At 42.8% G+C, this 57,671-nt stretch carries 55 protein-coding genes, 3 tRNA genes and 1 pseudogene (2 of these 59 cut by a window edge); 41 read left to right on the top strand and 18 right to left on the bottom strand.

The genetic code is table 11. From position 1 onward, the window contains the following. Window positions 1–872, bottom strand: partial view of a hypothetical protein gene (locus tag EHO59_RS01495; protein WP_135584061.1) — the 5' portion only. It extends 631 nt beyond the left edge of the window; only the first 872 of its 1,503 coding nucleotides appear in the window; it begins with the start codon at window positions 870–872; its stop codon lies off the left edge, out of view. Window positions 873–1,107: 235 nt separating this feature from the next. On the opposite strand from EHO59_RS01495, the gene EHO59_RS01490 reads away from it, so the two are divergent. The 6 genes from EHO59_RS01490 to EHO59_RS01465 all read left to right on the top strand — a co-directional run bounded on the left by EHO59_RS01490 (window position 1,108) and on the right by EHO59_RS01465 (window position 9,874). Further along, entirely contained in the window at window positions 1,108–4,251 is a 3,144-nt protein-coding gene (locus EHO59_RS01490; protein ID WP_135586402.1) for a SpoIIE family protein phosphatase, read from the top strand. Window positions 4,252–4,451: 200 nt separating this feature from the next. Next, entirely contained in the window at window positions 4,452–6,512 is a 2,061-nt protein-coding gene (locus EHO59_RS01485; protein WP_135584059.1) for a sensor histidine kinase, read from the top strand. Window positions 6,513–6,515: 3 nt separating this feature from the next. After that, the gene (locus tag EHO59_RS01480) at window positions 6,516–6,959 is read left to right on the top strand and encodes a response regulator (RefSeq protein WP_135586400.1); all 444 of its coding nucleotides are present in this window, start codon (window positions 6,516–6,518) and stop codon (window positions 6,957–6,959) included. A gap of 1 nt (window position 6,960) precedes the next feature. Continuing rightward, window positions 6,961–8,094 carry a hybrid histidine kinase/response regulator LvrB gene (gene lvrB / locus EHO59_RS01475; RefSeq protein ID WP_135584057.1) on the top strand — a complete coding sequence of 378 codons (1,134 nt, stop codon included), beginning with the start codon at window positions 6,961–6,963 and terminating at the stop codon, window positions 8,092–8,094. A 65-nt stretch (window positions 8,095–8,159) separates the two neighbouring features. After that, a complete protein-coding gene (locus EHO59_RS01470; RefSeq protein ID WP_135584055.1) occupies window positions 8,160–8,510 on the top strand; it encodes a CsaA family protein in 351 nt (116 codons plus the stop codon). Window positions 8,511–8,617: 107 nt separating this feature from the next. Then, entirely contained in the window at window positions 8,618–9,874 is a 1,257-nt protein-coding gene (locus tag EHO59_RS01465; protein WP_167882048.1) for an esterase/lipase family protein, read from the top strand. A gap of 71 nt (window positions 9,875–9,945) precedes the next feature. Here EHO59_RS01465 and EHO59_RS01460 read toward each other — a convergent pair whose 3' ends face one another. Then, window positions 9,946–10,446, bottom strand: coding sequence for a DUF1801 domain-containing protein (locus EHO59_RS01460; protein ID WP_167882047.1), 501 nt, complete (start codon window positions 10,444–10,446; stop codon window positions 9,946–9,948). Between the two features lie 264 nt (window positions 10,447–10,710). Between EHO59_RS01460 and EHO59_RS01455 the strand changes: the two genes are divergently transcribed. The 12 genes from EHO59_RS01455 (at window position 10,711) to EHO59_RS01400 (ending at window position 22,104) form a co-directional block, all read left to right on the top strand. Next, window positions 10,711–11,991, top strand: coding sequence for a phosphoinositide-specific phospholipase C-related protein (locus tag EHO59_RS01455; RefSeq protein WP_210413014.1), 1,281 nt, complete (start codon window positions 10,711–10,713; stop codon window positions 11,989–11,991). Between the two features lie 295 nt (window positions 11,992–12,286). Next, window positions 12,287–12,958, top strand: coding sequence for a response regulator (locus EHO59_RS01450; protein ID WP_135584051.1), 672 nt, complete (start codon window positions 12,287–12,289; stop codon window positions 12,956–12,958). 58 nt (window positions 12,959–13,016) lie between these two features. Further along, the gene (locus EHO59_RS01445) at window positions 13,017–13,469 is read left to right on the top strand and encodes a Spy/CpxP family protein refolding chaperone (protein ID WP_167882046.1); all 453 of its coding nucleotides are present in this window, start codon (window positions 13,017–13,019) and stop codon (window positions 13,467–13,469) included. 23 nt (window positions 13,470–13,492) lie between these two features. Continuing rightward, entirely contained in the window at window positions 13,493–14,047 is a 555-nt protein-coding gene (locus EHO59_RS01440) for an RNA polymerase sigma factor (RefSeq protein ID WP_135584049.1), read from the top strand. After that, window positions 14,032–14,337, top strand: a complete 306-nt coding sequence (locus EHO59_RS01435) for a hypothetical protein (protein WP_135584047.1) — start codon at window positions 14,032–14,034, stop codon at window positions 14,335–14,337. Before EHO59_RS01440 ends, EHO59_RS01435 begins: the two co-directional genes overlap by 16 nt. A 139-nt stretch (window positions 14,338–14,476) precedes the next feature. Next, a complete protein-coding gene (locus EHO59_RS01430) occupies window positions 14,477–14,830 on the top strand; it encodes a single-stranded DNA-binding protein (protein WP_135584045.1) in 354 nt (117 codons plus the stop codon). Window positions 14,831–14,920: 90 nt separating this feature from the next. After that, complete coding sequence (locus EHO59_RS01425) at window positions 14,921–15,460, top strand: phosphoribosyl-AMP cyclohydrolase (RefSeq protein ID WP_135584043.1); 540 nt, start codon at window positions 14,921–14,923, stop codon at window positions 15,458–15,460. A gap of 25 nt (window positions 15,461–15,485) precedes the next feature. Further along, complete coding sequence (mltG, locus tag EHO59_RS01420) at window positions 15,486–16,505, top strand: endolytic transglycosylase MltG (protein WP_135584041.1); 1,020 nt, start codon at window positions 15,486–15,488, stop codon at window positions 16,503–16,505. A gap of 11 nt (window positions 16,506–16,516) precedes the next feature. After that, window positions 16,517–16,774 carry a hypothetical protein gene (locus EHO59_RS01415; protein WP_135584039.1) on the top strand — a complete coding sequence of 86 codons (258 nt, stop codon included), beginning with the start codon at window positions 16,517–16,519 and terminating at the stop codon, window positions 16,772–16,774. A gap of 133 nt (window positions 16,775–16,907) precedes the next feature. Beyond that, a complete protein-coding gene (locus tag EHO59_RS01410) occupies window positions 16,908–18,581 on the top strand; it encodes an acyl-CoA dehydrogenase family protein (RefSeq protein WP_135584037.1) in 1,674 nt (557 codons plus the stop codon). A gap of 478 nt (window positions 18,582–19,059) precedes the next feature. After that, on the top strand, window positions 19,060–21,594 hold the full coding sequence (locus EHO59_RS01405) for an Lcl domain-containing protein (RefSeq protein WP_167882045.1): 2,535 nt from the start codon (window positions 19,060–19,062) through the stop codon (window positions 21,592–21,594). A 48-nt stretch (window positions 21,595–21,642) separates the two neighbouring features. Continuing rightward, window positions 21,643–22,104, top strand: a complete 462-nt coding sequence (locus tag EHO59_RS01400; RefSeq protein ID WP_135584032.1) for an Lcl C-terminal domain-containing protein — start codon at window positions 21,643–21,645, stop codon at window positions 22,102–22,104. Window positions 22,105–22,120: 16 nt separating this feature from the next. Here EHO59_RS01400 and EHO59_RS01395 read toward each other — a convergent pair whose 3' ends face one another. Then, window positions 22,121–22,732, bottom strand: a complete 612-nt coding sequence (locus tag EHO59_RS01395; protein WP_167882044.1) for a hypothetical protein — start codon at window positions 22,730–22,732, stop codon at window positions 22,121–22,123. Between the two features lie 126 nt (window positions 22,733–22,858). After that, window positions 22,859–24,715, bottom strand: a complete 1,857-nt coding sequence (gene ilvD / locus EHO59_RS01390) for a dihydroxy-acid dehydratase (RefSeq protein WP_135584030.1) — start codon at window positions 24,713–24,715, stop codon at window positions 22,859–22,861. 184 nt (window positions 24,716–24,899) lie between these two features. On the opposite strand from ilvD, the gene eat reads away from it, so the two are divergent. The 4 genes from eat (at window position 24,900) to EHO59_RS01370 (ending at window position 28,942) form a co-directional block, all read left to right on the top strand. Further along, window positions 24,900–26,222: an ethanolamine permease gene (gene eat / locus EHO59_RS01385; RefSeq protein ID WP_135584028.1), complete on the top strand. Its 1,323-nt coding sequence runs from the start codon at window positions 24,900–24,902 to the stop codon at window positions 26,220–26,222. 124 nt (window positions 26,223–26,346) lie between these two features. Beyond that, window positions 26,347–27,741, top strand: a complete 1,395-nt coding sequence (locus tag EHO59_RS01380; RefSeq protein ID WP_135584026.1) for an ethanolamine ammonia-lyase subunit EutB — start codon at window positions 26,347–26,349, stop codon at window positions 27,739–27,741. After that, window positions 27,738–28,514, top strand: a complete 777-nt coding sequence (gene eutC, locus EHO59_RS01375) for an ethanolamine ammonia-lyase subunit EutC (protein ID WP_135584024.1) — start codon at window positions 27,738–27,740, stop codon at window positions 28,512–28,514. The genes EHO59_RS01380 and eutC overlap by 4 nt, the downstream gene beginning before the upstream one ends. 197 nt (window positions 28,515–28,711) lie before the next feature. Next, window positions 28,712–28,942 (top strand): hypothetical protein, encoded by a 231-nt coding sequence (locus EHO59_RS01370; protein ID WP_135584022.1) that lies wholly within the window; start codon window positions 28,712–28,714, stop codon window positions 28,940–28,942. A 25-nt stretch (window positions 28,943–28,967) separates the two neighbouring features. Here the strand turns inward: EHO59_RS01370 and EHO59_RS01365 are convergent, their stop codons facing one another. Continuing rightward, window positions 28,968–29,906 carry a hypothetical protein gene (locus tag EHO59_RS01365; RefSeq protein ID WP_135584020.1) on the bottom strand — a complete coding sequence of 313 codons (939 nt, stop codon included), beginning with the start codon at window positions 29,904–29,906 and terminating at the stop codon, window positions 28,968–28,970. 20 nt (window positions 29,907–29,926) lie between these two features. Then, on the bottom strand, window positions 29,927–30,430 hold the full coding sequence (locus EHO59_RS01360) for a tellurite resistance TerB family protein (protein WP_135584018.1): 504 nt from the start codon (window positions 30,428–30,430) through the stop codon (window positions 29,927–29,929). A 115-nt stretch (window positions 30,431–30,545) separates the two neighbouring features. Between EHO59_RS01360 and metG the strand changes: the two genes are divergently transcribed. From metG to EHO59_RS01340, 4 genes and pseudogenes are all read left to right on the top strand, one after another. Next, window positions 30,546–32,576 (top strand): methionine--tRNA ligase, encoded by a 2,031-nt coding sequence (metG, locus tag EHO59_RS01355; protein ID WP_135584016.1) that lies wholly within the window; start codon window positions 30,546–30,548, stop codon window positions 32,574–32,576. A gap of 50 nt (window positions 32,577–32,626) precedes the next feature. Next, window positions 32,627–35,260: a [protein-PII] uridylyltransferase family protein gene (locus EHO59_RS01350; RefSeq protein WP_135584014.1), complete on the top strand. Its 2,634-nt coding sequence runs from the start codon at window positions 32,627–32,629 to the stop codon at window positions 35,258–35,260. Between the two features lie 14 nt (window positions 35,261–35,274). After that, on the top strand, window positions 35,275–36,996 hold the full coding sequence (locus EHO59_RS01345; RefSeq protein ID WP_135584011.1) for an alpha-glucosidase: 1,722 nt from the start codon (window positions 35,275–35,277) through the stop codon (window positions 36,994–36,996). A 167-nt stretch (window positions 36,997–37,163) separates the two neighbouring features. Further along, window positions 37,164–38,484: pseudogene (locus EHO59_RS01340) on the top strand (acyl-CoA dehydrogenase family protein); the annotation flags it as partial. A 563-nt stretch (window positions 38,485–39,047) separates the two neighbouring features. Here EHO59_RS01340 and trxA read toward each other — a convergent pair. Both trxA and EHO59_RS01330 read right to left on the bottom strand, forming a co-directional pair. After that, window positions 39,048–39,365 (bottom strand): thioredoxin, encoded by a 318-nt coding sequence (gene trxA, locus EHO59_RS01335; RefSeq protein WP_135584007.1) that lies wholly within the window; start codon window positions 39,363–39,365, stop codon window positions 39,048–39,050. Window positions 39,366–39,415: 50 nt separating this feature from the next. Further along, on the bottom strand, window positions 39,416–40,327 hold the full coding sequence (locus EHO59_RS01330) for a TIGR01777 family oxidoreductase (RefSeq protein WP_135584005.1): 912 nt from the start codon (window positions 40,325–40,327) through the stop codon (window positions 39,416–39,418). A 141-nt stretch (window positions 40,328–40,468) separates the two neighbouring features. On the opposite strand from EHO59_RS01330, the gene EHO59_RS01325 reads away from it, so the two are divergent. Then, window positions 40,469–41,089: a hypothetical protein gene (locus tag EHO59_RS01325; protein ID WP_210413013.1), complete on the top strand. Its 621-nt coding sequence runs from the start codon at window positions 40,469–40,471 to the stop codon at window positions 41,087–41,089. Between the two features lie 15 nt (window positions 41,090–41,104). Here the strand turns inward: EHO59_RS01325 and EHO59_RS01320 are convergent, their stop codons facing one another. From EHO59_RS01320 to sppA, 8 genes are all read right to left on the bottom strand, one after another. Beyond that, entirely contained in the window at window positions 41,105–41,746 is a 642-nt protein-coding gene (locus tag EHO59_RS01320) for a DUF4349 domain-containing protein (protein WP_135584003.1), read from the bottom strand. A gap of 139 nt (window positions 41,747–41,885) precedes the next feature. Then, window positions 41,886–41,961: transfer RNA gene (locus tag EHO59_RS01315), tRNA-His, on the bottom strand. Between the two features lie 6 nt (window positions 41,962–41,967). Then, window positions 41,968–42,044: transfer RNA gene (locus EHO59_RS01310), tRNA-Arg, on the bottom strand. A gap of 22 nt (window positions 42,045–42,066) precedes the next feature. Next, a tRNA-Pro gene (locus EHO59_RS01305) sits at window positions 42,067–42,138 on the bottom strand. Between the two features lie 47 nt (window positions 42,139–42,185). Continuing rightward, window positions 42,186–42,890 carry a tetratricopeptide repeat protein gene (locus tag EHO59_RS01300; RefSeq protein WP_135584001.1) on the bottom strand — a complete coding sequence of 235 codons (705 nt, stop codon included), beginning with the start codon at window positions 42,888–42,890 and terminating at the stop codon, window positions 42,186–42,188. Next, on the bottom strand, window positions 42,887–43,639 hold the full coding sequence (gene surE / locus EHO59_RS01295) for a 5'/3'-nucleotidase SurE (RefSeq protein ID WP_135583999.1): 753 nt from the start codon (window positions 43,637–43,639) through the stop codon (window positions 42,887–42,889). The genes EHO59_RS01300 and surE overlap by 4 nt, the downstream gene beginning before the upstream one ends. 24 nt (window positions 43,640–43,663) lie before the next feature. After that, entirely contained in the window at window positions 43,664–44,266 is a 603-nt protein-coding gene (locus EHO59_RS01290; protein WP_135583997.1) for a hypothetical protein, read from the bottom strand. Between the two features lie 6 nt (window positions 44,267–44,272). Next, window positions 44,273–45,238 carry a signal peptide peptidase SppA gene (gene sppA, locus EHO59_RS01285; protein ID WP_135583995.1) on the bottom strand — a complete coding sequence of 322 codons (966 nt, stop codon included), beginning with the start codon at window positions 45,236–45,238 and terminating at the stop codon, window positions 44,273–44,275. 125 nt (window positions 45,239–45,363) lie between these two features. Between sppA and EHO59_RS01280 the strand changes: the two genes are divergently transcribed. The 6 genes from EHO59_RS01280 to ompL47 all read left to right on the top strand — a co-directional run bounded on the left by EHO59_RS01280 (window position 45,364) and on the right by ompL47 (window position 49,905). Then, entirely contained in the window at window positions 45,364–46,074 is a 711-nt protein-coding gene (locus EHO59_RS01280) for a hypothetical protein (RefSeq protein ID WP_135583993.1), read from the top strand. A 117-nt stretch (window positions 46,075–46,191) separates the two neighbouring features. Next, window positions 46,192–46,653, top strand: coding sequence for an SAM-dependent methyltransferase (locus EHO59_RS01275; RefSeq protein WP_135583990.1), 462 nt, complete (start codon window positions 46,192–46,194; stop codon window positions 46,651–46,653). 70 nt (window positions 46,654–46,723) lie between these two features. Further along, window positions 46,724–47,890, top strand: coding sequence for an Acg family FMN-binding oxidoreductase (locus EHO59_RS01270; protein WP_246052585.1), 1,167 nt, complete (start codon window positions 46,724–46,726; stop codon window positions 47,888–47,890). A gap of 3 nt (window positions 47,891–47,893) precedes the next feature. After that, window positions 47,894–48,244, top strand: coding sequence for a DUF488 domain-containing protein (locus tag EHO59_RS01265; protein ID WP_246052583.1), 351 nt, complete (start codon window positions 47,894–47,896; stop codon window positions 48,242–48,244). A 50-nt stretch (window positions 48,245–48,294) separates the two neighbouring features. Then, window positions 48,295–48,783 (top strand): hypothetical protein, encoded by a 489-nt coding sequence (locus EHO59_RS01260; protein ID WP_135583988.1) that lies wholly within the window; start codon window positions 48,295–48,297, stop codon window positions 48,781–48,783. 66 nt (window positions 48,784–48,849) lie between these two features. Then, the gene (ompL47, locus tag EHO59_RS01255) at window positions 48,850–49,905 is read left to right on the top strand and encodes a multi-beta-barrel domain surface protein OmpL47 (protein WP_135583986.1); all 1,056 of its coding nucleotides are present in this window, start codon (window positions 48,850–48,852) and stop codon (window positions 49,903–49,905) included. Window positions 49,906–50,047: 142 nt separating this feature from the next. Here the strand turns inward: ompL47 and EHO59_RS01250 are convergent, their stop codons facing one another. Beyond that, window positions 50,048–51,289: a hypothetical protein gene (locus EHO59_RS01250; protein WP_135583984.1), complete on the bottom strand. Its 1,242-nt coding sequence runs from the start codon at window positions 51,287–51,289 to the stop codon at window positions 50,048–50,050. Continuing rightward, window positions 51,286–52,185, bottom strand: coding sequence for a FecR family protein (locus EHO59_RS01245; protein ID WP_135583983.1), 900 nt, complete (start codon window positions 52,183–52,185; stop codon window positions 51,286–51,288). Before EHO59_RS01245 ends, EHO59_RS01250 begins: the two co-directional genes overlap by 4 nt. A 218-nt stretch (window positions 52,186–52,403) precedes the next feature. Here EHO59_RS01245 and EHO59_RS01240 point away from each other — a divergent pair, with 218 nt between their 5' ends. The 8 genes from EHO59_RS01240 to EHO59_RS01205 form a co-directional block, all read left to right on the top strand. Then, window positions 52,404–53,312 carry a hypothetical protein gene (locus EHO59_RS01240; RefSeq protein ID WP_246052581.1) on the top strand — a complete coding sequence of 303 codons (909 nt, stop codon included), beginning with the start codon at window positions 52,404–52,406 and terminating at the stop codon, window positions 53,310–53,312. Window positions 53,313–53,357: 45 nt separating this feature from the next. After that, the gene (locus EHO59_RS01235; RefSeq protein ID WP_135583981.1) at window positions 53,358–54,014 is read left to right on the top strand and encodes a DUF4253 domain-containing protein; all 657 of its coding nucleotides are present in this window, start codon (window positions 53,358–53,360) and stop codon (window positions 54,012–54,014) included. A gap of 132 nt (window positions 54,015–54,146) precedes the next feature. Further along, entirely contained in the window at window positions 54,147–54,689 is a 543-nt protein-coding gene (locus EHO59_RS01230) for an acyl-CoA thioesterase (RefSeq protein WP_135583978.1), read from the top strand. A 68-nt stretch (window positions 54,690–54,757) separates the two neighbouring features. Beyond that, window positions 54,758–55,210 carry a MarR family winged helix-turn-helix transcriptional regulator gene (locus EHO59_RS01225; protein WP_246052579.1) on the top strand — a complete coding sequence of 151 codons (453 nt, stop codon included), beginning with the start codon at window positions 54,758–54,760 and terminating at the stop codon, window positions 55,208–55,210. A gap of 11 nt (window positions 55,211–55,221) precedes the next feature. Then, on the top strand, window positions 55,222–55,608 hold the full coding sequence (locus EHO59_RS01220) for an MORN repeat-containing protein (protein ID WP_210413038.1): 387 nt from the start codon (window positions 55,222–55,224) through the stop codon (window positions 55,606–55,608). Window positions 55,609–55,621: 13 nt separating this feature from the next. Continuing rightward, complete coding sequence (locus EHO59_RS01215) at window positions 55,622–56,233, top strand: RDD family protein (protein ID WP_135583974.1); 612 nt, start codon at window positions 55,622–55,624, stop codon at window positions 56,231–56,233. Window positions 56,234–56,264: 31 nt separating this feature from the next. After that, complete coding sequence (locus EHO59_RS01210) at window positions 56,265–57,023, top strand: amidohydrolase family protein (RefSeq protein ID WP_135583972.1); 759 nt, start codon at window positions 56,265–56,267, stop codon at window positions 57,021–57,023. Between the two features lie 36 nt (window positions 57,024–57,059). Further along, on the top strand, window positions 57,060–57,671 hold the 5' portion of the coding sequence (locus tag EHO59_RS01205) for an arsenate reductase/protein-tyrosine-phosphatase family protein (RefSeq protein WP_135583970.1). 21 nt of this gene lie beyond the right edge of the window; only the first 612 of its 633 coding nucleotides appear in the window; its start codon is at window positions 57,060–57,062; the stop codon falls past the right edge of the window.

Genomic DNA, 57,671 nt, shown 5'->3' with positions numbered 1-57,671 from the left:
AAAAGAGCAGGAATTTCTTTTAGGAACGCAAAGGAAGCAGTGTAATAAGAAAGAACGTAAGATAAGGTGGGCCCAATCTTATGGAAGGTGGAATTCTTTAGAGCCAAAGTTAAAACTTTCGTAATGTTTCCGGGAGAATGAGAGAATTCTTCCAATAGAGGAGGGAGCCAGCATAAGATTGTGAATACGATGGAGCTTAAGACGATGATCAGAAATTCTCTACTCTTGTATTCCGCAAATCCATAGCTTTTATAAAAATAGAATATACTAATTGCTAATAGAGGAAATACGAATGAGATCCCTACGATTTGATTTTGCACGATCAGGTTTGCAGCAACAGTGAGCCAGAAAAAATTTCGAATCGATCCGCCCGTAAAATCGGCAAGAGCAATCAAGAATAGTAAAGTAGGAAGGATGATCACTCCTGGACCCCAGATATTAGAGAAGATCCCAGGCAGAAGTGGATTCAATCCGATCAAAAGAGAGATAAGTAGAAAAACGGAGGAACGATTGTCTTCTGTTCTACTGTATAAGATCTTAAGGCTTATGATCAGAAGAGCTAGATTATAAAGAACGATCGCAATGGAATGAGCTCCATGAGGAGACTTTACGAAGAAGAAGATCTTCTCCATCCATGAAAGATAATAAAAGACGATCGGCCCAGGATGATTTACTATGAAACGAGAATAAGCGCCTAAGGTCTCTTGGAACTCTCCCGCCTTTAGGATCTGCAATGCGTTGGCGGCATAATCTCCGATCTCTTGGTAAGGCTGAGTGAAGAATGCAGAATTAGCCGCTAAGTAACCCAGCATGGAGAAAACGGGAATAAATAGAATGGAAAGAGGTAGTTTCTTGTCTGGAAAGGCTTGCATGAATGAGGAAGAATGAAGGTCTAATATTTTCCAATAAAGATCTGCCAGTTAACTCCTTGGTCAAGTAGATTCTTCTTTAGAACACGCTTTAAGCATAGTCGGATCGTTTTTAGATGAAAATCGTAAGATTAACTCTCTTCTTACCCAAGGAACTTTTTTTGGAAATAAATTCCGCTTGCTCCAAGCCAGATATTTCCTCTATGCTTCCGAGATCGTAATTCCGGGAACGCTTGGCATGGATCCGATTTTCTTAAACTTCTACTCTTTCGGTTCGATATTGATCGCCCTGTTCTTCTCCTATATTGCCTTCTTCTTTTTAACGATCAAGGATAGAAGTAAGGCAGCCTTTCACTTGGGAGTCTGTGCTCTTACCACTGTATTTCATAATATAGGTTATACTTGGGGATTCATTTCTTTCGAAGAGAACACGATATATCACAGATTCATTACGACTACTGCACCTTTAATGAGTTTTACTCAGCTTGTAGGATTCTTTATCTATTTTCCTGAGCCTAGAAAGAAGGGAATCATTCCTGGTTTGATCTTCTATTGGCTTCTGTATGCAGGCGTGCTTTTTGTTGCGATCTTTTATGCGATAGAATGTTGGAATGCTCCGCGCTCCTTTGTTCCTGGAAGTCATTACTGGGATTACGAGGCAAATCGATTTTACGGATACTTTATATACATTATTCTATTCTACGAAGTATGTTATATGGTGATTGCGATCTGGAAAGCGATCATTGAAACCGGAAAAGAAAGACGTTCTGTAATTTATATTCTTATGAGCTACGCAGTGATTACCGTTGTTCCTGGGATCCTGAACGCACTTAGCAGGAACGGAACGGTTGCCCGAGCTACTTATCAGCAATCTTTTAACTTGGGAATGGTTACCGGTTTATTCCTGATCATGATCGTATATGTAAACGCTACGAAAGAAAGAACTACAATCTTAAGCAGGATTGTCGGAGTCTCTCTCGCAACCTTCTTCGTATGTTACCAACTCGTAGGCTATTCTATCTTAAACGGTTATGAAAATTCCTACGATGAGATGAAGAGAAGGGACAGCCAGATTTCGGTTACAGAAGGAAAAGATTTACCCGGTCTTGCGTATATAATGTCTTATGATCCCGAAGAAAATGAGTTTCATTTGACAAAAGGGAATAAGGATGCCCGCTCCAAGAAAGAGGACGAACTAGAGGTTCGTTTTTTAAGAGAGAAACTTCTTCTGAGCAATTTGGGAACTTTATCTGCGGACCAGAGGCTTAAGAGATCCGAATCCATCTTAGAAGAAAGCCCGCCCGAGTTTTCGGCGTATGCGAACGGAGTGAGGGGATTCTTAAAGAGCAAAAAGAAAGAGAGAGTAAGCGATCCAGATATGGAAGCCTACTTTAAAAATATATTCGGAAAACTGAATATAATTCGAAATAAATATTCCCGCCTCCCGAATCCTTCTAATTCGAAATCCATTCAGAGTCTATTAAGTTCGGAAGAACCAGGACTTTCTGAGACACTCTCCTTTGTTCGGGAGAAGGCTATGCAAGCGGTAGAATCCTCAAAGCCTCCAGCAGAGATTCTAAAGACGGTTCTGATTCCTCTTTCGCCGATCCATTCGCTCGGAGCTAGGATTTATCGTGGAACCAGATTGTATTCTCCCGGAGATCCCAAGCCGAAGGAATATCTCTCTTATTATTTTGTTCCGGACCCCCAAGGCAAGATTTACGAAGTAGGATTCGATTATAGGGACTATAGGCTCTTTCAGCACGAACCGTCTTTGATCCTTGTTCTTTCGATGGTTGGAACATTTATGGTGATCGTATTCGGATTTAGGTTCTTCTTCCAAAATGCGATCGTTAAGCCTATGGACGAAGTTGTAGTGGGATTGACCGAAGTGAATTCCGGAAATTTCGAATATAGATTGGTACCAAGGGTAGAAGACGAGATAGGATTTATCGCGAGATCATTCAACAAAATGGCGAGAAGCATCCAAGCGGCTCGCAAGAGATTGCAAAAATACGCAGATGAGTTGGAAGAAAAAGTAGAAGAAAGAACCAAAGAGCTTCAGGCCACTCTTGCAGAAGTCAACGAACTCAAGCAGCAGCAAGACGGAGATTATTTTCTTACTTCCCTTCTTATCAAACCTTTAGGAGCAAACAAAGCAGTCTCCGAGAATGTAAAAGTCGATTTCTTAGTAGAACAAAAGAAGAAGTTTAGCTTCCGCAGATTCAATGACGAGATCGGTGGTGATATGAATATCGCGAACCAGATCCGATTGCGAGGAAGACAGTATACTGTTTTCTTAAATGCAGATGCCATGGGAAAATCCATGCAGGGTGCAGGAGGAGCGTTGGTTCTCGGTGCTGTATGCGAATCTATTATCGCAAGAACTCGCATTGTCGAATCCATGAAAGAACAATCTCCGGAGAGATGGTTAAAGAATGCGTTCATAGAACTCCATAAGGTATTCGAAAGTTTTGAAGGCTCGATGTTAGTATCTTCTGTGATCGGACTCGTGGACGAAGAATCCGGAAGCTTATATTATATAAACGCAGAACATCCTTGGACTGCATTGTATCGAGATGGAAAAGCGAGTTTCATAGAAAACGATCTAATGTTCCGTAAACTCGGAACAACAGGTATGGAAGGAAAGATCTCTGTGAAAACATTCCAGCTGCAAACTGGGGATGTGATCATTGCAGGCTCGGACGGAAGGGACGACCTCTTACTCGGAACGGACGAGGAGGGAGGACGAATCATCAACAATGACGAGCATCTCTTCTTAAGATTGATAGAAGAAGGAAGGGCTGATCTATCTAAGATCTACGGGGCTATCAAGAGAACAGGAGCCTTGACGGACGATTTATCCTTAGTCCGAATTTCCTTCAAAGAAGAAGGAACTACGGAAAAAATCCGTGAAAAAGAAAAGATCCGCCAGTTGATGAGAAGTGCCAAAGAAAAAGCCAAGGAAAAGAATATTACGGAAGCTTTAACTCTTTTGGAGGAAGCGGATCAGCTCGACAGTCGACTTCCCGAAGTGAAGAAAGGAATATTGAAATTCCATATTCGATTGAAGAATTATCCTAAAGTAGCTCAGTACGCCGAGGAATACTTGAATATCCGACCGGTGGACAGAGAAGTTTTGTTTATAGCTTCTTACGCAGCTAGAAGAGCGAGACAGTTCCATAAGGCACAGGATTTCGGCGAAAGACTACTTTTGAGAGAGCCAACTAACGTGAGGAACTTGATCAATCTGTCATCTGTTTCTATTTCTTTGAAAAGTTTTGAAAGAGCTAAGGATTTGATCTTAGAGGCGCATCGATTGGAACCGGATAACGCTCAAGTAACAAAAATTAGAAAAATGTTAGATACTGTGGAGTTTTAAGCTCCGAAATTTCGAATATCTCTTTTTCGTTAATGAGACTTAATGCAAAAGGATTAAGTCTCATTAAACTCTTGGAAATTAATTTTGTCCAAACTGTGTAAATATCTTGCAAATCGAAGTCAAAAAAAGTAAAATGCGCGGGGCTTTTTTAGGTGGCCGTTTCATGAATTTGAAGATCGTGAGCGGACCATTTTACTTTCATGCTATCTTACAATGCAAAGTTACGAATAGGATTTATCGGAGCGGGCGTTCTCGCTTTGATCATAGGACTTTCCTCTTGGGTTAGCAGCAGAAATCTAGCCGAATCCAAGGATTGGGAATCCCATACTTTCGGAATTTTGTCCAAATTAGAGAGACTTTCCGCAGCTATTCGAGAATCTGAAATCAGTCTTCTCTCTTACTTATCCACTCGCCAAAAAATTCACGTTCAGAATTACGAAAATTCAAAGTTAGTCGCAATTGATGCTTGGAATGAGCTAAAAGAACAAACCCGCGATAATCCGGAACAGCAGCTTACCCTAGATAAAATAAACGAATCTTTTTTGAAAAGAGATCGTTTGATCCATGAGATCATGCTTCAGCAGGGTGATGTGGTGAGGATCAAAGCGTTAATCGTTCCTATCGCAGAAGATATCAAGCGACTCGCAGAAGAATTGAAGCAAAGAGAGAACGAGCTTTTAGTGGTTCGCTCTTCCGATTCGAAAGTCAAGATGTTAGTCGCAGAATGGATCTTAGCAATGTCCTTTCTGTTTAACATACTCGTTTTGATTGTACTTTATAGATTCCTAAACAATGAATATGGACTGAGGGTCAGGACTGAAAGGGATTTCTTTGAGAAAAACACTCTTTTGGGATTGATCATGGAGAATATGGCAGACGGGGTCGTTGTTTTGGACAGGTCCGGTTCCAGGATACTTTTAAACGATAAATCCGAAAGGCTCCTCGCTACTTCCGCAGATCTTTTAACACTCTTGGATAATCTAGAAGCAAAACAAGGAAAGGTAATCCTAAAAGAGGGAACTCCTGAAGAGCAGATCATACTTGCCAATGGGACCGCATTGAACGACGCAGAGGGCAAGAATCTAGGAAAAGTATTCCTTCTTTCGGACATTACATTAGAAGAACAGATCTCGAACGAGAAAGAAGCTTACATGAGAGAGATGCTCATGATCAAGACTGCTTTGGATTGCGTTTCCAGTAATATCATGATAGCTGACAACGATTTGAATGTGGTATATACGAACAAATCGGTGATCAATATGTTCCAAACCGCTAAAGAGAATATTCGCAGCGAGTATCCTAGTTTTTCTCCCGAAGCAATCCTTGGATCTTGTATAGACGGATATCATTCTCATCCGGAAAAACAGAGGGGGGTCCTCTCTACCTTCAATTCAACTTACAAGAGCTCGATCTCTATTGGAGGAAGGGAATTTAATTTAAGCGCTGACCCAGTAATCAACGAGAAGGGAGAAAGACTCGGAAGCGTAGTCGAATGGTTGGATGTAACGGAAAGAAATCGCAAAGAATCCCAAATCAATCAGCTAAACAGAGAGTTGGAAGAGAATGTTAAAAAATTAGAATATGCAAATCGCGAATTGGAAGCTTTCAGTTATTCCGTTTCTCACGACTTGCGTGCTCCTATTCGAGGAGTGGACGGATTTGCTAGGATCATGTTGGAGGATTTTTCATCTAAAATGGATCCGGAAGCAGTTCGTCTTCTTAATATAATCGCTTCTAATTCTAAATTCATGGGCCAATTGATAGATGACCTTCTCGCATTTTATCGAGTTTCTAAAGTGGAACCTAAATCGGATCGAGTCGACATGAAACACATGGTATTGGATGCGATCGAGATCATAAATCAGGAATATCAATATGAAAAAGTAAACACTCGTATCTCGGATCTACCTATCATCCGAGGAGACGGGTCGATGTTGAAACAGGTTTGGTTGAATCTTATTTCGAACGCTTTCAAATATTCTTCCAAATCTGAAAATCCGATCGTTGAGATCGGATATCTGAGCGGAGAAAGTGATAAAACTTTTTTTGTAAAAGATAATGGAGTCGGCTTCAATAATCAGTATACTCACAAGCTTTTCAAGGTTTTTCAGAGATTACATTCCAATGAAGAGTTTCATGGAACCGGAATCGGTCTTGCAATTGTTGACAGGATCGTAAAACGTCATGGAGGGGAAGTGAGGGCAGAAGGCAAGATAGGAGAAGGTGCTACCTTCTATTTTACAATACCTAATAAGGAATAGATGATGAATCAGTCGGGAAATTACGATATCCTTTATGCGGAGGACAATCCGAATGACGCGGAGCTTACGCTTCGTGGCTTTAGAAAAAATAATCTAGTGAATCAAGTTTTTCATGTAAAAGACGGAGAAGAAGCGTTAGAATTTTTATTTTCTCGAGGAAGATACAAAGATCGGGAAAATACAGGACGACCTCTTTTCGTGCTTCTTGATTTGAAAATGCCCAAAGTGGATGGCTTGGAAGTATTAAAAGAAATTAAATCACATGATCATTTGAGAACGATCCCTGTGGTTATGCTTACTTCTTCGGCCGAAGAGAAAGACATAGTGGAAAGTTATAAGTTAGGCGTGAATAGTTATATTATCAAGCCTGTGGAATTCGAAAAGCTCATCGTAACGGTATCTGAAATTGGACAATATTGGTGTATATTAAATAAATCGGTTCATTGATATGAGAGCACTTAAATTCCTTTTTTTGGAAGATTCTCCTACCGATTTGGAGTTGATCCAAAGAGAACTCAAGAAAGGAGGAGTGGAATACATTCCTCTGCACGCGCAGGACAAAGAAGAATATGTAAAAGCGATTGTCGAAGAGAAACCTGATTTTATCTTTTCGGATTTTTCTCTTCCCAATTTTGACGGGCTATCGGCTCTTTCTCTCGCTAAAGAAAAATGTCCTACGACTCCATTCATCTTCGTTTCCGGAACATACGGAGAAGATGCTGCTATCCAGACTCTAACTAGAGGCGCGACCGACTACGTCTTAAAGGATCGTCTTGTAAAACTTGTTCCCGCTCTCAAAAGAGCAATCAAGGAGATGGAGGAGCATAACGCACTCAGAAGAGCGGAAGCAGAAAAATACGAGATAGAAGAGCAACTTCGTCAAAGCCAGAAGGTCGAAGCAATGGGATTCTTAGCAGGAGCCATGGCCCACGAGATCAATAATCCTATTATGGCGATCATAGATTATGCTCAGATGATCTCTAAAGGCGATTTGGATGCTTCTAAAATCCAAAAGATCTCTTCTAAGATCAAGCAAGAAGGAGAAAGGATCTCCGAGATGGTAAAGGACCTTCTACGGTTTGCTCGTCAAGAAAAGGGAGTGTATGAGCCTGTTAGCGTTTTCAATCTGATCAAAAAGACCAGAGCGATCACGGAACAAAGATTAAAGATGAGCCTCATCCAAATGGATCTAAGTATAGATCCTGCACTTCCATTCGTTCTATGCAAAGAAGGACAGATACTGCAAGTTCTATTAAACTTAACGAATAATGCAATCGATGCGTTGAATCAACGTTATCCGGCATTCAATGAGGACAAAAGAATTTCGATCAGCGCCAAACGCGAAGAAATCGCCGGTAAGGGCTGGGTCCGTATCGCTATAGAAGATTTTGGGTCCGGAATTCCTCCTGAAGTGGGAAAATCCATCTTCAATACCTTCTTTACTACAAAGGGAGCAGAAAAGGGAACCGGACTAGGACTTTCTGTCAGTCTAGGGATAGTAAAAGAGCATGGAGGATTTCTCTCTTTTGAAAGCGCTTTAAACGAATACACAAGATTTTTCCTTGATCTACCCGCAGTCTAGAAGGCTTTTTGGAACTAACCGTGTAATTTTTTTGTCAAATGATTACCTCTTCGAAGGTTATAGATATGATGGAATCTACCGAATACAGAAACTTGGTTTCCGAAAAACCGTTTGCTGATCTCGATCTTAGGATCGGAAAAGTGGTCGGTTTTGAATTAGTCCTCGAACATGGAGAGAAGGCACACCGCCTGATCCTCGATTTCGGGGGAGCAGTGGGAGTGCGCAAATCCAGTGAGGCTCTGCCTTCTCTGGGCGAAGAGAGGGATCTGCTCTCTAAGCAGGCTCTCTGCGTATTAGATTACCCTTCTGCGAGCATCGCAAAGATGAGAGCTCAGGCGCTTTTTCTGGGCTTCATGGAAGACGAAGGCGAATTCTCTAACGAGGACGCCATCGACTTCGCACAACTCGCTAGTTAATATAAGAATTTTTGAAACTAGGCTCTGGACTGAGGGCCTAGTTTTGTTCGTCCTTTCTCTTTCCCTCTTGACCTTCTCATAAAAATCCGTATTGTTTGGCTGTTTTTATGCCTTATAAACCAACAGAACCCAGCATGAAGTTGGGAAAATTTGCAGTAAACCTCGCTAAGGATTCATCTCTCGGGATCTTGTCTGGAGTAAAATCTGCGCTCGTAGGCTCCTTTGAGTGGAGTGCAAAAAGCCTCTCTCAAATTTCGGAGACACCTCTGATAAAAGGAACCAAGTTAGAAGAGTTCCTACTCAATACTGGCAAGTCCTTGCAAGAAGCAGGGAATAAAACGGAAGAAGGTCTTTCAAAGGCATTCGAATCCACTTCGGAAGCGATGCATACTGCATTGCAGGCATTGAACGATGCAGACTCCGTAGTAAAGAAGAAGTTATTCGAGAATATATCGGTCTCTAGTATTGTAGGTGAATCCTTTGCTGGATTGGTTACCACTTCGGAGATCAAGCCTTCCTTTCGATTGGAAGGAAAAGACGTAAGAGTGCAAGAAGTCTTAGAAGATTGGAAGAAGTCCGGATCTAAGAAACCAATTCTCTGCATACCCGGATTATTCTGTGACGAGGGACTTTGGAAAACGGATTCGGAGATTTCCTTTTCCGATATCGTATTGAAAGAAGGGTATTATCCTTTTTATCTCAGATTCAATCCAGGAGCTCATATTTCCGATAATGGTTCCAGTCTTCTTGAACTCATGCGGGAGATCTTGGAAAATCCTGAAATCCAAAAGTATAAATTCGATGTATTGAGTTATAGCCAAGGAGGGCTTATCTTCCGAAGCGCATTGAATCTAGCTAAGGAACAAACATTTCCTCTTTCTTCTTATATTAAAAAAGTATTATTTATTAGTTCTCCTGACGGAGGTTCTTATATAGAAAAGGTCGGATTTTGGTTAGGCCTTGGAGCCGAATCTTTGCCGGTATTTCCGGTGCAGTTGGTTGGTTATATAGGAAACCAAAGAAGCGATGCGATGAAGGACCTTTCCCATGGTATCATCCGAGAACAGGATTGGAAGAGCGGTTCACATCTTTCTAGATATTGGAAGCCTCAGTACTTCGGAGAATTGGATGATATAGACGCCTATCAGATCTATAGCTTCGTGGCAGAAGAAGAAAATCCTTGGTCTTCTTGGATCGGTGATGGGATCGTCGAAAAGCCTAGCCTTACACTTCTTAGCGATTCCGTTTATAGAAAGAAGGAAAATCCGGACAAAAGAGTGAGGCTCTTAAAAGGACTTTCTCATTATCAGATCATGCCTTCTGCAGAATTAAGAAATTACTTCTTAGAGATTTTCGGATCTTAGAATTGGTTCTTGTAAAGGAGCCAATTCTGGGTATCTAATTGTTTAGAGCTTTATAAAGATCCTTAAGTGTCTTAGTCCACCCAATTCTTAGCCTTATACTTGTCGTAACCGATTTGAAGTGCTTCCTTTATCTGTGAATAGATCAGAGGATCGCTTTTCTTGATATGAAAACAGCTCTTTCCCTTTAAGCAACTTAAGAGTTCTTTCGGGATCTGTTTCTTCACATCCGGATCGGAATATACAGGCATAAAGTAAAAGCCAACATATCCTTTCTGAACGAGTAGAGTCGCAAAGAATACCTCCGGTTTCTTTTTTCCTTGTACAGTAATCTCTTTCTCGCTGACCAGATTGAATTGCCCGCCTGAATCTCCTCTAAGCTGTATACTTCCTTTATGGTAGGGAAGGAGAAGTTTCTTTAGCTCCGCATAAATAGGCAAAAGCTCCGGTTGTCCAGAAGACTTATCACTGTACTTGATTTCCGTTTTCTTTTTGGGAGAAGGAGCTTTCTTTAGGGAAACCTTCTTGGGAGCGGCCTTTTTGGGACGAATGGATGATTTCTTTTTTGCCGGCATACAGTGAATCGTGACTCATTTCCTTTCGAAGGCAAGTTCTTTTCTATGAATAGAATGTGTTCAAATATTATGTATTTTTAATGTATATGAAATCATGACCGAACTCTGTTTGTTTGTCTCCCTACTAATTTTGGTCTTATTTTAAATAACGAGTGTTCTCAATAAAAAATCGACTATATAAGTGCCTTATAAGAATAAGTTTGTTACAAGTTAAGGCTTAGAAATTAAGATGCATCTCAGCTAAATAAAAAAAGGTGAATGCAAATGAAGAGAAAATTAACAATACTCTCCTTCTTGTTGATTGGCTTTGCAGGAACAAATCTCTACGCGAGTAGAGGTGCAGTTACTCCAAGTCCGATCGATATCTTCGAGACGACTCCGGAAGCTAAATCTATAGCGGTGCAAAGACAAGTACAGATAGAAGCCAACTTACCGGTGCATAAGGCTCTGTTCTACGGGACTCATAACTCTTACAACAGTAAAGCGTATGCTGGTCCATTCTTCTCCTACGCTTTTCCGAATCAGATCTATTCGATCACGGATCAGTTAAGATTGGGAGCTAGATTCATTGAGCTAGATATTCATTACTACCTCAGTACGAACTTTAAATACGACTTCTTGCTTTGTCATGGACAAGCGAGTGGATTAGGTTGCAACGTTTTCGATCGTCCTGCTTCTCAAGGTCTGCAAGAGATCAGAGATTGGATTTCTGCGCCTGCAAACAGGAACGAAGTATTGGTGCTTTATTTCGAGGATTATATCGACGGAAGAGCAGATGAATTCTTGGGGATCGTAAGAGGTTATCTAGATCCTTATCTTTATAGATATTCAAGCGGATCCTGCGGAGATATTCCCAATGCAGCCAATATGCCTAAGTTAAAGGATCTGGTTTCTTCTAATCGAAGGATCTTGATGATGAGCAATGGATGTTACGACGGAGTTTGGAATCAGTATGATAAGCAGATCTTCTTTGGAAATAATACCATTCATCCACTCGATTTCAAAGGATATCCGGATTGTAACTGGTCCAGAAGCGTATACGATTCTACCATGACCAGAGTATACAACGATAGCACGAATTATTTCGGAGTATACGACGGAGCGAAAGATACCGGAGTATTCACAAACGCTAATATTGCTCAGATGCTTTCTTGCGGGATCAGCGTATTCGGTATAGATCAGTTTAGCCCGGATTTCGCAAAACAAGGACTTTGGTCTTGGGATTCTGCTGAGCCGAACAATTACAATAACAATGAGGACTGCCTCCAAGTAGTAGGAAGCGGACGCTGGAACGATAATAATTGCTCCAACGGATATCGTTATGCATGTAAGGACGGAAGCAACAATTGGGCGATCACCGATGCAAGTGGTAACTGGGCAAACGGTAAGAGCGCATGTGCTGCGAAAGGCTGGACCTTCTCCGCTCCAGTCACTCCATACGAGAACAAAAAACTCTCTGAGGCCAAAACAACCAAAGGTGTTTCGGAAGTTTGGGCAAACCTAACCGACCAGTACACCGAAGGATATTGGGAAGCAGGTAGATAATCTTTTTCCCACCAGAAGAAACTCCGGGGTAAGCCCCGGAGTTTTGTTTCATCTTTCTATAATATAACAGAATATTACTACTTACGGCTCTAATAGAGTTCGGATTCGTATGCCTTCGGGAATTTCCGGTATAATTTAGGGACATTTCCGGGCGAATTCCTCTAATAAGTTTACTCTCCATCAAAATTTTATCGTCGACGAAGTCGTACCCAGAGGGAGGATTTACGAAAGAATCAACTTATTCTGCTCGGGATTTTGACGGCAGCTAATCGGATCTAAGGGGAATTTCTGATTTATGGCACATTCTACTTTTAAAGTTTTATTCGCCGAGGACAACGAGAGTTCTGCCGAACTTCTCATTCACTTTCTAGAACGCTTTAATTTCGAAGTGGACCATGTCGTAGATGGAATGGCCGCAGAGTTGAAATTAAGAAAAGAAAGATACGATTTCATCATTCTGGATAACTTGATGCCGGTCCTTTCCGGGATCCGTTTGGCAAACAAGATCCCCGATCTGAACAAGAATACTCCTGTAGTTCTTCTTACCGCAAGTAATGAGAAAGAGGATGTAGTCAACGCAGCTCATAGCAAGCAATTGGTGGGCTATATTCTTAAGCCATTCGATCCGGACAAACTTCTTCAAAAAATAGTATCTGTGCTTAGAATTCCCGAAAGCCTGATTATAGATAAAAAGAAATTCCCCTTCTCCTTGGAGAGAACTCAAAGAGACTCCTATGGACCTGGAGTGAAACTGATAGGTTGCCCATTCCAGAAGAATGCGGAGAAGATTGCGCAAGAGATCTCATTTATCCTGAAAGAATTACCGAACCCCAGAAAATTCTTCATAGAAGTAGGAGAGGAATTCTATTATATGAAGAGATCCAACGAAATGTTGGCCTCCCTGATCACTCGTTTGGCTTCTAAATACGAAATCAAAGAAGAAGATATTTTGATCCTAAGTCCCTAATTTTTTTGGGAACCCACTTTTTAGGCCCTGGTCCCAGGTGCGTAAAGAGGAGAAACAGATGTTTCGCAAAGTTTCGAAAATCGCCGCAATCTTGTTAACGTTGGGAATGGCTACCCTTCTTACTCAAGGTTGTCATCACAAATGGATGTCCCACGAAAAAAGGGCAAATTATATCGTCAAAAAGCTTAAGTCCGAATTGGATTTAACTGACGCTCAGTCTGCGTCTTTAGAAAAGATCAAAGACGAAGTTCTCGCTAAACGCAAAGAGCTTAAGATCGGGGGACATTTTGTTCCTAAGGAATTCGTAGAAGAAATCCGAGCAGATAAATTGAACGTCGACAAATGGAACAAACTCGGAGAAGAAAAAGAGAAGAAAATGGCAGCTTTTAGAGTATTCTTCACTAAGAAAGCCACCGAATTTCACGCAATCTTAACTCCAGAACAAAGAGGCAAGCTCGCGGATCTAATCTTAAAGTTCCAAAGTAAATTCGATAAGGCTGACGAGGATTAAGTTTCTCGCTTCTCGGGGGTAAAATGGGAGAGGAAGAATTTTCCCGCTTCGTAGAAGGAACCAGGGAGATCGTCTTAGCGGCGATCTCCCGTTACTTATATGAACGCTTCGCATACGCGATCGACGACGTTGCTCAAGAGACGTATCTTCGAGCATACAAGGCTCTTCAAAAAGGTCAGTTCAGAGGAGACTCAAAACTGACCACTTGGCTTTATACGATAGCCAGGAATGAATCCATTCGAATGAATGAGAATCTGATCCGAGAAGAGACCAAGGCGGAAAAAGCTGGCAAAAGATCTAAGGAAGAAACTAGAAATTTTGCGGCTGAAAAAGAACCGGATGAGACTTTGGATCTTCCTACTTGGGAAAAAGCCAAGATATGGATCTCCAATTTACCGGATGCCTATAGAAGTGTGATCGAATATTATCTTTCCGGATATTCCGAAAAAGAGATCGCTGAGGCCTTGGGAGTTCCCGCTGGGACAGTGAAGTCCAGAGCGGCCCGAGGGAAGGAGATGCTCCGACGGATGCAAAATTCCGAAAAAAGAGAAGGAGGCGAAGTATGGGGAAAACTCTAAAAGAAAGTCTACCAATGCAAGAAGAGATCAATCAAAGAAAAGTGGACCCGAATTGGTCCAGGGAATTGGCTTCCTGCGTTATTCGCCGTTATAAAGAAGAAGAGGGAAATCGAAAAGTAGTTCGTTTTCCTGTAAGAAACGTATTGGCCGCGGCCGCCGTGCTCCTCTTGGGTGTTTCCATCGGCTGGTTCGCAGTATCCGGAGGTTCTTTGAACTCCGAAGAAGATCTGTACCATGGAGTTTCTTTGCTTCTAGACGGTGACTCTTACCTCTCAAGCTTAGAAGAATAAAGCTGCAAGGCCCTCGGTGACGGGGGCCTTTTCTTCGGAATCGGTTTTCCGCATTCCCACCTAAAATTTTACCTCAAATACCGAGCAACACTTCCTTCTTCTTACCTGACTTCTCCATATCCTTTGGAGGAAAATACCAATGAAAAATATTTCGTTAACCGTTTTGGACGGTTACCTTACCAGCGACCCGGAACTGAAGAGAACCCAATCAGGCAAGTCGGTGGCAAGCTTTACCGTGGCAGTAAACCATAACTTCAAGAAGACGGAGGGAGAAGAGCCGGAAGTCAGCTATATAGAAATAGAGAGCTGGTCTCGTACGGCCGAAAATGTGTCCGAATATTTAAAAAAGGGAAAGAAGGTCACGGTCATCGGACAACTTAAGCAGGATCGTTGGAAAAATCAGGAGGGTCAGAACCGTTCGAAGGTCAAAGTAATAGCGGACGAAGTTCGATTTGATAGCTTCGGCGATCGAAGAGAGAAAGACGCGGCTTAAACTTTTCGACGGTGGGATCTTTCGATGAGATCCGAAAGGTCCCACCTTTCTTGACGAAAAACTTCGGCTCAAAGTCTTTGTAGGAGTAGAATGATTACGGTGATATGGGCCAATGCCCAGCCTGGCAAAATTTCCAAACTGGAAAGAATGACGCAAATCTCCTGGGAACAAATGCGTAGAGAGGTTCCCGAAACCGCGCAGATCCATATAGATTGCGACGAGGACACAGTGCTGTTATTGGATTCTAGTTTTCAAGAACTGGAACTAGAGGATCTGAAAGATCAGAATCTCCAATTCACGAACGGTTTGATCCCAGTGATTACAGTCGATGCTAAAGGATTGGTACTCATGCAGGCTTTCTCCAGTCCGGAGAGTCTGGAACTGAGCCTAAAAGAATCTCTGGGTATTTATTTTAGCAGATCCAGAAATGAGATCTGGCGCAAAGGTGATACTTCCGGTCATATTCAAAAATTAAAACGGATCCGAGCCCCCAAGGACGGAAGTTTTCTTGTGTACGAAGTGGACCAAGAAGGGGCAGCCTGTCATGAAGGATATTATTCCTGCTTCTTTAGGGAGAAGGATAAGAAGGGAGAACTTCGCCTTTTGAATATTCCCTTTCTGGGAAAATGAGCCGATAGAATTAAGAGCATACGTTATGATTTTTAAGAATAAATTCGTATTCAGATCTGTTGCCTTCCTCGCAGTAATTGCTGTTCTAGGAATTCTCGCTTTCTTTGTCGTGGATGAGATGAAGGGCGGGGCAGTTGGTGCAGGCCAAGTAAAAATAGATCTTACTATAGAACCTGGAGATTCTCCCGTCAAGGTTACGGAGATTCTTTCCAAAAGTGGATTACTGAAATCTTCTACCTATTTTCTATTCTTGATCAAGGCAACCCGCTCTGCAGGAAAGTTGAAAGCTGGACTGTATGAGATCAATGACGGAATGGATGCCCGCAAGATCCTACAAGTCATCACGGAAGGAAAAGTAAAGTTGGTTACCTTTACGGTTCCGGAAGGTTATAACAACCGCCAGATCGGAGATTTATTAGTTAAGAAAAACCTAATAAAGACCAGAGCAGATTTCCTGAATGCGGCTTCGAGAACGGAACTACTTAGAGAATTTAAGATCCCCGCTACGACTGCAGAAGGGTATTTGTTCCCGGAAACGTATAGCGTGCCGGTGAATTTTCCTGCGGACAAGATCGTTCGTATGATGATCAAGAGATTCTTTTCTAGAGTGGAAAAAATTCCGAACGCGAAAGACCTCGACTCCAAAAAGCTTCATGAAATCGTAATATTGGCTTCCGTAGTCGAAAGAGAGGCCAAGAAGAACGAAGAGAGACCGTTAATGGCCGGAGTCTTCTTGAATCGAATGAAACAGGACATTCCTCTGGAATCTTGTGCTACTATTCAGTATCTTTTCGACAAGCCTCATCCACGTATTTTTGAGAAGGATCTGAAGATCGTCTCTCCTTATAATACTTATATGAACAAGGGTTATCCGCCTGGACCGATCTCCAACCCTGGACAACCTTCTATGGAGGCGGCCTTGATGCCTTCTCAAACTGAGTATCTTTTCTTCTTATTGAAGCCGGATGGGTTCCATTACTTTTCTAAATCTTTCAAGGAACATGCCGAAGCTAAGAAAAAGTACATCGATGTTCTGTACGATTAAAGAGGTTTCTTATGAGTTCTCCCGTCGATGAGATCGCTTCTGTTTCAGAGCAATTAGAACAGGTCCAAAAAGCATTGGACCTGTTTAAGGAAAAACAATCCAAGAGAGAATCTGCGAGCGAAGCTGCAATAGAATTTGTGGAAAAGGCAAGCTTAGTCTTGGATAGAGCAGAACGAAAAGAAATCTCTTTAACGGATGATCAAATCAGAAGGATCCGCAATAATCTATTAAAGATCAGATCTTCTCTCGTGAAAAACCAGTCCTCCTGACGGATCGTCATCTCCGACATTCTGTCCCATTCTTGCTCAAGACTTGGGTTCAAAAACTTAAATGACAGGTCGAAACGACCCCAGGTTATAGTATTTTGAAGCAATAATTTCCAACATCGGCAGGAAAAAAGAGATGATCGCAACCAAAGCTCCGGCGGACTCTTCGTCGGCAAAACAGGCTTTAAGCAAGTCTTCGTCAGTAATCGAACAAGTTACCAAGGCCCTCGCGGCAAAATGCAGCTCTAACGGAAAAGTTTCCGTTCCTAAAATGGATCAAAACCAGTTGGTCCAATACCAAATCGCTTGGTTGACCTCTGAACAAAGGATCGCCGAAAACTTCATCGACTATGCATGGAACGATTCTCTTGGAACAGGAGATTTGGAAAAACTCATGGCGCAAGTTTTTGCTGCCGAAGTAGTTTCTCATATTCGTTCCGAGTTTTCTTCTCGTCCTACCGAATACGGGATCAGCACTCAGGATCTGGTTTCTAAATTATTCGATGAAACCACGAACAAATTCTTAGAAGAAGCTAGCGCGATTGAAAACTACAATCATATCGCCGACCTAATCGTTTCTCTCGGACATTTCGGAGCTTACGGACTAAGCGAAGATCACGAAATGTTCCGCCAAACATTCAAACAATTTGCCGAAGAAGTGGTTGCTCCTAAGGCTGAGCATGTTCACCGCCATGACGATATCGTTCCTGAAGAGATCATCCAAGGTCTGAGAGACATGGGATGTTTCGGTCTTTGTATTCCTGAGACTTACGGTGGTCTTCAACCAAATGATAAGGCTGATAATATCTCTATGCTTGTGGTTACAGAAGAGCTTTCGAGAGGATCTCTCGGGATTGCTGGCTCTTTGATCACTCGTCCGGAGATCCTTTCTAAGGCTCTCTTGAAAGGTGGAACTGACGCCCAAAAAGAGAAATGGCTGCCTCTGATCGCTTCCGGTGAGAAGATGGGTGGTATCATGGTGACAGAACCTAACTACGGTTCAGATGTTGCCGGAGTTTCCGTAACTGCTAAGAAAGTGGACGGAGGATGGTCGATCAACGGAGTTAAAACCTGGTGTACTTTTGCAGGTTATGCAAATCTTCTTTTGATCCTTACCAGAACTGAGACTGATCCTGAGCTAAAACATAAGGGTCTTTCTATTCTTCTTGCGGAGAAGCCAAGCTTTCCGGGACACGAATTCGATTATAAGCAAGACAACGGTGGACGTATCAGCGGAAAAGCGATCGGAACCATCGGTTATCGCGGTATGCACTCTTTCGAAGTTTCTTTCGAAGATTATTTCGTTCCAGAAGAGAACCTGATCGGAATGGAAAGTGGTAGAGGAAAAGGATTCTATTTCCAAATGGAAGGTTTCGCTGGTGGAAGGATCCAAACTGCAGCACGTGCCAACGGTGTAATGCAAGCCGCTCTAGAAGCAGGTCTTCGTTATGCGCAAGAAAGACAAGTGTTCCAAAAGCCTATCTTCGAATACAATATGACCAAGTATAAGATCGCTCGTATGGCGATGATCGTTCAGGCTTCCCGTCAATATACCAATACTGTGGCTAAACTTTTGGACAATCACCAAGGACAGATGGAAGCGACTCTGATTAAATTCTACGCTTCTAAAGTTGCAGAATGGGTAACCAGAGAAGCAATGCAGATCCACGGTGGTATGGGCTACGCAGAAGAATACGCAGTATCTCGTTATTTCGTAGATGCCCGAGTCTTCTCCATCTTTGAAGGTGCGGAAGAAGTTATGGCTCTGAGAGTAATTGCAAAATCTTTGATGGACCAATACTCGGCTTAAGAGTTTCGTTTCTCTCTGTCAGAACGAAAGATCGGAGTTCTCTTAACAAAAGAGGCTCCGATTTTTTTTGCCGAGGCAGATCTTGCGTAGATTCTCTTATATTCCTCTTACTTTGTAGAATCTGTTCTGGTATTTTCGGCTTCGTACCTGGCCTCTAATCCTTTTGGACTATTTTCTAAAACGGCCCGAGCAAGAGGTCTTTCGAGGGAGATCTTTTAGATTCCCAATATTTTAACTTCGGTTCTAATTCGAAATTTTGAATGGACTAGCGGAACGTTCGTTCCAACTAAACATTGCTAGCTGTGGAACTTTAAAAAAACCAAATCTTTTCTTTTTTGATTTGTCAGATTTGCTTTTTCGAACGGAAGCTATCCACGCGCCTAGCGTAAGGGAGGTCACAATGAAGTCTATCGTCGGTCTTTTATTGTTTCTTTTCCTTTTGCTTTCAAATTGTTCTCCCAAAGGCGGAGGCAATTCCATGATTCTCCTCTTCGGTTTATTGGGAAGGGGAAGTGTGAGTCATCTTCCTTCTCCTGGACAACCGATCAATCTGAATGGAGGAGAAGGTTCTTCTACCGGTACTGTTACGGATGTGAACGGAGACGGAAAGCCGGATGGAATCTCTACTGGAAATAATGGCATTCCTGATATTCCTCTAATCGATACTAATGGGGACGGAGTTGCTGATGCAGTGGATGCAAATGGGGATGGTGTTGCAGATTACTATCTTTGCTTTCATGATGGGGTCACTACTTTAACTCTTGGACCGAATTGCACGGGTGGACAGGTCACTGTGGTTCCCGGAGTAGGTTATGATACTACGAATGATGGTGTCTCGAATCCGGACAATACCATATTGCAAAGCATTGCGAATGACGTAACTGCCCCTAGTTCTTCTATCCATCCTGGAGCAGGGACTTTTGCGTCCGCGCAGGACGTTACGATTACTTGCTCCGATAATGTGGCTCCCGGAAATATTGCTTATACTACAAACGGAGACACTCCTACGTTTTCTCCGATCCATGGCCAAATAGGCGGACCTCCTAAGGTTACCTTCTCTGTGGGGTCAGGGGGAAATGGATCCTACACGATCAAATATTTGTGTAGAGATCTCGCCGGAAATCTGCAAGCCGGTGTGCAAACTGCAGTCTTCGTGATAGACGATCATTTGCCGGATATCACCACTTCAAATTTGAATTCTCAGTATGTTAGTAATTCCAGCGGTGCGATCACCGCTGCTACATTCAATTGGTCTTCCAATCGGGATGGAACGTATACGATCCGATTGAACTCTACTTCTTGCACGGATGGAACCGTTTTAGAAGGCCCTTCTTCCGTTACGAATTCGGTTAGCAATTCTGCGAATATCAATGCGAGTTCTCTTTCTGTCGGATCGAATACGCTTAGGATTTGTGTGATTGATGCGATCAGTACTCAGACTGGCCAAAAATTGGTGGATATAACTAGGGACGATACTTCTCCTTCTGTGACTCCGAATCCGACTGCCGGAGATTATTCTTCTACCCAAAGTGTTTTCTTGTCTTGCTCCGATTCGAGTGCAGGCTGCGATAAGATCGTTTATACTACGAATAGTTCTGATCCTACAATGACTGGCTCTTCCGGAAGTATTACGAATGGGACCAAGTTTACTTCTTCTATCTCCGCTGCGGATAGCTCCATTACAGAAATACGATATATCGCAAGGGACAATGCAGGGAATGTTTCTTCTGTGGTATCTTCTACCTATACTGTGGATTCGACCGTTGCAAATGTAAGTATTACTTCTGCAAGTAGTTCCAGTTTGGTTTCTGCATCCAGTTCCGCCACGATCAGTTGGCATAGCGATAAGGGGGGAAGTTACCAGTTGCGGATCGGAGGAACGGATTGCTCCAGCGGAACAGCATTGTCTAACGGCGGTGGAAATTCCAACGTGACCGGGACAGTGAGTGCTGGAACAACGGATACGACTTCTACGATCCAAAACTCTTCTTTCAGTGAAGGAGCAAATACTGTGCGTGTTTGCGTTTCCAACCTGATCGGTAATTTCGGTTCTAGCACTCGAACGGTAACTAAGGATTCAACTCCTCCTTCGGTGCAGTCTTCTACTCCTGCGGATACGAGTACAGGAGTGGCTCCGAATCCAGGAAACATTACCGTTGTGTTTAGCGAGGACATGAAGACAGACGGTTCGAATCCTACTCTGACAGTGAATCTTTTCACAGTGGATGGAACTTCTTCTGCTACAGGCTCGACTACGAATGGGACGACCTTTACCTGGACAGATTCCAAGACTTTAAAGATCAAACTCTCCTGGATCAATTTCCCTGAGAATGTGAAGATCAGTTATACATTGAGTACTGCAGAGTTACAGGATCTTGCAGGAAATGCGATCTCTTCTTTCAGTGCGATCAGTTTTACTACTACTGTGCGTCAGAAGAATCGATCGATCGCGGATACGGGACTCACGAATTGTTATAATGCTACCACCTCGATTTCCTGCGGGGATTCCAGTTTCCCAAGGCAGGACGGTGATTTCTCGAATACTCCTTCTACCAGAAATTTCAGCGGTCCTACTTTGAATGCGACGTTTACGAGCGACGCTACTGTGAAAGACAATCTAACCAGTCTATCTTGGAGAAACTGTATTACTGGAAAAAGTTCAGGCACGACCTGCTCGAGTGGCACGAATACCACTGGGGCTTGGCTGAGCGCAGTCAACCTCTGTGCCCAGTACAATGTGATGAACTTAGGAAGCGGCTTTGCGGGTAAAACGAATTGGAGACTCCCTTCTTCCGATGAATTGGATACTCTTCCGAATTACAGTTTGGATGCAGGAACAGTGAGTAAGATTCCGAGCACCTTATTTGCGAACGCCACCAATAGTACGATTTATTGGTCTTCTACTGCGTATCTTGGAACAGGAGATAAGGCTTACTTCTTGAATGGGCAAGGAGTCGTAGGATTTACTAACAAGACTACCGCGACCCCAATCGTTCTATGTGTGAGCGAATAGAATGCAGAAGATAGAGAAGAAATTCAAAAAGGGTTCCGGGAGATTTTTATGAGAAGAGTCATCTTATTCCTAGTTTGTATTTTTGCTCTGCCAATCTTCTCGGCCCCGTTTACGGACAATGGGGATGGAACGGTTACCGATTCTGCGACTTCTCTGGTTTGGCAGCAATGTTCTTCCGGATTAAGCGGTTCGACTTGTTCTACCGGAACTGCCAGCACGTATACATGGCAAAACGCATTATCTTATTGTAATACTCTTTCTCTTTCGAGTAAATCTTGGAGAGTGCCTAGTATCAATGAGTTGAAGAGTATTATAGATAGGAGCAGGGTTGCTCCAACGATTAGTCAGACTTTCTTTCCGGAAGCATCTTCTAGTACAGCGCTTTGGTCTTCTACTACCGATATCAACTCAGGTTCCGGAAATGCTTGGAGTGTATCCTTTGCTGATGGTTCGGTTACCTCTGGCGTAAAAACAGGTACTCTAAAAGTACGATGCGTGGCTGGTCCTTAAGAGAAAGATCGAAAAATCAGCTAGCGAGTTGCTCTACAAAAGAGAGAATACTGGAGTTATCCGTATCCAAGAACTCCAAAGTTCTTTCAACAGTATGATCCAAGAAGTAGCTAGGGTTCCGATAATCTTGTAAGAAAGATCGGACCTGATCGATCTTATCTTCCGGGATCCTTCCTTCCAAAACAATTTGAGCCAGAGCATAAATGCCGAATGCTGATTTAAAAGGATCGTTTAAGGATGCGATATTGATGATCTCATCAACGTCTACTTCAGAGAAAGTAGGGATTAGATCGCTGATCAATTCCAAGGCGCCGACAGGAATTGTGCGATCCAAGGATTTTACGTAATTAATAAGAAGTCGATAGGATTGAGAGTCGCCTATGCGGGCAAGGATATGAAAGATACCGGACAACAATCGTTTATGAAATCCCCAGGACAATCTTCCTGTATCTGCCTCACGGATCGCTTGGTAGAGAAAACTCCAAATCAATTTATCTCCGTTAGTCGCTCTTTCGGCTAACTGGTCCAGCCACGAATCGAAATTAGAATTATCCGATTCTTTTCGAAGAAAATCCATTAGCTCAGTGGGAGTTTGTACAGGTGGAAGAGAGAGGGGCTTTTTCGACATGGGAACAAGCTACTCGGTTTTAAAAGTCGTTTCCAGCCTTTTTCGAGACGCCGGGATTTTTCCTTTCCCGGCTTTCGATACTTTAGGAATAGCGATCCAGACGAATAGGATCGCTATGGCAGAATTTTAGGTATGCTCTACTTGGCTTACGTCTCTAACCGCTCCGGTATGGGCCGAAGTAGTCAATGCTGCATAGGCTCTTAAGGCGGCGGAAACGAATCTTTTTCTGGACTTAGGTTTCCAAGCATCCTTTCCTTTATCGTTCATTTTATCTCTACGATCGGAAAGATCTGCATCACTCACTCTTAAATGAATGGATCTGTCCGGGATATCTATCTCTATGATGTCACCTTCTTCGACTAGGCCGATAACTCCGCCGGCTGCCGCTTCCGGAGAAACGTGTCCGATCGAGAGTCCTGAGGTTCCGCCGGAAAATCTTCCATCGGTCAAGAGAGCACATGCTTTTCCTAAACCTTTGGATTTCAGATAAGAAGTAGGATATAACATTTCCTGCATACCGGGTCCGCCTTTTGGACCTTCGTAACGAATTACAACAACATCACCTTCTACCACTTCGTTGCCTAAGATCTTCGCGACTGCTTCTTCTTGGCTTTCCATGACTCTGGCTCTGCCTTTGAATTTCCAGATGGACTCGTCTACTCCTGCGGTCTTAACGATACAGCCTTCAGGTGCGATGTTTCCATAAAGAACTGCAAGTCCTCCATCCTGTGAGTATGCATGTTCTACATCTCGGATACATCCGTTTGCTCTATCCAAATCCAGTTCAGGCCAACGTTTATCTTGGGAGAATGCTTCCGTTGTAGGAATTCCACCAGGAGCTGCGGAGAATAACGCGTATGCCTTAGAGTTTGCGTTCTGGCGAACGATATCCCATTCTTCTAAAGCTTTTCCTAATGTTTCTGAATGAACTGTAGGAATGTCTCTGTGAATGAGTCCTGCTCTATCCAATTCTGAAAGTATGCCGATGACTCCACCTGCTCTATGAACATCTTCCATATGATATTTTTGAGTGGCAGGCGCTACTTTACAAACGCAAGGAACTTTTCTGGAAATGAGATCTATATCATGCATTTTGAAATTGATTCCAGCTTCGTGTGCAGCTGCGAGAATATGGAGCACAGTGTTTGTGGATCCTCCCATAGCTACGTCCAAACTCATTGCGTTTTGGAATGCTTCGTAAGTTGCAATGTTTCTAGGAAGAACGGATTCGTCTTCTTGCTCATAATAACGTTTTGCAAGTTCAACGATGAGTTTACCGGCAGTTAAGAATAATTCTTTTCTGTCTGCATGAGTAGCAAGAGTGGATCCGTTACCCGGAAGAGAAAGGCCTAACGCTTCTGTGAGACAGTTCATTGAATTTGCAGTAAACATTCCGGAACAGGATCCACAAGTAGGGCAGGCAGATCTTTCTATTTGATTTACTAGTTCGTCGGAAACATTTGGATTGGCGGCTTCTACCATTGCATCCACCAGATCCAATTTTCGGATCTCTCCTCCCCAGTTTACTTTTCCAGCTTCCATCGGGCCGCCTGAAACGAATACGGTGGGAATGTTCAATCGAAGGGAAGCCATTAGCATTCCCGGAGTGATCTTATCGCAATTGGAAATACAAATGAGTGCATCTGCGGTATGTGCGTTCACCATATATTCTACGGAGTCCGCGATCAGATCTCGGCTAGGAAGAGAGTATAACATTCCCCCATGACCCATCGCGATCCCATCATCTACCGCGATAGTATTGAATTCTTTGGCGACGCCTCCCGCCTTTTCAATTTCTCTCGCGACCATTTGGCCTAGATCTTTTAAGTGAACATGTCCCGGAACGAACTGAGTGAACGAGTTTGCGACTGCGATGATCGGCTTTCCGAAATCGCCTTCTTTCATACCGGTGGCCCTCCAGAGGGCTCTTGCTCCGGCCATATTTCTTCCATGAGTGGATGTGCGGGATCTGTATTGAGGCATATTTAACGCTACCTGATACAAGCTTAGACGTCGAGTTTTTTCCGAAAGGAAGAAGAGAAGTAGCCGGACCGGGGTCCGATTTGCCTTCGGGAAAGTTTTGTAGGACCTCCTACAAGTTGGTTGCAATCCATCGAAATAGAAATAGAAAGCGAACGGGCATGGTTTTTGCAAAACGAAGAAGAGAATGGAAGAAAAAGAAGAATTAAATAGAAGTCTCGGGCCTTGGTTGCTTTGGGGTTTGGGAGTGGGATACGTGATCTCCGGAATGTATTTCGGATGGAATCTGGGGTTGCCAGTAGGCGGAACCCTGGGTTTGGGAATTGCTACTATACTCATCATTCTGCTATATGTATGCTTTTCCTTTAGTTATACTGAGCTTGCATGCATGATCCCAAAGGCAGGCGGAGCCTTTGACTATGCAAGAGAGGCTTTAGGAAATCGTTGGGCCTACTTGGTGGGCACGGCTCAATTGATAGAATTTTTGTTTGCACCTCCTGCGATTGCCGCTGCCATCGGAGCTTATTTCTCTCTTTTTCTGCCAGGGATCGATCCAGTATGGATTGCGATCTTTGCTTATCTATTCTTTACAGCCTTGAATATCTTGGGAGTAAAGTCTGCTGCATCGTTCGAGTTAGGAGTTACAATATTAGCAGTTTTTGAATTACTCTTATTCTCTGCATTGACCTTGCCTAGCTTTTCTTGGGAAAAATTCTCAATGGATCCTTTGCCAAATGGTTGGTCCGGGGCACTCGCCTCTTTGCCATTTGCAGTCTGGTTCTTTTTAGCGATCGAAGGTGTAGCAAATGTCGCAGAAGAAACCAAGGACCCTCAAAAGAATATCCTCATCGGTTTTGGATCCGCACTCGGGACGTTAGTATTATTGTGTGCTCTGGTTTTCTTTTCTTCCGTAGGAGTGGGGGGATGGCAGATGATTGTTTATTCGGTGCCTGGAGGTCCTGCCTCTGATTATCCTCTTCCTCTCGCCTTACGAAAATTATATGGAGAAAGCGGATGGGCATTTCATTTGTTGATCACGATCGGATTGTTCGGGCTCATCGCATCTTTTCATGGAATTATTCTAGCAGGAAGCAGGGCGAGCTTCGAATTTGGAAGGGCAAAATTTTTGCCTTCTTTCTTTGGGAAGGTTCATCCTAGATTTAAGACTCCCGCGAATGCTCTAATTGCAAATACTGCATTCGGAATCGGAGCTTTACTTACGGGAAAGACAGCGGAGTTGATCACACTTTCTGCATTCGGAGCATTGCTGCTATACTTAGGCTCTATGATCAGCTTTTTTATTTTGAGAAGAAGGGAGCCCGAGAGAGAAAGACCATTCGTTGTACCGGGCAAATTGTGGATGCCTTCTATCGCTCTTTTATTATCGGCATTGGTGCTTGCAATCACTGCATGGCAACATCCAAAATTATTCGGGGTCTTTGCATTGATCTTGCTCAGCGGGCTCGTATGGGCGAGAAAGCTTCTTTTTAAAGAAAGAGTTTCCGAATAATGCAAAGTATTTTCTTCTGCGTCTTTGTAAAATTCTTGCTCGGTCCATTTTTCGGATTAGATTGCGGTGGATATTTAAGAAGAACGCGAGATATAATTTCTAAGAATTTCATTCGAGACTGAATATGGGATATAAAACCGTTTTAGGAACAAAGACTTACTCCTTTCCGGATCTGAAAAGCCTTCTCGCTAAGGCGAGTCCCTTGCGATCGGGGGATGAGCTTGCGGGAGTCGCTGCCTCCACCCAAGAGGAAAGGATCGCCGCGCAAATGGCCTTGGCCGATCTTCATTTATCAGAATTTTTGAATATAGAATTGGTCCCTTCCGAGAGCGACGAAGTGACCAGACTTATCTTGGAGTCTCATGACAAGGTAGCATTCTCTTCTATTTCTTCTTTTACCGTAGGAGAACTGCGTGATTTTCTGTTGAGTGAAAAGACGGATTCGATCGCGATCTCTAAGATCAGGGATGGCCTTACTCCGGAAATGCTTGCGGCAGTTTCCAAACTCATGTCTAATCAGGATCTGATCCTCGCAGCTAGAAAGTCTCCGGTGATTACTAAGTTTAGAAATACCTTAGGGTTGCCAGGACGACTCGCGACCCGATTGCAGCCAAACCATCCAACTGACGATCCTAAAGGAATTGCGGCGAGCATCTTGGATGGCCTTCTTTTGGGAAGTGGGGATGCAGTGATTGGGATCAATCCTGCAACAGATAATGTTCCCACAGTGATCGCTCTTTTGGAAATGTTGGATGCAATCATCCAAAAATATTCGATTCCGACTCAATCATGCATTCTTTGTCATGTGACCACTTCGATGAAGGCGATGGAGGCAGGAGCTCCTTTGGATCTGGTATTTCAATCCATCGGTGGAACAGAAGCTTTGAATAAAAGTTTCGGAGTGGATCTGAGTATCTTGGCGGAATCTCAGCAAATGGCTCTTGAATTAAAAAGAGGAACTGTTGGAAATAATGTGATGTATTTTGAGACAGGGCAGGGGAGCGCATTGTCTGCAGGTGCTCATTTCGGTATCGACCAGCAGACCTTAGAAGCAAGAGCTTACGCGGTCGCGAAGAAATTCGATCCTCTCTTAGTGAATACTGTAGTTGGGTTCATTGGTCCCGAATATCTATATAATGGAAAACAAATATTAAGAGCCGGGTTAGAGGATCATTTTTGTGGAAAGCTGATGGGACTTCCTATGGGCGTGGATATTTGTTATACAAATCATGCGGATGCGGATCAGGATGATATGGATAATCTTCTTACTTTGCTCGGAGCTGCAGGATGTAATTATATTATGGGAGTTCCCGGGGCAGATGACGTTATGCTATCTTATCAAAGTACTTCCTTTCATGATGCCTTGTATCTACGGCAAGTCTTCGGCCTACGGCCGGCTCCTGAGTTCGAAACATGGCTTTTGGAATCCGGCTTATTCGACCAAGCACAGGCTTTTTTACCTAAGGAGAATAAGGGACAATTCTTATTAGAAGGTATCCTAGGAGAAAGTTCTAGATGATCCCTTGGGAAGAATGGAAGACACTTACTTCTGCAAGGATAGGTCTTGGAAGATCGGGAGGTTCTCTTCCCACAAAGGAACTTTTAAAATTCAGATTGGATCATGCTAGGGCTAGGGATGCAGTCTTAGTAGAGCCCGATTTTCGGAATTTACAAAACGGTTTGGAGAATCTTGGAAAGGATCTTCATTTAGAGACCATCTCTGTTGAAAGCCTTGCCCGTACTAGAGAGGAATATCTTCTTCGACCGGATCTGGGGCGAAGACTTGCGGAACCTTCTCGTGCAAAGTTGCAGTCTTACAAGGGAGAGTATGATCTCGCGATCGTGGCTGCAGATGGACTTTCCGCAAAGGCATTGGATTCGAACCTGATTCCATTTCTTGCGGTCCTTCTACCAATCCTAGTATATAAGAAATTTAGAATAGGCCCCTTCCTATTGGCAAAGCTCGGGAGAGTAGCCATCGGAGATGAGATAGGAGAATGCTTACAGGCCAAGGCAACCGTTTTATTGATAGGAGAAAGACCAGGACTTAGTTCTGCAGATAGTTTGGGAATGTATCTTACCTTTGATCCGAAAACCGGAAAGACTGACGAAAGTAGGAACTGTATTTCCAATATACGGCCGGATGGTCTGGACTTCAGAAGAGCCGCGGAGAAGACAGTCTATCTTCTTTCAGAATCACTTAGAAGAGGGATATCTGGGGTGGATCTAAAGGATGAGATGAAGCCAGACTTCTTAGAGAATCAGAATTCATCGAAAATCGAAATCGATTGATCTATTAAATATTTTATTTCGAACACTTGAAGTCAAAGCAAGGCCAATAAGAATATTCGGAAAAATCTTTAAAACATATATCAAATCAACAAATTCGACTTGAACCACTGTCCCCAAAGGAATAGGTTTTTATTATAAATAGATCCGAAAGGTTTTTCATAAAACCGATTCGGAAGGCGGAAAAAAGGAAACGAACAATGTATAAATCTAATATAGAATTCATCATCAATTCTACAAATAGAGAAGAGCCTATCTACGGGATCTTAGCCTTGGTTAGCGATACATTGGAATCCATGAAATCGGATGTTGCCGGGCATAACGTGGATCCTGAACAAAAGAAAATCTTTCGTTCTGCAATGAAGGATATGGTTTCCGGTCTGATTAAATTGGACAGCTTATTGGAAACAGGTGCTCAGAGCGTTAGGTGAGCTGGGGTTTAGGAACAATAGCCCCTTAATCCCTTCCTAAAAAAAGTCGGATTCCTTTTGCGATCGTCTGTAGTGTTCTCGCCATCAGACCTTCTAACTTAGTCTGTAAGAATAACTCCATGATCAATTTGCGTAATGCGAGATCGAAAGGCAGATTGAATTCGTTCCAATCTACACCAAACCGGAAAGGATAGGTTTCACTTTCTCCTTCTTCTTCGGGATTGGTATGCACGAGAGTTCCTTCGAAGTCGGTATGATTCTCGTCTATATGTCGGAACTCTACTGTGAGATGGACCTGCTTTTTGAATAAAGGCAGTGGAATGATCTCGAGGCCGGCAAGTTCCCCCCAAGTGATTCCGCTTAGGTTCAGATAACCTCGGTCGCCGCTTCTTAAGGTTCCTGTTCTGAGTAATCCTTCTCTTCCTAAACGACAAGAACCCAATCTACTTCTAAACAAGATCTCGAGCGGAGAACCTGCATCCAATAATCCATTCTCTACTCGGATGTCTCGTATCTGTATCGTAAAGATAGGCGTTAGGGTTCTGTCCTCTATGTCGATGCTGGAGTGAGCAACTTTTTCGAGACGGAATTGTATCCTTCCCCGCTTGGGTAGATAATCTATCTTCTTTCTGGAATCCACTCGGTTCGTATAATCCATGTGGAAGGAGCGGACATTGACTCCTTTGAATATTAATTTTCCCTTAAATAGTTTGGTGAAGGAGATCCTAAAATGGATCAGGCTTCCTTTCGCGTGTACGATGTCTGTTCCGAGTTCTCCCGGAAAGTGTACGATGAAATGCTTTGCCCAGACCCAGAGTCCAGGAAGAAGTATCCCCGGGGTAAGCCAGCGGAACTTGAACAATCGGTAAGAGAAGATATTTACTACAAATTGTATGAAAGGGCCTGAGAGTAGGAATTGAAGGCCTAAATAGGCGAACAATAAAAACGTAATACTAGAAGGCATGGAGGGTCGGACGACCGATTTTACTCTTCGTCGCCCGCGTATTTATTATCGATATTTTTCTTATCCATAGAGGAGATCTCTAATTCTTTCGATAGGTCCTCTAAAAATTCTTTTTCTCTTACGGTGAACTTTCCGTCGGCAGTCACGATGCATACTGCATCTTCGTAAAAGTTTATTGCGAGCACTGGATTCCCTTCCGCAAAATCAGTGATCATTTTGATGGGAAGTGGGGATTCGAAAACTTCAGATAATTCTTCGATGATCTCTGCTTTTTGATCTTGGTGATGATCAAAGATACAATCTTTATCGAACATGGCCTTGACCATTTGTCCTACCAAGTTTCCTTCTTTTCTATGAAAGACGCCATCAGCGTGGCAAGAGTAAGACCAAAGGCTAACTAAGACCTTAGCATAATTCATCTTGAGTTGAAAAATCTCGGTCTCACGATCCAGACTCTTCTGAAATTTTTCATAGAACTCATGGCCCGGTAGAACCTTACTCGCCAAGGACGAAACCCTTTCCATCTTATAGCCTTCCTTATGAGGGCGTTCCCTTTTTTGAGTTGTATTTTAATCGAACCAATCGTTTTGCAATGAAAATCCATGTTGCTTTTGCGGGAATTTTTCTCACCTTGACTATGTGAGAGCCGAATCAAAACGTAAGATTCTCGTTACTTCTGCTTTGCCATACGCTAACGGTCCCATCCACTTAGGACACGTATTAGAAGCAATTCAAACCGATATCTTTGTTCGTTATCAAAAGACTGCAGGTCATGAATGTCATTTTTTCTGTGCGGATGATACTCACGGCACGCCCATTATGTTGGCCGCGAGAAAAGAAGGTATCAGTCCGGAGCAATTGATCGATCGAGTAAGGACCGAACATTATCGAGATCTATCCGGATTCTTGGTAGAATATGATAATTATTATACTACTAACTCAGAAGAAAATCGAATCCTTTCTGAAGAGATTTATCTTTCTTTAAAGCAAAGAGGGCATATCGCAGAAAGAGAGATCGAACAGGCTTATTGCGATACTGACAAGATGTTTCTTCCGGATCGCTTTATTAAAGGAACCTGTCCAAACTGTGGCAGTCCGGATCAGTATGGTGATAGCTGCGAAGTCTGTGGCGCTACGTATTCCCCCAAAGATCTTAAGAATTCTCATTGCTCTTTATGCGGGACACCACCCGTTAGTCGCAATTCTAAACATATCTTCTTTAAGCTGGGTGATTTCGAGAAATATCTATCCGGTTGGGTAGAAAGCGAAACTCATGTCGCCGATGGAGTTCGCAAGAAACTTAAGGAATGGTTCGAAGCAGGTCTTCAAGACTGGGATATCTCTAGGGACGGACCTTATTTCGGGTTCAAGATCCCTGGCGAAGTAGAAAAGTATTTTTATGTTTGGCTGGATGCTCCTATCGGTTACATGGCATCTAGTTTAAATTTCTTTAAAGGTGATCGAAAGATATTCGATTCCTTTTGGAAGGATGAGAAGGCAGAGATCTTCCATTTTATCGGTAAGGATATTCTATATTTCCATACTTTATTCTGGCCTGCGACTTTAGAGGGAAGCGGATATCGTTCCCCTTCTCAAGTGCATGTTCATGGTTTCATCACTGTGAACGGTGAGAAGATGTCTAAATCGAGAGGCACTTTCATCAAGGCAGAAGGTTATCTGAAGCATCTGGATCCTGAGCATCTTCGCTTTTATTTGGCGGGAAAGCTAGGCGCCGGAATGGACGATCTGGATCTTTCTTTCGATGATTATACTGCAAAAGTAAACTCGGACTTCGTAGGAAATTTCGTAAATCTGGTCTCCAGGGTTTCCACTTCTATATTAGATAAACTTGATAGAAAATTAGGAAATCTAAGTGAAGAAGGTCGCAAGATCCTGGAGGAACTCAAGGCCTCCGAATCCAAGATCAGAGAATGGTATGAGACTAGAAATTATACCAGAGTGATGAAGGAATGTTCCCGTCTGGGAGATGTCGCAAACAAGTATGTGAACGATCTTGCTCCTTGGATCCAGATCAAGACGGATGTGGAGCTTGCGAGAGAGACTGTTACTGTAGCTCTGAATGCTGCACGCATTCTATCTATCTATCTCTATCCTGTTGCACCTAAGGCAGGAGAGAAAGTATATAAGCTTTTAGGCTTGGATAAGAAGCCTGAGTTTGCGGATCTTTCTTCTGATCTGGAAGAAACGAAAGTTGCCGCATACGAAATGATCACTAAACGTGTAGAGGAAAAAGCGATTCAAACTATGTTGGAAGAAAACGCAAGCCAAACTGCTAAGCCGGAGACTTCTCCTTCTCCTAAGACCGAAGGAGTGGCGAATCTCTCTGAGATCTCCATCGAAGAATTGAGCAAGGTAGATCTGAGAGTGGGCAAGATACTCGAAGCAGGTCCTGTAGACGGAGCTGATAAGCTTGTCCAAGTGAAATTGGATCTTGGCGCTCTCGGAACGAAGAACGTTTTTGCAGGAATCAAGGCGGCATATAAGCCGGAGGATCTTGTAGGCTTAAGTATCGTAGCTGTTGCAAACTTGAAAGCTAGAAAGATGAAGTTTGGAATTTCCGAAGCAATGCTTTTGGCCGCAGGAGAAGGTGAGAGCTTAAGTCTTTTCATTCCTCATCGCGGAGCCCAGCCTGGCGATAAGCTGAAATAAGAAGAGTCTAATAAACGTCGGTTGGATTATAGAACCGAAACCGGTAGAGTATGCCTTTAGAGTTAGATATTTCCTATAGTTTCCAAAGGCTTTTGGAAAAAAGCCGGACAGTTTCCGGCCGTTTAGTTTCCAGACAACTCACCTTTATTATAGATTCCTTTCTAAGAAGCCGTTTCGAGAAGGTTTCCGGGATCTTAAAAAAAGGAGAAGAGATCGCCATCATCGCATTGGGCGGCTACGGAAGAATGGAAATGGCTCCCCATTCCGACGTAGATATATTATATCTTCATAATGGAGTTCCGGACGCCAAGCTCTCGCAAATCATCTCCTCGGTAAATACTTTCTTTTACGATTCCGGAAAAGAAGTAGGGCATACCTGCCGCACCATCAAAGAGTCTTTCCGTTATCTGGATGATATGTCCAGCTTCCATGCGATCTTGGACAGTAGGTTTCTCGTCGGTTCCAAGGAGCTGTTTAAGAAGTATAAAACCGAATTCTTGGATAAGCTTCCGGTAAAGTATGCAACCAGATATAACGAGGCCAAGGAAGGCCAACTCTCCGAAAGATTTTTAAGAGAAGGAAGACCCATTCTTCTATCCGAACCGAATCTAAAGACGGATATCTGCGGACTGAGAGATATTCAATATTTGTATTGGAGAGAGAAGTCCGTGAGTCCAATCCAATCTTTGGGTGGACTGGCACTTCTTCCGGTATTCCAAAGCGGAGAAATTCAGGCCTTAGAAGAGGCGTATGATTTTTTGGTAAGGGCACGTATCGCCTTGCATGTGATCTCCGGAAGAAAGAACGACAGATTGGATCTGAATTTGCAGCCCGAAGTTGCGGAATATCTAGGATTCGGTAAGAAGGAAGAACTTCAGACTGTTGAGAAGTTTATGAACATTCTCTATAGTCACCAAAAGAATGTATTTTTCACGATCCGATTATATTTAGATTCTATAATGGAGTCCAGAAAGTCCGGCTCTGGAAAAGATTTCACGTACGAAGGTGTTCGATTCAGCCATATTGAGAACACTGTATTTCCTCCCAATGAGGGGAATCTATTTGCGGACCCACATACTATCTACAAGGACATTCTGCTTACTTTTCGGATGATACAGGAGACCGGCTTTAGGGTTTCGGGTAGCTTGCTGAGTGAGATCCGTTTTGCCTCTCATTTTCTGGATGATGATTTTAGATATTCCGCCGAAGTGAATGGAGAATTCCTGAATATACTTCGCAACCCTAAGGATAGGGGAAGAATATTAAAATTAATGCATGAATGTCAGGTCCTCGGCGCGTTATTGCCGGAGTTCGGCGCCTGTACTAATTTTCCTTTATTCAGTTATCATCATGAGTTCACTGTAGATGAGCATACTCTTTTGATCCTACACGAGTTGGATCTCTTGGATAAAAAGGAATTCGAAGACAAGGATATTTCTCTAGTCTATGAGGAATGCTTGAAAACGGAGATACTCGCTCTGGCTATTCTTCTTCACGATGCGGGTAAGGTGAAGGAAGGAGATCATTCCGAATACGGAGCGGAGCTTGCAGTTTCTGTAGGTTCTCGCTTAGGACTTTCCGAAGAAGATACGGATCTGTTCCGTTTCCTGGTAGAAAAGCATATTCTAATGTCGGAACTTTCTTCTAAGAGAGATATTTCCGACAAAGTCTTGATCCGAAATTTTGCGAGAACAGTTGCGAATGCGGAGAGATTGAAGCTTCTTTACGTTCTTACGGTTATAGATACAAAATCAGTGGGTAGCAATGTTCTCACTAATTGGAAAAAGGCAATCCTGAACGTACTTTATGAAAATACGATGGATGCATTCCGGAACAAGAGACCTGACGAAGAATATGCTCATGGAGAAGAGGAAAGAATCGCACTTTGCAAAGATTTGGTAGTCTACCTTACTGAAAAAGAAGGCCAGGATACTAAGATGGCGAAATCCATCGCTTCTTTTGCTTATTCAGTGATGCCTCAGAGTTTTTTAAAAACGGTTTCGAACCGCAAAATATTAAAACATTTTAAAGCGATTGCTATCCTAAGCCAGGAAGAAAAGAACGATTTGCTTTTTGATTCTGAGCAAGATCCGGCATTCGTAACAGTAGAAGCGGTGAGTCGTAATATTCCTGAAATCCTTTTGGATCTATGCTGTTCCGTTTCTTCCGAAGGCTTGAGTCTTGTGGGAATGCAGAGTTACGCTCACGGAGAGTTTCAAATTCATATTCTTCAGATCACAGACTCGCAAGGAAGCGGTAATATTCCTCCCGAAAAGATCTCTCGAATGGAAGGAAAGCTCAGACTTATGGCTTCCGGGCAATTGCAAAGAGACAAGATTGCCTTTGAAAGAACGGAATGGAATCCACGTAAGACGATACCGGAAAGTATAGTCAATCGATCTGTTCGTTTCTCCAACGAAGATCTTACGGATACCACGATCATGGAAGTAAGAATGCCGGACATGGTCGGTTTGGTTTATAGGATCCTGAGAAAGGTATTCGAATTCGGTTTAAAAGTTTCTTATTTAAAAGTTTCTACTTCAGCAGACTATGCGTATGACTCGTTCTATCTGCAGACTGCAGAGGGAGAACAGGTCAAGGACCCAGAATTATTACGATCCTTGGAAGCCCGGATCTTGAGAATTCAACCGGAGGAAAGGATGACAGGGGAACTCGTCTTTTAAAAATGGTTCCCAGTATGGATTCGGAAAGTCGTTCCACAGTCGCTTCTAAAAGAAAGAAAGCAGCCGAGGGTTCCGCTCGGCTTCTCAAGAAGTCTACTCCCGCTGGCCGTACAAAGAAAATAGATGCGGATTGGTGGAAGAACGCGGTCGTTTATCAGATCTATCCAAGGAGTTTTAAGGATTCCAATGGAGATGGGGTAGGCGATTTACAAGGTATCATCCAAAAACTAGATTATCTCAATGATGGGACTCCGAATTCCCTGGGCATCGATGCCATCTGGCTTTCTCCTATATATCCTTCCCCAATGTTCGATTTCGGATATGATATTTCCGATTATGAAAACATCGATCCTGTTTTCGGGGACTTAGATACGTTCAAACGTTTATTAAAAGAAGCTCATAAACGAAAGATCCGCATCATCATGGACCTAGTTGCGAATCATACTTCTCATTTGCATCCATGGTTTCTTGAATCTCGTTCTTCTAAAGATAATCCTAAGAGAGATTGGTATATTTGGAAGGATCCTGTCAAAGGGGGAACTCCGAATAATTGGATGGGAACCTTTGGTGGAAAAGCTTGGACCTACGATACGACCACTGAGCAATACTATTATCATTCATTCTTAGCTGAACAACCTGACTTAAATTGGAGAAATCCCGAAGTCAAGAAGGCGATCTTCAATATGGTTCGCTTCTGGTTAGATATGGGAGTGGATGGTTTCCGTTTGGATGTGGTGAATCTCTTCGTGAAGGATGCCGAACTCAGAAGCAATCCTCGCAAGAGATGGATCGCAAGACCATTCGATCAGCAAAACCATCTTTATGATCGGGACCGTCCTGAGATGCACGATATCCTAAAGGATCTCCGTAAACTCTTAGATTCTTACGGAGACAAGATGTCCGTGGGAGAAGTGATGATGGAGCCTCCGGGTACTAGTGCTCTTCCTGCTTCGTATTACGGAGACAAGGGAGACGAACTCCATCTTGCATTTAACTTCGCTTTCTTTTACACTCCTTGGAAGGCAGAAAAATTCAGAGATGTCATCAAAGAATGGGAGAAGTATCTCCGAGAACGTGGCTGGCCCAATTATACATTAAGTAATCATGATTTTCGACGCCATATCACTAGATATGCCAAGGGAAGAGAGACCGTTCATCGCGCCAAGATCGCTGCTATGATGCTTCTTACCTTGAGAGGAACTCCTTTCCTATATTATGGAGAGGAACTCGGAATGATGGACGAGAGAGTTCCGAAGAATAGGATCAAGGATCCTGTAGGAATTCGTTATTGGCCGGTGTATCCTAGCCGAGACAATTGCCGCCTTCCTATGTGCTGGTCCGGAGATAAGAACGGAGGATTCAGTGAGAATGAACCTTGGCTTCCTGTTTTTTCTCAGCACGATTTTATCAACGTAGAAACTCAGTCTCGCAGTATAGATAGTCTTTTAAACTTTTATAAAAAACTAATATGGCTTCGAAAAGGAAACGAGATCCTTAAGAAAGGAACTCTCGCTCTGGATTACGATTCTCCTCCAGGAGTATTGCAATACACTAGAGAATACGATAAGAAGAAGTGCCTGATCATTCTCAACTTCGAGAACGAATCCAAGAAGATCGTGGCGAACGCAAATCGTACTGCACAAATCCTCATTTCAACCCATAGAAAACCGGAAAAGATGGAGATCCCTGTGGTCTTCGAGATCGCTCCTTACGAAGGAATGGTTCTAGAATATTAAGAAGTCTTTGCGACCTCTTATAAAGCGATAGAGCCGTCCATATCTTTTCTTAGCAAACAAACGACGTTCAATCAGTTCCGCCCGAGATCTCGGGTGGGAAAAAGTTCTCGCAGTCGTATAATAAAAGCTTATGATAGCGATAGAAGAATCCATCTTCAGGAATTGTTATGAGTCATACTCTTTATGCTGCGGAGAATCCCGCTTTATCCGCTTACGATCTCACAGGTTACAAAGGAAATCGAGGCAAGAATTTTTACGAAGAGGATAAGATCCTCCAACGGATATTGGATCGATATTCGGCCGATTACAAACCGGATCACAAAAAGGCGATGATCGATCATTTAAAAGGATACGGTCAATTAGTCGGAGGAGTTCTAGACGAGCTCACTGAAGCCTCTCATAAGGAAGGAAAATACGGAGAGGTAGTCAAATACGACAGGACTGGGAACCGGATCGATCAGATTGTATATTCTCACGAGCAAAAGCAATCTCGTAAGATTTCCTATGATTATGGAATTGTTAATTTAGATTTTCATGATGAATGGAAGTTCCCATTCTCCGATCTTCATAGACAAGCATTGACCTATCTTGCCAATCAGAATGGAGAAGGTGGAGTTACCTGTCCTTTGGCTATGACCGAGGGAATGATTCGTGTCCTACAAGGTATAGGTACCGAAGAGCAGAAAAAGAAATATCTTCCTCTAGTTGCGGGCAAGGGCTCTGAATCCCATTTTATGGCGGGACAATATGTGACCGAAAGAGTTGGTGGAAGTAATGTGGGAGCCAACCGTACCATTGCTACCAAGGGCGAGAATGGAAAATGGATCTTGAATGGAGAAAAATGGTTTTGTTCCAACCCGGGAGATCTTTGGGTCACTACCGCTAAGATAGAAGATACGGATACTGTAGGTCTTTTCTTGGTTCCTAGGATCAAGGACAATGGTGAATTAAACGGACATCATATATTAAGAAAAAAGGATATTATCGGATCCAAAGGAAAGCTCACTGTAGAGATCGTATACGAGAATGTAGAGGCGGAAGCCTTGGGCCGTCCTGCTCACGGAATTGCCAATCTGATCCGATACGTGATCCGGACTTCCAGAGTGCATGTGGGACTCGCCGCTGCAGGAATGTCCAGAAGAGCATTCATGGAAGCCAGAGAATATTCCCGCTACAGGACAGCCTATGGAAAGAAGATCGAAGAATTCTCTGCGTATTCTAGAGAATTGGCTGAGATCAGAATTCTTTATGCGGCTATTGTAATGCCTATTTTTAGAGGGATCGATTGGGCCCAAAAAGGAATTCTTGCAGAGCAGATCTCTACTCCTCTCATGAAATATCGATCTTCTTCTCTTTCTTCACAGATCACTCATAGGGCGATCATGGCTTTGGGAGGTTCAGGGATCATCGGGGATTATACCTGTCTTCCTAGATTGCATAATGATTGCATTATCAACGAAACTTGGGAAGGAACTCACCTCATCATTACGGATCACGCTTTAGGAGCGATGAATCGGACCAAGATCCGAGATTCATTTGTTGCAGAGTTAGGAAAGAATTTCCAAGCAGCAAAAGAATATCCTGAGTTAAAAGAGGCAGCTTCTTTAGGAGAGAGCCTGCTGAACGATTGGAATCGCAATATAGAAGAGAAGCCAAGAGAATGGAAGGAAACCTATAGAGTGGATCTTTCGGACCAAGCGTATGGTGCCTTGGCTCTTTCCGAATTTTTAGAGCAAGCAGTTCATGATAGAAAATCGGGAGCAAAGAAATCCAAGTTCGATGCTTTTGCAAAAGGAATGGGAGCTTTCTTGTTCAAGAATTTGCCGGAAGCAAAAGGAAACTACGAATCATTCCGTTTGTCTCCAGAAGAAGTGGATGAGATTGTAAACTGGTGATTTTTTTGTACTAAGCGGCAGCGATGCGAAGTGTGAGAATCAGTCCCAGCCTTTTGAGATCTCTCGTTTATTCATTCGAGAGACGCTGGGACCGAAGCGTTAGCGTAGCACGGAGCAGCGCGACTCTCGCGAAGCGAGAGGGCCGCCCATATTAAATTAAACTAATTTAGGAGCGAAGACTTTTTCCATCTGCGCTTGAGGAATAGCTCCTACAACCTTCTCTGCGATCTGTCCTTGTTTGAAAAGAACGAGAGTAGGGATGGATTGTATTCCATACTGTTGAGCTAACTCAGGTTTCTCGTCGATATTGACTTTAACGACGGTGACCTCTCCTTTATGAGCCTGAGCAAATTTTTCTAGCTCAGGAGCTACCATCTTACAAGGGCCGCACCATTCAGCCCAAAAATCTACAAGGATCGGTTTATCGTGGTTGTTGAGTAGGTCGTTAAAGGAACCTGGTAATGTGTTTTCCATACAGAGATTAGACACATTCTAAAACGAATTGGACAATCCGTTTTTTCTTTTTAGCCTAAAAGATTTCGAAGCGCGCCTTCTAGATTCGGATATCTGAATTTATATCCTAGCTCAAGCAGTCTTTTTGGCACCACTCTTTGGCCATGTGTTGCTACGATCGAACCTTCGCCGAGTGCTAAGGAAAGTGCAAAGGAAGGCATGCGAGTGAATGCAGGACGTCCTAAAGTCTTTCCCAATGTTTTGCTAAACTGTTCGTTGGAAAGAGGTTCCGGAGAAACTATATTGAAAGGTCCTCTTGCTTCTTCTTTGCGAAGAAGGAATAGAATTGCAGAGAGTTGATCTTCGATATGCACCCAAGATAATACTTGGTTTCCGCTACCAATCGGGCCACCTGCGAATAATTTGAATGCAGGCAACATAGAAGCAAGTGCTCCGCCTTCTGTTGTAAGCACTACTCCCGTTCTGAGAAGAACTGTGCGAACTCCAGCTTTTTCGGCTTCCATCGCTTCTTCTTCCCAATCTTTGCAAAGAACACCTAACTCGTCTTCGGCGGGAGCGCTGTCCTCGTCGAAAGGAGGAGTTGCAGTATCGAAAGAACCATATATTCCCACTGCGGAAGCATTGAATAAAAACTTAGGCCCGAATTCTCCCATCGCACTCAAACGTCCGACCAGGTCTCTTGTGAAATCCACTCGGGAAGATCTGATCCTTTGTTTGTATTCAGGGGTCCAGCGAACTCCTGCAATCGGTTCGCCGGCAAGATTGATCACGCCTTCGACTCCTTCTAAGTCTGCGCGTGTAGGAAGAGTTCCTATCCTAACATCCCATTCTGAAATTCTTTGGAGGCGAGGGGGAAGCTTTCCGCTGCGGCTGAAAATTCTGACTCTATGACCTTCCGCTTTCAAGCGGATCGCCAACATGGATCCGATTAGTCCCGTACCGCCGGCAATTCCAATGAGCATAAAGCGCAAGCTCCCCGTATCTTGGTAGGAAGAATTAAAAACTTTTTGCCTAAATTCTTCTGGGGATCATGATTCGAAATCGGTTTCGATTCGACAAGAAGAAAGGAAATCCGAGTTGCTTCTTGTATCGGAAATCGGAAGATGAAACGAGTGGATCCTTTAAAATCGAACACCGTTCCAAAGATCTTGGCCTTAGTTTTCGTTGCCGGATTGGCATTTTCTAATTATTATCTGTATTCTTCTACGATTGCCAAATTGGAATCGTACAAATCCGAACCTCCTTTTTTACGTTTTGATTTCACGGATTCCTATCTGGAAGATCGATCTTCTCAGGCTCCATACCTTGCCGACGGAAATCCCAAGACGGAATGGAGGAAATTAAGACCTTCTTCTCAAAAATCGGATTTCGATCTGGAGCTCAGACTTACACATCGTTTGAAAGACGGAATTTATCTGCCCAGTCCTTGGAAAGAAATCCAAGTCAGTGCTTGTTCTACCAAAACTCCGAAACTGAAATTGAAAATCGTTTTGAGAGAAGCGATCAACGTAGACAAGGAATCTAGACTTCCTGATGATACGGATTATGAAACCAAGGTCTTAGATTTTTCGGAATCCGATACGGTCCGAATTCCTTTGCATAAGGAATTTTCGAGAGTTCCTCAAAAAGATTATCCGAAAGGGATCAGCATCTGGGCGGTCCAAGGAAATTTCGATGAGATCGGAAGAGATGTTTGTCTGAAAGATATTCAGGTTTTGGAATAGAGAGTTCGGATCTTATTATTCTATAATGAATAAAAGCTTAAGTCCTTTTCCGATTACCCAGAATATATAACCTAGAGGTCCTAGTATTTGCTTCTTCTGTAATCGCACGCTGATGGTAGAAAATTTAGCGAGATGGGAGAGTCGCTCGATTTTTCCTTTATAGCTTTCTATCTCACCGTTCAATCTTTCTAATTCTTTTTCTACTTTCAATGTAGAGTCCACATTCTCCGCTTTCTTGAGTAACTCTAAGTATCTTTCTCTTGCCTTTAATTTATTTTCTAAACGGATCTTGCTGTCTGTGAATTCTTCGGTTACGTCTTTACCTTCTACTTGTTTGAATGAGGTAGTGCCAAGGGATTCGATATCTGAAATTGCAGTTTGGAAGTATTTAGATGCAACTCTGATCTTTACGAACTTGTTTCCGGAGATTAGAGTATACCCTTCGTATTTAAGAGCTAATTCCAAGATTTGTTTTGAGGCAGATTCAGGATCGCCTACTTCGATATCTATGCTTGCATCATAGATAACAATTCTCTGCTCTGTGACTTTATCGCTGTCGGCTTCTACCTGCTTAGGTGAGAAGGGACTTTGTTCCTTATAGGCGGAAGAACATTGTAAGAAGACGATTGATAAAATGCAAAGAAGGGTCCGGAACATTCCAGGTATTGGAGTTCTATCATTCGCGATGGCAAGTTATTTTTGAAGTAGGGACATGGACAACGCTTTCAAGTGCTCGCTTCGAGCCCCTTAGATATTTTCTGATTAAGTTGAATTGATTTTTTTGTAAGAAGAAAACTGGGGTGAACGACGGGGCTTGAACCCGCGACAGCCAGAACCACAATCTGGAGCTCTACCAACTGAGCTACGTCCACCATGTTTGGTGACCCGAGAGGGATTCGAACCCCCGACCCACTGCTTAGAAGGCAGTTGCTCTATCCAACTGAGCTACCGAGTCTTTAGTTTTGTAAAAGAGGGATTCGGGATGACAGGAGTTGAACCTGCGACCCTCTGTACCCAAAACAGATGCGCTACCACTGCGCTACATCCCGGATCGTAATCCATAATTTCGCGGAAGGACGAGGTGTCAAGCTGGTTGTTACTTGCTTTGAGAGAGTTTTTTGAGATGTTCCAAAATAATATCTTCGGAAGGAGCTTTGACTAGGGCCTTTTCGAAAGCTCTTCTGGCTTCTTCCTGTTTGCCCAATTTAGAGAGCAATACTCCAAAAGAATCTAAATAGGCTGCATTGTCCGGTTCGAGTTGCAGGGCCCGTTTCAGATTTTCCATGGCCATTTTAATCTCTTCCGGTTTAGGTTCTTTTCCTTCTAAAAGCAAGTATGCGACCGAGTTCAGACTGTTTTTGTGGTCCGGTCTGAGTCTGAGTATTCTGAGATGCGTTTCGATTGCTGCTTTTATTTCTCCGGATTTTTCCTGGGCGGATGCTTTTAGGGAAAGAAGCACGATATCGTCTACTGCAAGCTTCAATCTCTCGTCGGTTCTTTCGATAGCGAGCTTGTGATTTCCCGTTTTGATCAGGGAATAGATCATCATTCTGAAAGCGTTATCTCTTTCGGAGAATTTTGGAAAGGTTTCGAGCAATTCTTCAAGGACAGAAACGCATTTTTTGTGGTTACCTGTGCGAGAACAGCATATTGCAAAATTATAAAGTAGTTCCGGGTCCTTTCCGGATTCGGTCATTTCTCGATCAATCAATGTGATTGCGAATGTATAATTCTCCTTCAGGATCTCGGTAAAGATCCTTCTCTTGGGAGGAATCTTTCTTGCAGTCTTCTTCTCCGTCATTTTGATCTTGCGTGGATCCTTTTCTTGAATTCTTCCAGTTCCGATTTTTCGGTTTGGTCTAAACCAAGAGGAGTGATTGGCACCTTGCCCTTGAAGAAGATATCGAAATCTGTCCCTTCTTCTTTTAGATGTCCTAGGTCCGATCCTCCCAAAAAGAATTCCGAGATTCCTCCAATGATCGGTTTGGATTCGTATGTATCTACATAGGTTCTCTTGCCAAGTCTTGCTACTTCAATGGAAGAAAGAGAGGCTTCGAACTTTTCGGGGATATTGACATTGTATACGATGCCTGGTTGAAAGTTTTCTGTCCATGCTTGGAGTATTTCTCGAACAAGTTCTGCTTCTTTTATATAGTCGTAAGTCTTGTCCCAATTCCCGGAGCTGACCGCTATGCAACGACGATTGTGTATTGCTCCATGTCTTGCAGCGCCCACTGTGCCGGAGTAATGGACATCATGTCCCATGTTCACTCCGCGATTGATGCCTGAGATTACTAAATCGATCTTTGGAAATATATTTCCATGCAGTCCTATGTTCACACAGTCTACAGGGAAGCCATCTACGATATAATGGTTCTCATTCACTTTTTCCACTCTTAAAGCATCGTGAATGCTGAGAGCCATAGAAGTTGCGGAGCGTTCCTTTAGAGGAGCGATCAAGAAAGTGTTATGTTCTTTACCCAGAACTTTTTCTAAAGCAAGGATCCCATTGGAGGAGATTCCGTCGTCGTTAGTAATCAGGATGTTCATGCGAAATTTCTTTTATAATTTCTCCTATTGAAAGGCCGGGCTGAATGAGGAAATAATAGCAAAATACATGCTTAATGGAAGAAAGAAAGTGATTACGAATGTGGTTAAATTGATAAAGAGTGAATCTCTAAACTTAAGATCATAAATGTAGGAAGTCCCACGCACCATAACTGCCATAAAGAATCCGTAGTGGATTGTATACAGAGTAACAATCCCGAATCCGCCTTTCCATCCGAATTGAGAGAGTAAGATTCCCCAAGCTGCAGTCGTAATGAATAAGGAGAGAGAAAAGCGTACGAAGTGTAGGAAGAGATTTGCATTTCCTTTTCTTCCTTTACTTTGCGCGTAACCGTCCGTGATAAAAGCGATCGCATAAGGTAAAAGTAAAAAGAACAAAAGATGTGCTACGGCTGCTGTGATGAGTTGCCCCAAACTTCTATTCGTAAAAGGAGGAGAAATAAAAACATAACCCGCTCCTGCGCTCAATGCGGAGAAGAATAGGATAAAAATCCAAACAGATCGGAGCGGATTGGTTCCCCAAGAAGAGATTACGTTCTCCGCACGGAACGGCTCGAATAAGACGGCGTCTAGTAGGTCGATGAATCTAAAAAATAATTCTTTCAGCACTTCTTCTTACCAAGCCATTGCCTGAGGATACAAAACGAGTACGGGAGATCTTTTTAGTTCTTGGAGGATTGCCTTTTCTCCTCCGAATATCCCGCCAGACTTTGCTTGCAACAATTGAAAGAATTTGTCCCAAGGATTTGTTTCTTCTTCATACAGAGGAAGGGTTCCCTCGTAGTTGCAAAGTTTGGAGAGCTCTGCTAAGGCTTCTCTTCTTCCTCCGATATCGTCTACGAGTTTGTTTCGGAATGCATCTTGGCCGGAATATACTCTTCCTTCTGCTAAGGCCTCAACGAACTTAACGGTTTGATTTCTGCCTTTTGCTACATCTTCTACGAATTCTTCGTAGGTATCCGAGAGCATTTTCTGGATCATAGCGTCTTCTTCAGCAGTATTGTCTCTGAATAAGGAAAGAGAATCTTTGTACTTTCCTTCTTTGAAAGTGCGGACCTTAACTCCGTATCGATCTAATAGTCCCTTGATATTGGGAGCAATAGCTATCACTCCTATGGAACCGGTTAATGTTCCGCCTAACGCGTAGATCTTATCTGCTGCAGAAGCGATATAATATCCTCCGGAGGCGGCGATGTCTTTCATGGAGACCACTACCTTCTTGTTCTTCTCTTTGCGGAGATACATGATCTCTTTATAGATTTCTTGAGAGGCTCCAACCGAACCACCGGGTGAGTTGATCTCGATGAGTACGCCCACCATATTTGAATCATCTTCGACGGCTCGAAGCTGTTCCAAGATGGTTTGCGCTCCCGCAGACTCATAGCTAGAAGATCCTGAATGGATTTCTCCTTCGATCCTGATGAGTGCGGCTCCCAGTCGGTCTGTACCGAATCCTGAGCCACCGTCTACCTTGGTGAGCTTGGAGGAAGAGGTGCTAGAGGCCAGATTAATTAGTCCTACTAGCAATGAAAGAATGGTTACTACAAAGGTAACGGCTAAGGCGATTCGATTTCGATCCACAAATAAATAGGATCTTGGTACCGGTTCGTTGTCAATGAAATAGCAGTGGGTTTCTATGTCCGTTTTCGTTGACGGAGAAGATAGGCTTATTTGTGTGTCTTAAATATAAATATTGGAGTGGAAAATTGTTAAAAACAATCCTAAGTTTTCTATTAGTAGCGTTATTTGCTGTCAACTGTGTAAGTTTCGGTAAGGTTAATATTGTCCGAGACGATTTCAAGAATTCTCATATTGTTTCGATGAAATTACAACAGCAGACTACAGAAGGCGTGAATGGTCCTTTCGGAGAGTCCTCTTGGGCTCACTATTATGGCTTATTTGATCTTTCTAGAGAGATCGGTGCGGATAATAAGTCGGTTCCTACCGTCATTAGATTTAATATTCATGTAGGCAAGGACGACAGTGCAGTTGAAAAGACTGGTTTTATAAAGATCGGCGACAAGACGAATCCTTTGATCGTAGCAAATGTAGCTAGTCAGTTGGTAACTAATTTCTCTACCACTACGACAACCACCAATACTACTAGTCCAGGATTCTCTTCTAATAATTCGAATAATGCAAGCGGTCACAAAAGCGCATTTGTGGATTATACAAAAACGAATTCGAATAGCAGTCATTCTTCCCAAACAAAGACCCAAACTTCTTCTCATACTCATAAGGAACTTACTGGTACGTTCCTTTTAAAGAAAGAAGACGAACAAGCAATCCTTAGCACGAATCAATTTACCGTTAGGTTATATAGTGGAGCGCAGCCTCTTACGTTTCAGTTCGACGAAGAGAATGTGAATTACCTCAAAAACTTCCTAATCGCAAAACCTGGCGACGAGAACAAATAACTCTTCTCGCATCCCAAAAACAAGCGTTGTTATCCGAAGTGGAAAGGGTAGCAATGCTTGTTAATTTCTTGCCGATTTACTCGTCTCAAGGCCCAAATAGCAGAAAACAGAGGCTATATGGATTATACGATTCGACCGGTCGCCATGATCGTGAACTCACGCAAGGAAACGGAAGACGATTATTGGGCTGAGATCGTATCCGAGATTCGTTTAGAAGATGATCTTCCCGCCGAAGCATTGGATGGGATCGAGGCATTTTCTCATTTGGAGATCATATATATTTTTCATAAAGCCTTAGATAAGCCTGTGGTCTTAGGAAGTGAGCATCCTAGAGAGAATAAGAAATGGCCTAAGGTTGGGATCTTTTCTCAAAGAAAGAAGAACCGACCGAATCATCTTGGCGCTACCATCGTGGAATTGTTGAGAAGGGATGGAAGAAATCTTCTCGTAAAATATCTGGATGCTATCGATGGAACTCCTGTAGTAGATATCAAACCTGTGATGAGAGAATTCCTTCCTATGTCCTCGGTGTCTCAACCGGATTGGTCTAGCGAGTTGATGACGAATTATTGGGAGTAGAACAAGATATTTCCTTCGAATTGGATTGACTGAAAGAGAAAGGCCTTTAGTTTTCTGGCTCATGAATTTCATGACTCGGAAAAAATTCCTCAAACTAGGCCTTGCCTCCGGCGCAGTTTTGACGGTTCCTCAGTTTTTACAATATTGCTCCAGTGTTGAAACTAGAAAATACTACGAAAGAAAAGATCCTCTCGATCCGACCTTTCTTTCCGGATCGGAGAGCCCGATCCTAAAAGCCATCCGCATAGGAATTTCTGCCCCTAATCCCCACAATATCCAGCCTTGGAAATTTAAGATCCTAAGTGAAGACTCTGCTCTTTTGTATGTGGACGATACGCGCTTACTTAAAGAAACAGATCCTCCGTTTAGGCAAGTGCATATAGGTCAGGGAACCTTTTTAGAAGTACTAAGCCTAGGAGCTTCTCGTTTTGGTTACAAGGCTGAGATCTCTCTTTTTCCTGAAGGAAAATACACTACTAAGGATGTGGGAAAGAAGCCGATCGCAAAAATCATATTAAAAAAACAAGATGCGATTCTTGTAGAACCGATCTCTTTATTCATTTCAGAGAGGGCGACCAAGAGATCCATTTACGAAGGAGAAGATCTAACCGAGCAAGACTTCTCCGCAATTCGTAAAGACGCAAACATTCGTTACTCCGAACTTGGTTTTATTCCTAAGTCTCAATCGGAGACATTGAGAAAGCAAGTAGTCTCTGCAATGAACGTAGAAACGTATACCTATCCGAAGTATGAGGAATCCAGGATCTGGTTTAGATACAACGATTCCGAGATGGAAAAGTTCAAAGATGGGATCTCAATGAGAGGCTTCGGTGTATCCGGCTTGAGAAATTTTGTCGCAAGAAATTTCTTTTTAACTCCCGGAAAAGAGATCTGGCACTCGGATGATAACAAGAAAGGTGGCATGGATATATTCGCTTCTCAAGTAGAAAGCTCCAAAGGATTTGCTTTTATCAAGACTAGCAAGAACGAACCCTTGGATTGGGTGCAAGCGGGAAGGGACTATGCAAGATTGCATCTCTCCGTCACCAAAAACGGATTTGCGCTACATCCTTTGAGTCAGATTCTTCAAGAATTTCCGGAGATGAAAGAGTTGAGAACCCAATTTGAATCTTCTTTAAAGCCGGGAGAAAAGATCCAGATGTTGGTTCGCTTGGGTAGAAGTGACTATCGTTTCTTCAGTCCCAGACGGGATGTACAAGACTTTATTCTGCGTTAAAGATTGAAATTGAAGATACAGATCAAAAGAGTATATGAGGATCCGAGTCCGAAAGATGGAAAAAGGATCCTGGTGGATCGACTCTGGCCGAGAGGAATCAGCAAAGAAGCAGTAAAGATCGATCTTTGGTTGAAGGAGATTTCTCCGAGTAACGAACTCAGAAAATGGTACGGTCATGATCCGGAGCATTGGCAAGAATTTAAGAATCGATACTTTAAGGAATTGAAATCCAATCCGGAAGGAGTCGCAAAATTAAAAGCCTCTTTAGATCAATCGGTGATCACGTTTTTATATTCTGCTAAAAATACCGACTACAATAATGCGGTCGCGTTAAAGGAATTTCTTTCCGGCTAGTTTCCGTTTGACTCCTTCTGTACTTCTCAGCTTAATGAAAAAGACAGAACATGAATATACTTAGAAGAATCTTATTCTGGCTCGGAACCTTCTCTTTTTTACTCATTCCATTTTGCATTTTAGTGGCTGAGGCTGGAACCTGTTTCCAAGGAGATGAGTCCATCTTCGTTCTGTTTACTCAGGTTGCGTTTGCTGCCGGCATCTTCTCCTTTTTTCTTACTTCGTACGGATCCGTTCCTACCGGTTTGGTTTCTTTGGTATTCGCATTTTTACCGTTTTTGATCTCTTTCTATTTTTATGTGGCATACGTTCCCATCTACTTCGTGTATTCCACCATTCAGAAATTACATTTATGCGCGATCGTTCATTCTGACCTGACTCTTTATGATTCCGCTCATTCCCCCATTGAGGCAATTCCTGCGACTTTCTTTTCCAGAACGTATGCGATCCTGATGCTTTTACCGGTGATCTGCTCGTATTTCCCGGCATATCGGATCTGGAAATCAGGGTCTTTTTCGAGGCGAAATTCCAAAAATTGAGCCTGGAATCGAAACATTTTCTTCGTCAAACACTGGTAACACTAAAGCTTCTAATTGGAGAAGAGAATGAATCGAAATCCCTTATGGGTCTCTCTAGCGTGCTTGCTAGTTTCCAGTGCAATCTTCGCTCAAACTTCACCAGGTTCTAATCCGCCAAAAAGCGTTGCTCCCAAGGCTGAGACTGCAAGAACTCAACCTTCCTCTTCGGCGGATCGCACTGAACGCGAGTCTTCTTCTGAAAAACCGGATATGTATATCAACTCTCAATCTTCCTTTGATTTTAATTCTAGGGACGAAGGTTCTACAGTAGATTATATCGAATATAAGGTCGGTTCAGGCGATTATACTAAGTATGTTTCTGCAATCACTTTAGTAAAAGAAGGTCTTACCAAGATCACATATCGTGCCGTGGATAAAGCGGGGAATAAGGAACCTGAGAAACATCTGAATGTTCTCGTGGACAACACTCCACCTTCCACAAAGATCGCGCCTAGTTCTGCTCTGATCGTTCATGAGAATACGAACTATGCGACCAGGACAGTTACGTATACGATTACTGCTCAGGATAATTTGGCAGGAGTGCAAGACATTAAGATTTCTTTAAACGGTTCCGAGCCTAGAGTTTACGATGGTAGACCTATTCAACTCGACAGAGCCGGAGTAAACACCATCAAGTTTTCTGCAGTGGATAAATCAGGAAATATTTCTACAGACTCCGTATTAGCAGTGACTGTGGACCAAGAAAAACCGCTGGTAGAGCTCTTTGGTTCCGCTTTAGTAACTGTGAAAGATAAGATTTATGTTAAGCACGGAAACTCTTTCACCATTAAGGCTTCTGATACTCTTTCCGGTATCAAACAGATCTTTTATAAAGTAGATTCAGGAGAATGGAAGGCTTATGCCGAGCCAGTTTCTGTAGAGGCTCAAGGAAATCATACGATAGAAGCTAAGTCAGTAGATTCGGTAGGAAATGAAAGCGATGTAAAAAGGATCGCATTTATCGTAGATACCACTCCTCCTGAAACTAAGATCCAAAAAGTGGATAATAAGCCGGCACCTGCTGCTAAGCCTGCTTCTTCAACTCCACCTTCAACAACTGCTCCAACTAATTCAGAAAACTAATCTTTCCATTCAGGATCCGTCTTTAACCGGCGGATCCTGATTTTCTTTTCTTAATAGAGGTCGGCCTTCTTTATTTTACGAGAAGACTCTGCGAGATATTCAGCATTATCTTTCTTCTCGCTGGCAACAAGAACAAGGAAGTTTACTTCTCTTGGAGTTCCGATCCTGTCTTCTTCCAATCTGGACGAAGAGCATTTACTTTGATCCGAAACTCGGATTTATTTCCAACCAAATCGGAAGCATAGACGGTTAGAGTATTCGGACCGACAGGAAAGCTGATCGGGTTTTGATACGGAATGGTTTGGCCATTCCCAATCTTGTATTCCAGTTTTGCCATACCGGAACCTGTTGCGGGATCTTCGCAGCGAATGGAGATGAGTCCGTTTTCTTTTAAATAATAGATCCCGTCTTCTCTTAGCTTTCCTTCCGTAGGAGCAAAAACACATGTGGGAGGTCTTGCATCTAATAGCAAAGGAAGTTCGGATTGGATTGTATTCCCTGCCTTGTCACTCGCTTCCCAACGCAAAATAGAAAGTCCATCTATACCTACAGATGAAATTGTGATCGGCTTCTTGGCTTCTTCTCCCGATCGAGAAACACTTTCTTCAGAACCGCTTCCATCTCTGGAGAATAAGGAAATGGAAATAAATTCCATGCCGGAACCTTCTTCAGTGACTTGAAGAGTGAGCTCTGTTCCGGATTTGATCTCATGTAGACCGGAAGGTCCCTTCTTCTGTCCTATCAAACGTACCAAAGGCGCAGTCGTATCTTTCAGATATTTTGTCTTTTTAGGAGTTTCCTTATTTCCTAAAATATCTTCGGAGTAGAACTCAACTTCGTTCCATCCTTCATTGATCAAAGAAATAGAGCCGTCGTATTTCTGCCATTCTCCTCCGTTGACCCTATAATATGTGGTCACCGGCACTTGTTTTGTAGGAGCTCCAGGAGAAGAAGAGCTGGAGCTTGCGGCAGAGGTTTTTGTAGGATCACCTAAAGAGATCCTCAATTCTTCTGAGGCAGCGACTACGCTTGAAGGTCTTTCTACTTGGACTTTCGGCGCTGCAGCAAACTTTTCGGCCAGAGAAATAATAGGAGAAGAGACTCCTCTCACTGCTTCTGCATTGAGTCCGACCACTCTAACAAAGTATTTGGAATCCTGAGAATGAAATTCGTAACGAATATTTTTGGTTTTATAAGAATGATGAACGCTTGCGAAATCTCTTTCTTCAGAGAGTTCGATAATATATTCTACAGCACCTACGCTGGCCTTCCAGCGTAAGCTCACCCTTTGCTGTTGAGAATAAACTCCTCCCACAAAAAGAAGGAGAAATAGAAAAGAAATTAAAAATAAGAATTTTCTAATATACTTGGAGTTCTTTATCACTCTAACTCCACCTTTTCGGGAAGTTTTTCAGGTTTGGAAGGTGCTTGGCCTCTGACTACATTCGTTCCAAAGCCCGCAGGAACTGCGACTGTCTTTCCTTCTGCGGAGACTTCTAATTCTCCCTTATAGCATCCTACAGCAGTAGTATCGGAGTCCACCATATTCACATATAGTTCTGTTCCTCGAACTCCCACAACTGCAGTGGGAGTAACCACAGTAAACTTGCGGATCTCGTCGCCTGCTTTTTTAGGAGGGACCTTGGCTTCAAGATAACCTGATTTCAGTTCGAGAATGCTTCCGTCCTTATTCATCTTGAAATTCGCCATCGAGTCCGCATTAGTCTTCATGATACGGGTCAATGTCTTCTCTCTTAATTCCACAACTGTTCCATTCTTCGTGAATAGAAGTTTAGAAGAAGAGTTCGGTCCTGTTTGCACCCAATCTTCTGTGTTTAAGATCTGATCTTTGGAGAGTTTTGTCCAGGATGCAGGAAGTCCGCTAGGAGCAAAATCCCTGGAATATTGCACTTGCCCTTTTTGAAAGTCTGCGACTGCGGCCGGCCCTGAATTCGGTTCAATTCTTTCTCCGGTTGCGGATATGGTGTCCTTTCTCAAAAATCCAGGAATGAATAGAGTCGTACCTTCGCGGATCAAGGAGGGGTTCGGGATTTCATTATATTTTAGTAATTCTTTCCAGTTTCTTGGATCTTGTAGGAATTCTTTCGCGATCTTGGACAGAGTATCGTTCTTCTTTACTTTATATTCGAAGACGTCTTCGTGAACACCTTTCTTAGGTTCGGCGAGTAGCCCGATCATGGAAACGGAAAGAATGAGGACTAAGATCGGGATCGCAGAAAGCAATTGTGAAAGTGAAAACTTAGGTTTTTGGAGAAGCATTGAAATAACCTGGAAAAAACTATAGTACTACTCTATATTAGAAGTGAATTCCAGCCGAATTCTAACAGTAAATTTCGAATTCGAACAAAATACGATGTTTAGGCGAAAAAGAAAAGCGAAGATTTGTTTTTTGCCTTTGGCTCGTTCGGTAAAACGATTGCTTGATCTCAATATTTTGACCAGACTCGGTCGGTTTTCATTCTCTTAAGGATCCTTCTTTGAAACAATTCGCCTCTTCTATTTTTATCAGAAATTGGAATCTCTGCGTTCTTGTTATTTTTGTAATCTTTGGTCTCGACTGTTTTCCGGATATGACCCGAAAGAAGAAAACGGAAAACGATTGGTTCAAGATAGAAGACGTTTCATTTCTATCTGAAAACAAGCAGCTCAAGATGAGCTTAAAGGGTACGATTAAGAATCCTTCTCTAGAAAGTTTGGAGGTATATGAAATTGCGGAGGATTCTTCCGAACAATTTTTATGGAAGAAGGAGAAGCCTCTTTCTCTAGGAGCAATCACTCTCAAAGAAAAGATCCCTTCCTCCGGACAGTCTTTAGATTGGATCCGTAAGATAGGGACGAGTAGAAAATGGATCCTTATTACATTAAAAAATGATAATGGACTTCCGACCCATCTCCAGACCGAAGTGCTAATTCATGAATCTGAAAAGAAAAAATTAAGAAAGGAATTCTCACTGGAAGCAGAAGGAGAGATTATTCGTTTGGATGGAAGGGAATGGAAGGTTGCCTCCGAAGTGAATACGAACGATCAGGCGTTATTGCAATACATTCCTAAGCAAGAATCCGTTTTGTATTGGAATGAGATGGTCACAATTCATGTGTATAAGGTAAGATCCTCATCCATTTCTCAAATTTACGCACTTTTAGAATCCGGTAAGAAGAAGGATTGCCCCAATCTCAATTGGTCCAAAGACTTTGAATCGGAGAATAAGATCGCTTATTTTTGGGAAAACTCTGCCTGTCTTAAACAAGCTCCCAATTCTCAGGTGGCTAAACTTTTTAGAGGCGAATACGGAGTTTATAACGTAAGGTATGATCGCAGAGGAAAAATCTCGGATCAGGAAAAGGCTCATTGGTCCGAAGTCTTGGACAAGATCCCAAGCAAATGAAACAATCTGATTTCCAAATATGAGCATTCTTGGATTTTGACATACATGCAGAGGATTTTCCTAGTTCTTATTTTTCTAAGTTTATTCTTCTCTTCTTGTTCCAAGTCGGAAATAGGAGGAAATAGAGATAAGGAAGTGTTAGAGCTCGTGAGAAAATTCACAAACTCTAAAATAGAAAAATTTTATATACGATCTCAAGAAGCATCTAAGGACGGTGAGGACATTTTACTTCCTTCTCCTGGAATAAGTCTCAGAATGAAAGAAGACGAGGCCTTGGATCTTTTAGGTAAGTTAAGACCAAGATTAGAAGAATGGAAATATACCATCTTTCTTACCGGTTATGATGCAGAGTTTGAAGGCGGAAATTATAACGCTTTTTATCAAGTAGTGATCGTTTATGACCAAGATAAATACGAACTTCTCAGAAAGATAGGGACCTCCGCTCCTAGATACAATATAGATACGGATAGCATCGAAAAGAAGTTTAAACAATGGGAAGAGAAATATTCTTCCATGCGCTTTGTGATCATCGATTCTGATTCGATCAGCGCCTTGCTTATGGATCCTCCTAAAAACCCGAAGCAACTCGCAAAAGAGGCATACGACTTCTGTCCGGATGCGGTCGAGCAGAACCTGGGATCCTTAGAAGAAATGGAAAAGATGATCCTAGAGGAACATCTTTTGCCCTTATGGTGGGACTAATGCTTCTTCTTTCCAACTAAAATTTCCTTAAAAATCCCGTTGACCGATCTCTGAGAATGGTCTATATATGCAAATACACATGTGTAACTACATATATGTATTTGCACTAAAATTCTTCTCCTGGAGAAACGAATGGAATCTACTCTTATTAAACCGGAGCTTTCCCCTTATAATTTTACTCGGATCCGCTTTCAGGACTGCGATCCTTTCGGGCATTTGAATAACGCCAGATACATGGATTATTTCATCGAAGCCAGATCGGAGCACTTGAGAGAGAGTGCTAGCTTTGACTTTTACGAATACGGGAATCGATACGGCAAATCCTGGGTGGTATCCAGGGTGCAAATCCAGTATTTGGAGCCAGTACGACATAACGATATCGTCAAGATCATGACCCGTTTGATTCGATTGACCCCAGGGGGCATCACCAATGAGGCTCTTCTCTTTGATAAAGAGGGCAACCGATTGAAGGCGACTGCCTGGGTGGATTTTACGTTTGTAGACCTTGCCAAGGGAAGACCTGCCCGTCACGATCAAGAAATATTCTCCTTTCTGGAATCCTGTTTGTATAAGGATGAAGATATGGAAGATACTTCCTTCGAAGCCAGGGTAAAACAGTTGCGAAAACAAGTCGGAGAAGGAAAATACTCAGGAGAACGAATTGAGTCTCCCTAATTAGAATGTCCAAGAAAGCGCAAACAGCCGTAGCTCGGAGATCTGAAAAATTTCTGAGCAAACAGGATATGGCAAGCGCAGGTTTGAATTGCGTGAACTTCAACCTGCGTAGAGCTTCTCGCGCTGTTACGCAATTTTACGATCGAGAATTGGAGCAAGCAGGACTAACGTCTCAACGTTTTAGTCTTCTTCACACTCTCGGAGCGAGTGACGGCTTGGAACTTTCTGTCCTTGCTGATCTTCTGGTTATGGACAGGACCACTCTCTTGAGAAATCTATCCCCGCTCGAAGAACTAGGATATGTTTCCGATATTCCTTCTGATACTAAGAGAGCTAGAAAAGTGGCGCTGACCGAAAAAGGGTTGGATGCTTTACGAATCGCGTACCCGATCTGGGAAAAAGCCCAAGACGCTGTGATCAGCGCTATGGGAGAGGACGATCTTAAACGTCTCCTCAAAAGATTAAACTCTATCGTTCGAAAAAGAAATTTCAAAGAATTCTCCAAAGAGAATCCATCTTAATTTTGATCCGAATGAACAAGTCTTATTATCCTATGCTCCTTCTTCCTGTAATCGTATTCGGAGCGTATTATTATTTTTCAGCCAGATGCTTGGAAGGAAATTGCAAAGAAGGATACGGTATTAAATCTCTTCCTGGTTCCTATCGCTATGAAGGAAATTTTGAGAATGGGCTAGCCCACGGCAAAGGAAAGCTAGTGCTTGAAAGCGGAGAATCTTACGAAGGAAATTGGGCAAAGGGAAACAAGGAAGGAAAGGGGCTGAATATCTATCCCGATGGAAGTTCCTACGAAGGGATCTGGAGATCGAATAAAAGAGAAGGCAAGGGAGTTCTCAAAAGTTCGGATGGTTCCGTGATTTTCAAGGGAGAATGGAAAGGGGACAAGGAAGTCTACGAATGAAAAGGGAAATGGCATGAGTTTTCTCAAAGAAGTGATTATACAAAAAGCTAATATTCGCCATGCAGGTCTGGGCATTCGTGTGTACGCTCAATTCCTGGATTTTCTGGTCCTTTGTCCTATTCTCATTCCTTATGGATTCGTAATATATTATCATGATAGAACTGCGTATCAGTTGCTTCCCTTGTATACTGCGTTACATTCCCTTTTATACATAGGTTATAGATTCGTATTACATGCTAAATTCGGCAGGACTCTAGGAAAGAACTGGGCCGGGATAGTAGTAGTAAACTCCGAATATGACGGGTTAGGCTGGATCCGGTCGTTTTTACGTAGTTTGCCTGAGCTACTATTGTCCATGGTTACGATCATAAAGGCTTGTTTCGATTCTATAATATTCATACAACATAGCTCCGAAATGAACGGTTTAACTTGGGCCGCGGTGAATCGGATCCTGCAAAAGGCCAATCCTCTCGAGGACTTTGCCGTTTGGGATTCCATTATCTATTACGGACTTTCCGTTTTACTAATTCTATTCTCTCATCAGAAGAGGGCATTGCACGATTTAGTTTCCGGATCCAGGGTGATTTGGTTCGAAAGTCATTCCAAAGATAAGCCAAGATCTTGACTCTTGTTTTACCGGTGCTATACTTATATGCATGCGGATCTTTGACTCTCATTTCCATATTATAGATCCTAGGTTTCCTCTTATTCCGAACCATGGCTTCTTGCCGGAGTCCTTTACAGTCTCCGATTATCGAAAGCATACGAATTGGCTTTCTGTCGAGGCAGGCGCGGTGGTTTCGGGTTCCTTTCAGGCTTTCGATCAAACCTATCTTTTGGATACTCTATCTACATTAGGAAAAAATTATGTAGGAGTCACTCAGTTGCCTGCCAATACCAAAGACGAGGATATTCTTTCTTTGCATAAGTCGGGAGTGAGAGCGATTCGTTTCAATGTAAGAAGAGGGGGCTCAGAGGAACTTTCTAAGATCAAGGAATTAGGAGCAAGAGTATTCGATCTTGCTGGATGGCATGTAGAATTGTATATAGATGCCAAAGAGATCGATGGGTTTTTGGAGGGAGTATTACTTTCCTTGCCTAAGGTTTCGATAGACCATCTCGGTTTGTCTAAGGAAGGATTTGCTACAATTCTAAGACTTGCGGAGAAAGGAGTCAGAATCAAAGCGACTGGATTTGGCAGAACGAATTTAGAGATCCAAGATTCTCTTTTGGAAGTCTCTAAAAGAAATCCGGACTCGCTTCTGTTTGGAACGGATTTACCTTCTACGAGATCTCCTTCTCCTTTTTCTAAAGAGGATCTGGACCTAGTCCTCGATACATTTGAAGGAGAGTTATTGCAAAAAATCTTATATAAGAATGCGGTCGAATTTTACGGATTGAACGGAAAAATCTAGCTTGCTCCTTAGAAAACGCCGCTTAGAGTTCCCGGAATGTCTCCCTTATTCCAACCCCTTAAAAAATATTTGGAAACGCAACAATCTAAGATTGCTAATATTGGTCCGGATAGAAAGAAAGTTTTAGATTCTTTCTCACAAGCGATCCTGCATTCTTTGGAAGCAAAGCAAAAGGCCAATCTATTATTTGTCTGTACTCAGAATTCGAGAAGAAGTCAAATCTCACAGGCGTTTGCTGCAGCGATTCCTCAATATTTCGATCTTCCAGGGATTAAATCTTTTTCAGGTGGAACTACAGTCAGTGAATTCCATCCGAATGCAATCCAGGCGTTGGAGAGTTGCGGTTTTAGAATAGAGAACCAAGGACCTCCTCGTAATCCGAAGTATTCGATTCGTTGGGCGGATGGAACTCCTTCTCTTCTTGCATTTTCTAAAAAATTCCAAGAGCAGCCGAATCCTGCCTCCGAATTCGTAGCGATTTTTGTGTGTTCCCAAGCGGATGAATCCTGTCCTTATGTTTCCGGAGCGGAAGCACGGATCTCTTTACCTTACGAAGATCCTAAATCCGGAGATAATTCTGAAAATCCTTTGGCACGATATTTACAAACTTGCGAGCAAATTGCTTCCGAGCTTCTTTATACTTTCGAG

Origin of the sequence: Leptospira semungkisensis, assembly GCF_004770055.1 — a bacterium.
Lineage (GTDB): Bacteria > Spirochaetota > Leptospiria > Leptospirales > Leptospiraceae > Leptospira_B > Leptospira_B semungkisensis.
Note: the sequence above shows the minus strand (reverse complement) of the source record. Positions and strands in the feature narration are given on the sequence as shown.

Excerpts from the sequence above, each read along its gene's own strand:
- EHO59_RS01245 (WP_135583983.1), bottom strand. The coding sequence starts at position 52,185 with ATGCTTCTCCAAAAACCTAAGTTTTCACTTTCACAATTGCTTTCTGCG.
- ilvD (WP_135584030.1), bottom strand. The coding sequence starts at position 24,715 with ATGCCTCAATACAGATCCCGCACATCCACTCATGGAAGAAATATGGCC.
- EHO59_RS01215 (WP_135583974.1), top strand. The coding sequence starts at position 55,622 with ATGAGTTTTCTCAAAGAAGTGATTATACAAAAAGCTAATATTCGCCAT.
- EHO59_RS01415 (WP_135584039.1), top strand. The coding sequence starts at position 16,517 with ATGAGTTCTCCCGTCGATGAGATCGCTTCTGTTTCAGAGCAATTAGAA.
- ompL47 (WP_135583986.1), top strand. The coding sequence starts at position 48,850 with ATGAATCGAAATCCCTTATGGGTCTCTCTAGCGTGCTTGCTAGTTTCC.
- EHO59_RS01405 (WP_167882045.1), top strand. The coding sequence starts at position 19,060 with ATGATTCTCCTCTTCGGTTTATTGGGAAGGGGAAGTGTGAGTCATCTT.
- trxA (WP_135584007.1), bottom strand. The coding sequence starts at position 39,365 with ATGGAAAACACATTACCAGGTTCCTTTAACGACCTACTCAACAACCAC.
- EHO59_RS01210 (WP_135583972.1), top strand. The coding sequence starts at position 56,265 with ATGCGGATCTTTGACTCTCATTTCCATATTATAGATCCTAGGTTTCCT.
- EHO59_RS01380 (WP_135584026.1), top strand. The coding sequence starts at position 26,347 with ATGGGATATAAAACCGTTTTAGGAACAAAGACTTACTCCTTTCCGGAT.
- EHO59_RS01435 (WP_135584047.1), top strand. The coding sequence starts at position 14,032 with ATGGGGAAAACTCTAAAAGAAAGTCTACCAATGCAAGAAGAGATCAAT.
- EHO59_RS01480 (WP_135586400.1), top strand. The coding sequence starts at position 6,516 with ATGAATCAGTCGGGAAATTACGATATCCTTTATGCGGAGGACAATCCG.
- EHO59_RS01485 (WP_135584059.1), top strand. The coding sequence starts at position 4,452 with ATGCTATCTTACAATGCAAAGTTACGAATAGGATTTATCGGAGCGGGC.
- EHO59_RS01230 (WP_135583978.1), top strand. The coding sequence starts at position 54,147 with ATGGAATCTACTCTTATTAAACCGGAGCTTTCCCCTTATAATTTTACT.
- EHO59_RS01235 (WP_135583981.1), top strand. The coding sequence starts at position 53,358 with ATGCAGAGGATTTTCCTAGTTCTTATTTTTCTAAGTTTATTCTTCTCT.
- EHO59_RS01370 (WP_135584022.1), top strand. The coding sequence starts at position 28,712 with ATGTATAAATCTAATATAGAATTCATCATCAATTCTACAAATAGAGAA.
- EHO59_RS01400 (WP_135584032.1), top strand. The coding sequence starts at position 21,643 with ATGAGAAGAGTCATCTTATTCCTAGTTTGTATTTTTGCTCTGCCAATC.
- EHO59_RS01360 (WP_135584018.1), bottom strand. The coding sequence starts at position 30,430 with ATGGAAAGGGTTTCGTCCTTGGCGAGTAAGGTTCTACCGGGCCATGAG.
- EHO59_RS01410 (WP_135584037.1), top strand. The coding sequence starts at position 16,908 with ATGATCGCAACCAAAGCTCCGGCGGACTCTTCGTCGGCAAAACAGGCT.
- EHO59_RS01260 (WP_135583988.1), top strand. The coding sequence starts at position 48,295 with ATGAATATACTTAGAAGAATCTTATTCTGGCTCGGAACCTTCTCTTTT.
- EHO59_RS01465 (WP_167882048.1), top strand. The coding sequence starts at position 8,618 with ATGCCTTATAAACCAACAGAACCCAGCATGAAGTTGGGAAAATTTGCA.
- EHO59_RS01425 (WP_135584043.1), top strand. The coding sequence starts at position 14,921 with ATGATTACGGTGATATGGGCCAATGCCCAGCCTGGCAAAATTTCCAAA.
- EHO59_RS01320 (WP_135584003.1), bottom strand. The coding sequence starts at position 41,746 with ATGTTCCGGACCCTTCTTTGCATTTTATCAATCGTCTTCTTACAATGT.
- EHO59_RS01445 (WP_167882046.1), top strand. The coding sequence starts at position 13,017 with ATGTTTCGCAAAGTTTCGAAAATCGCCGCAATCTTGTTAACGTTGGGA.
- EHO59_RS01460 (WP_167882047.1), bottom strand. The coding sequence starts at position 10,446 with ATGCCGGCAAAAAAGAAATCATCCATTCGTCCCAAAAAGGCCGCTCCC.
- EHO59_RS01450 (WP_135584051.1), top strand. The coding sequence starts at position 12,287 with ATGGCACATTCTACTTTTAAAGTTTTATTCGCCGAGGACAACGAGAGT.
- EHO59_RS01325 (WP_210413013.1), top strand. The coding sequence starts at position 40,469 with ATGAAACGAGTGGATCCTTTAAAATCGAACACCGTTCCAAAGATCTTG.
- EHO59_RS01270 (WP_246052585.1), top strand. The coding sequence starts at position 46,724 with ATGACTCGGAAAAAATTCCTCAAACTAGGCCTTGCCTCCGGCGCAGTT.
- EHO59_RS01300 (WP_135584001.1), bottom strand. The coding sequence starts at position 42,890 with ATGACGGAGAAGAAGACTGCAAGAAAGATTCCTCCCAAGAGAAGGATC.
- EHO59_RS01350 (WP_135584014.1), top strand. The coding sequence starts at position 32,627 with ATGCCTTTAGAGTTAGATATTTCCTATAGTTTCCAAAGGCTTTTGGAA.
- EHO59_RS01365 (WP_135584020.1), bottom strand. The coding sequence starts at position 29,906 with ATGCCTTCTAGTATTACGTTTTTATTGTTCGCCTATTTAGGCCTTCAA.
- EHO59_RS01490 (WP_135586402.1), top strand. The coding sequence starts at position 1,108 with ATGGATCCGATTTTCTTAAACTTCTACTCTTTCGGTTCGATATTGATC.
- EHO59_RS01220 (WP_210413038.1), top strand. The coding sequence starts at position 55,222 with ATGAACAAGTCTTATTATCCTATGCTCCTTCTTCCTGTAATCGTATTC.
- EHO59_RS01275 (WP_135583990.1), top strand. The coding sequence starts at position 46,192 with ATGGATTATACGATTCGACCGGTCGCCATGATCGTGAACTCACGCAAG.
- EHO59_RS01330 (WP_135584005.1), bottom strand. The coding sequence starts at position 40,327 with ATGCTCATTGGAATTGCCGGCGGTACGGGACTAATCGGATCCATGTTG.
- EHO59_RS01455 (WP_210413014.1), top strand. The coding sequence starts at position 10,711 with ATGAAGAGAAAATTAACAATACTCTCCTTCTTGTTGATTGGCTTTGCA.
- eutC (WP_135584024.1), top strand. The coding sequence starts at position 27,738 with ATGATCCCTTGGGAAGAATGGAAGACACTTACTTCTGCAAGGATAGGT.
- eat (WP_135584028.1), top strand. The coding sequence starts at position 24,900 with ATGGAAGAAAAAGAAGAATTAAATAGAAGTCTCGGGCCTTGGTTGCTT.
- mltG (WP_135584041.1), top strand. The coding sequence starts at position 15,486 with ATGATTTTTAAGAATAAATTCGTATTCAGATCTGTTGCCTTCCTCGCA.
- EHO59_RS01470 (WP_135584055.1), top strand. The coding sequence starts at position 8,160 with ATGATGGAATCTACCGAATACAGAAACTTGGTTTCCGAAAAACCGTTT.
- EHO59_RS01395 (WP_167882044.1), bottom strand. The coding sequence starts at position 22,732 with ATGTCGAAAAAGCCCCTCTCTCTTCCACCTGTACAAACTCCCACTGAG.
- surE (WP_135583999.1), bottom strand. The coding sequence starts at position 43,639 with ATGAACATCCTGATTACTAACGACGACGGAATCTCCTCCAATGGGATC.
- EHO59_RS01430 (WP_135584045.1), top strand. The coding sequence starts at position 14,477 with ATGAAAAATATTTCGTTAACCGTTTTGGACGGTTACCTTACCAGCGAC.
- EHO59_RS01440 (WP_135584049.1), top strand. The coding sequence starts at position 13,493 with ATGGGAGAGGAAGAATTTTCCCGCTTCGTAGAAGGAACCAGGGAGATC.
- EHO59_RS01225 (WP_246052579.1), top strand. The coding sequence starts at position 54,758 with ATGGCAAGCGCAGGTTTGAATTGCGTGAACTTCAACCTGCGTAGAGCT.
- EHO59_RS01345 (WP_135584011.1), top strand. The coding sequence starts at position 35,275 with ATGGATTCGGAAAGTCGTTCCACAGTCGCTTCTAAAAGAAAGAAAGCA.
- lvrB (WP_135584057.1), top strand. The coding sequence starts at position 6,961 with ATGAGAGCACTTAAATTCCTTTTTTTGGAAGATTCTCCTACCGATTTG.